The organism is Streptomyces sp. NPDC048018 (assembly GCF_043202995.1).
Classification (GTDB): domain Bacteria; phylum Actinomycetota; class Actinomycetes; order Streptomycetales; family Streptomycetaceae; genus Streptomyces.
On the sequence record NZ_JBIDBK010000006.1, the window covers coordinates 513,537 to 571,076 of the forward strand.

Consider the following 57,540-nt stretch of genomic DNA (forward strand, 5'->3'; position numbering starts at 1 on the left):
CACGGCCCGTCTCGGAGATCGCGTCGAAGGCCGCCTCCGCCCGCTCGGGCGCCACCCGCACGGCGGGCGGGCCGGCCTCCGCCTGTACGATCATCAGGCTCACCGCGTGCGACAGGATGTCGTGCATCTCCCGCGCGATCCGGGCCCGTTCACGGGCCGCGGCCCGTTCCGCCTCGACCCGGTGTTCCCGCTGACGGGCGTCCGTGAGCCGGCCGAAGACGTACGCGGCCCCGAACACGAAGAGCGAGAAGGTCAGTTCGCGCGCCGACTGGGTGTTGAGCCAGACCGAGACGGGTACCGCGACCAGCATCAGCAGCCCGGCCACCAGGCGCTTCCACGGCGGTGACAGCACCGCGATCGTGTAGACGCTCACCAGGCCGGTGTACGGCAGCGGCTGTCCCGGGCCCTCCAGGGCGAGCCGGTAGAGCGCACTGGCCGCCAGCATCGCCAGGAGCACCGCCAGCGGCGCCCGCCGCCGCCACACCAGCGGCACGACCATGAGGGTGGTCAGCCCGTACGCCGGCCAGGTCGCCGGCTCCAGCTCGGGCGGGCGCGGCACTACGAACGGCATGGTCATGGCCGCCTGCACGAGCAGCGCCAGCCCGATGTCGACGGCCCACGGATTGGCCGCGGCCCAGCCGCGGAGCTCCCCGATCCGCCGTCTTCCCCCCTCCCGCATTACGGCTTGCGGCCCACCGCGCCGAACTGCGCCACCTCGGCGGCGTCCGGGGCGCCCCAGCGCGCGCACGACACGATGCCGGGGTCCAGGATGTCGAGGCCCTCCAGGAAGCCCGCGAACTCCTCCCGGCCGCGCGCCGTGATCGGCGGGGTCGCGTGGGTGTTCCAGAACTCCATGGCCGCCACGTTCGCCTCCCCGCCGAGGTCGGCGTCGTACGTCGGGTGGGTCAGCACCAGATGGCTGCCCGAGGGGACCGCGGCCATCAGGGTCCGGACGATCGCCCGGGCCTCGTCGGTGTCCAGGACGAAGTTGAGGATCCCGAGCATCAGGACCGCCACCGGCCGCGACAGGTCGAGCGTCCGGGCGGCCGCCGCCAGGATCTTCTCCGGGTCGCGGGCGTCCGCGTCCACGTACTCCGTGACGCCCTCCGCCGAGCCGGTGAGCAGGGCCCGGGCGTGGGTCAGGACGATCGGGTCGTTGTCGACGTAGACGATCCGCGCGTCGGGGGCGACGCGCTGCGCCACCTCGTGGGTGTTGTCGGCCGTCGGCAGCCCCGTGCCGATGTCCAGGAACTGGCGCATCCCCGCGTCGGCCGTCAGGTGGGTCACGGCCCTGCCCAGGAAGGCCCGGTCCGCACGGGCCACGGCACCGATGCTCGGGTGGAACGCCGTCACCTGGTCGCCGACGGCCCGGTCCACCGGGTAGTTGTCCTTGCCGCCCAGCCAGTAGTTCCACACACGGGCGTTGTGCGCGATGTCGGTGCGGATCCTGTCGGTCATTCACGGACCTTTCGCAGTACGGCGGTCAGCGCGTCGACGCGATTGGTCGTGATCGAGTCGACTCCGTTCCGGATCAGCTTACGCATGTTGCGTTTCGTGTCCGGCGTCCAGACGGAGACCAGCAGCCCGTCCCGGTGCACCCGCTCCACCAGCTGCCGACTCGCCAGTCCGAAGCGGTAGTTGAGCCACTTCGGGCGCACCGCGTCGAGCAGGACCGGGCGGGGCGGGGCCACGCTGTTCCAGGTCAGCGCGATCTCCGCGGACGGGTCCGCCGCCCGGACGTGGAGCATGGCGGTGCCGCCCGCGCAGTAGGAGACGCGCTCGCCCGCGCCGCACTCGCGGACCGTGCCGACGATCGCGCGGACCGAGCCCGCGTCCCCGCCCGGCAGGTCCAGCATCAGACGGCTCGGACCGGCGGCGATCAGGGTCTCGCGGAGGGTCGGCACCCCGCCGTCGGTCAGCTCCGCCAGCTGCGACACGGTGAGGGAGGTGAGCGGCCGTTCGTGGCCCCAGAGGCGTTTCAGGTTGTCGTCGTGCAGCAGCACCGGGACGCCGTCCTTGGTGACGCGGACGTCGACCTCCACCGCGTCCGCGCCCCGCGCGATCGCCGACAGGACCGAGGGGATGGTGTTCTCGCGGACGCGGTAGGGGTCACCGCGGTGGGCTACGACAGTCAGAGGGGCCATGTCCTCATTCTGCTGAGGATCAGCGCGCCAGCCACTCCTCCGTGTACGTGTCGATCTCCTCGTTGATCCGGGCCTTGCCGGCCTCGTCCAGGAAGGAGGCCTCGACGGCGTTCTTCGCGAGGGCGGCCAGACCGCGCTCGTCCAGGTCGAGCAGCCGGGCGGCGACCGCGTACTCGTTGTTCAGGTCCGAGCCGAACATCGGCGGGTCGTCGCTGTTGATCGTGACCAGTACGCCGGCCTCCACCATCTGCTTCAGCGGGTGGTCCTCCAGCCGCTCCACCGCACGGGTGGCGATGTTGGAGGTCGGGCAGACCTCCAGGGCGATCCGGTGCTCGGCCAGGTGCTTGAGGAGCTCCGGGTCCTGGACCGAGCTGGTGCCGTGACCGATGCGCTCGGCGCCCAGGTCGTTCAGGGCGTCCCAGACCGTCTGCGGGCCCGTCGTCTCGCCCGCGTGCGGGACGGAGCGCAGGCCGGCCGCGCGGGCCCGGTCGAAGTACGGCTTGAACTGCGGGCGCGGCACGCCGATCTCCGGGCCGCCGAGGCCGAACGAGACCAGGCCCTCCGGGCGCAGGTCGACCGCCAGCCGGGCGGTCTCCTCCGCCGCCTCCAGGCCCGCCTCGCCGGGGATGTCGAAGCACCAGCGGAGGATCACGCCGAGCTCCTTCTCCGCCGCGACGCGGGCGTCCTCGATCGCGGCCATGAAGGCGCGCTCGTCGATGCCACGGCGGGTGGAGCTGTACGGGGTGATGGTGAGCTCCGCGTAGCGGATGTTCTGCCGGGCCATGTCCCGGGCGACCTCGTACGTCAGCAGCCGCACGTCCTCCGGCGTGCGGACCAGGTCCACGACGGAGAGGTAGACCTCGATGAAGTGCGCGAAGTCGGTGAAGGTGAAGTAGTCGGCGAGGGCCTCCGGGTCCGTGGGGACCTTGGAGTCGGGGTGCCGGGCGGCGAGCTCGGAGACGATCCGGGGCGAGGCGGAGCCCACGTGGTGGACGTGCAGCTCGGCCTTGGGGAGCCCGGCGATGAAGGAATGCAGGTCGGTCATCACGTCATCGTAGGCCGGGCCCTTCCCCCGGAAGAGCGAGGTCGTAGCATGACGTGACCACGATGGGGGAGGCCCATGTCCGAGAACAACGACCAGCCGGTGGACCCGTGGGCGCCGCCCAACCAGGACGGCGTCGAACTGAGCAAGGCCGCACCCGGCACCCCGGGCGGGGCCGTGCCGCCGCCCGTGCACAACCAGCCGACCGTGGCGTCGATGCCCGGTGCCGAGCTCCCGCCGCCGCCGGCCGCGCCCGGAGGCGGCTTCGGCTACCCGACCGCGCCCGCCGCGCCGCAGCAGCCGGGGTACGGCTATCCGGCCGCGCCGCCCTCGCCGTACGGCGGCTACGGGGCGGGGTACGGGCAGCCGGGCTGGGGGGCGTCACCCTCGAACGGGATGGGGACGGCGGCCATGGTGCTCGGCATCATCGCGGTCGTCGGCTTCTGCTTCTACGGTCTGGGGACGGTGCTGGGCATCCTGGCGCTGATCTTCGGCGTCATCGGCCTCAAGAAGGCCAACCGGGGCGAGGCGACCAACCGGGGCATGGCGATCGCCGGCATCGTGCTCGGCGCGATCGGCGCCCTGGTGAGCTCGGTCTTCCTGGGCTTCATCATCTGGGCCATCGCCAACGAGGACTCCCTGAGCGACAGCTCCGACGACGACCCGTGGGCCACGTCCCTGGTCGTCGACGCGCGCGGCCAGGACGCCCTGGCCCGGTGACGCCGGGGTGGCGCGGGGGCGCTTCCCCGCGTCCCTCCCGTCCCGCGTCCCGCCCGTCCGGTCCGGTCCGCCTCGCGTGGTCCGTCCCCTCCCCGCGCCCGGCCGTCCCCCTTCGCACCCTGCCGTCCCGCTGCGCGCCGGCCGGTCCGCGCCCGCGGGATCACCGCAGGCGCCTGCGCGCCTCCATGAGCGCGAAGCCCAGCAGGTTCAGCCCCCGCCAGCGGTCGGGGTGCCACGCGTCCGGGGAGTCCGCCGCCAGGCCGATGCCCCAGATCCGGTCGAGGGGGCTCGCCTCCACCAGGACGCGGGAGCCCGTGCCGAGCAGATACGCGCGCAGGGCCTCGTCCGAGGCGAACTTGTGGACGCTGCCGGCCACGACGATGTCGTAACGCCGCTCCGTCCACACGTGCTCGTCGAAGCCGCGGACCAGCCGCCCCGTGTTCTTCGCCTCCGCGGGCGACCTCGCGGAGAGGGCCGCCGCCTCCGCCTCGGCGTCGCCGAAGAGCCGGGCCTTCTCCGCCATCATCCAGTGCTCGGCCGTCGCGTAGCGCACGTCGTCCACCACGAAGGGCGAGGGCCACCACTGGCTGAGACAGCTCGCCGAGAGCTGCCCGTCAGGGCGCGGACGGTGGCCCCAGAAGTGCAGCCACTTGAGTGGCTCCCCCCGTCTGACCTGCTCCTTCAGTCCTTCCAGATCGCTCATGCATGCCACTGTTTCAGTTGCCACGGACAGTCCGTACGGCAATTTCCCGCCGTCCTCGACACTTGGTCGACCGATTCCGTCGCGTAACCAAAAGGCAACAACGGAATCACTTGTTGGACCGGGTGCCCTCTGTCAGGATCGGCACTCAACTCGAGCTGGAACAACGGAGAGCGCGATGGGCAACCGCTTCCAGGTGTCGGACCGTTTCGCGGCCGGCGCGCAGTACATCGGGGGGCGGCTCCGCCCCGGGACCTCGGAGGACCGGCACAGCGTCATCGACCCGGCGACCGGGGAGAGCGTCTACACCTACACCCTCGCCTCGACGGACGACGTCGACGCGGCCGTCGCCGCCGCCAAGGAGGCGTTCCCCGGCTGGGCGGGCGCCACCCCGGGCGAGCGGTCGGACGCCCTGCACCGGTTCGCCGGGCTGCTGGCCGAGCGGGCGGACGACTTCGCCCGGGTCGAGTCCCTCCAGTGCGGCAAGCCCGTCAAGCTGACGACCGAGTTCGACGTGCCGGGGACCGTGGACAACACGGCCTTCTTCGCGGGCGCCGCCCGGCACCTCCAGGGCCAGTCGGCCGGGGAGTACAGCGGGGACCACACCTCGTACGTCCGGCGTGAGGCGATCGGCGTGGTCGGCTCCATCGCGCCGTGGAACTACCCGCTGCAGATGGCGGCCTGGAAGATCCTTCCGGCGATCGCCGCGGGCAACACCATCGTGCTGAAGCCGGCCGAGCTGACGCCGCTGACCTCGCTGATGTTCGCGCAGGCCGCGACGGACGCCGGGATCCCGGACGGCGTCGTCAACGTGGTCACCGGGGCCGGCCGGATCGCCGGCGAACACCTGGTGGGGCACCCGGACGTCGTCATGACCTCGTTCACCGGCTCCACGCCGGTCGGCAAGCGGGTCGCGGAGATCGCGACCTCCACCGTGAAGCGGCTCCACCTGGAGCTGGGCGGCAAGGCGCCGTTCGTCGTCTTCGACGACGCCGACCTGGAGGCCGCCGCCCACGGCGCCGTGGCCGCCTCGCTCATCAACAGCGGGCAGGACTGCACCGCCGCGACCCGGACCTATGTGCAGCGGCCGCTGTTCGACGCCTTCGTCGCGCGGGTCGCGGAGCTCATGGAGTCGGTCCGGCTGGGGGACCCGTTCGATCCGGCCACAGATCTCGGCCCGCTCATCAGCCACGCCCAGCGCGACCGGGTCGCCGGTTTCGTGGAGCGGGCCCGCGGCTACGCCACGGTGGTCACCGGCGGCGAAGCCCCTGGCGGCGAGCTCAAGAACGGTGCATATTATCGGCCCACCCTGATCACCGGCGCCCCGCAGGACAGCGAGGTCGTGCAGTCGGAGATCTTCGGACCGGTCCTGGTGGCCCTGCCCTTCGACGGCGACGACGAGGGCATCCGGCTCGCCAACGACACCCCCTACGGCCTCGCCGCCTCCGCCTGGAGCCGCGACGTCTACCGGGCGAACAGGGCCACCCGCGAGATCAAGGCCGGGTGCGTCTGGGTCAACGACCACATCCCGATCATCAGCGAGATGCCGCACGGCGGCTACAAGGCCTCCGGCTTCGGAAAGGACATGTCGGCGTACTCCTTCGAGGAGTACACGCAGGTCAAGCACGTGATGTACGACAACACGGCGGTGGCGGCCAAGGACTGGCACCGCACGATCTTCGGGGACCGATAGCCCAGCGCCGTTCGACCAGCGGCCAACCCATCCCGAAAGGGCACAGCGCATGGAGCAGTACCAGCCGGACAGCCTCTCGGCCGCGCAGACAGCGGCGATGCGGCGCAGCCTCCTGAGCGGCCGGGGCGCCCTCACCCGTCGCTCGCTGCTGCGAGCGGGCGGCGTCGGCGCGCTCACCGTCGGCGGGCTCGCCGCCCTGACCGCCTGCGGCATCCCGCCCGCCAAGCGGGACGGGCAGGGCGGCGCGGCCTCCACGGACTTCTCGGCCAAGGAGAAGACGGTGAACTTCTCCAACTGGACCGAGTACATGGACGTCGGCGAGGACGAGAAGTCCCGCCCGACGCTGGAGGCCTTCGCCCAGCGGACCGGGATCAAGGTCAAGTACACCGAGGACATCAACGACAACGTCGAGTTCTTCGGCAAGATCAAACCGCAGCTCGCGGCCGGCCAGGACACCGGCCGCGACCTGATCTGCGTGACCGACTGGCTGGCCGCCCGGATGATCCGGCTGGGCTGGGCGCAGAAGCTCGACGCGGCGCACCTGCCCAACGCGTACGCGAACCTGTCGACGCAGTTCCGGCGGCCTGACTGGGACCCGGGCCGGGCCTACTCGTACCCCTGGACCGGCATCTCGACCGTCATCGCCTACAACGTGAAGGCGACCGGCGGGAAGAAGGTCGACTCCGTCTCCCAGCTGCTCGACGACCCCGCCCTCAAGGGGCGGGTCGGCTTCCTGACGGAGATGCGCGACTCGGTCGGCATGACCCTGCTCGACATGGGCAAGGACCCGGGCTCCTTCACCGACGCCGACTTCGACGCCGCCCTCGGACGGCTGCAGAAGGGCGTCGACAGGAAGCAGATACGCCGCTTCACCGGCAACGACTACACCTCCGACCTCGACAAGGGCGACCTCGCGGCCTGCCTCGCCTGGGCCGGTGACGTCATCCAGCTCCAGGCCGACAACCCGGACATCAGGTTCGCCATCCCGTCCGCCGGCTACATCACGTCCAGCGACAACCTGCTCGTCCCGGCCAACGCCCGGCACAGGACGAACGCCGAGAAGCTCATCGACTACTACTACGAGCTCCCGGTGGCCGCGCAGCTCGCCGCGTACATCAACTACGTGTGCCCGGTCGACGGGGTGAAGGACGAGCTCGCCAAGATCGACCCCGCGCTCGCGAACAACACGCTGATCGTCCCCGACAAGGCGATGGCCAGGAAGTCGCACGCCTTCCGCTCGCTCGACAGCGCGCAGGAGACGGCGTACGAGGAGAAGTTCGCCAAGCTCATCGGCGCCTGAGGCCGTCGTCCATTCCCTCACCAACACCGGGACCGCAACCCATGACTGACAAGAACACCGGCGGCGACGTCCGGCTCACCGGCATCAGCAAGACCTACGGCTCCTTCACCGCCGTCCACCCGCTCGACCTGACGGTCCCGCAGGGCTCCTTCTTCGCCCTGCTCGGCGCCTCGGGCTGCGGCAAGACCACGACGCTGCGCATGATCGCCGGCCTGGAGGACCCGACGACGGGCACCGTCTTCCTCGGCGACCGCGACGTCACCGACCTCCCGCCCTACAAGCGGCCGGTGAACACGGTCTTCCAGTCCTACGCGCTCTTCCCGCACATGGACATCACCGAGAACATCGCCTTCGGTCTGCGCCGGCGCGGCATCAAGTCGGTGAAGAAGCAGGTCGACGACATGCTGGAGCTCGTCCAGCTCGGCGACAAGGCCCGGCACAAGCCGCACCAGCTCTCCGGCGGCCAGCAGCAGCGCGTCGCCGTGGCCCGCGCCCTCATCAACCACCCGCAGGTCCTGCTGCTCGACGAGCCGCTCGGCGCGCTCGACCTCAAGCTGCGCCGCCAGATGCAGCTGGAGCTCAAGCGCATCCAGACCGAGGTCGGCATCACCTTCGTCCACGTCACCCACGACCAGGAGGAGGCCATGACCATGGCCGACCAGGTCGCGGTGATGAACGGAGGCCGCGTCGAGCAGCTGGGCGCCCCCGCCGACCTGTACGAGAACCCGCAGACGACCTTCGTCGCCAACTTCCTCGGGACCTCGAACCTGATCGAGGCCGAGGTCGTCGAGACCGGTGCCGACGTCCTGGCCACCGCGGGCGGCAGCAAGCTCCGCGTCCCCGGCGAGCGCTGTACGGACGCCGTCCGGGTGGGCGGCAAGGTGCTCGTGGGCGTGCGCCCCGAGAAGATCTCGCTGGCGCACGCCGACGACGCGGGCGAGATAGCCGACGGCCGCAACCGGGTCACCGGCCGGATCGCCGACTCCTCCTTCATCGGCGTCTCCACCCAGTACGTGGTGAACTCGCCGGCCGGCGCGGAGCTCCAGGTCTACGAGCAGAACGTCGAGAGGGACGCACGGCTGCGGCCGGGCGCCGAGGTCGTCCTGCACTGGAACCCGGCGCACACCTTCGGCCTCGACGCCGCCCAGGACATCGACGCCGGCGTCGAGACGGTGGAGGACGCGCTGTGAGCGACGTACGCGAGGCCGCCGGCCCGCAGCCGACGACGACGCCCGCACCGGTGCGCCCCGCGGGCGGAGAAGCGAACGAAGGAGACGGGGCATGAGCGCGACCCTGGTGAAGGAGGAGGCGGCGCCGCCGGCCGAGGAGCCGCTGCCGCGCAAGCCCTCCGCCCGCAAGCGGCTGGTGCCGTACTGGCTGCTGCTGCCCGGCATCGTGTGGCTGCTGGTCTTCTTCGCGCTGCCGATGATCTACCAGGCCTCGACCTCGGTGCAGACCGGCTCCCTGGAGAAGGGCTTCGAGGTCACCTGGCACTTCCAGACCTACTGGGACGCCTTCCAGGAGTACTGGCCGCAGTTCGTGCGCTCGCTGCTCTACGCGGGCACCGCGACCCTGCTCTGCCTGCTGCTCGGCTACCCGCTCGCGTACCTGATCGCCTTCAAGGCCGGACGCTGGCGGAACCTGCTGCTCGTCCTCGTCATCGCGCCGTTCTTCACCAGCTTCCTCATCCGCACGCTGGCCTGGAAGACGATCCTCGCCGACGACAGCCTGGTCGTCGACGCGCTCAACGCGCTGCACCTCCTCGACGTGACCAGCTGGCTCGGCTGGACCGAGGGCGACCGGGTGCTCGCCACCCCGATGGCGGTGGTCTGCGGTCTGACGTACAACTTCCTGCCCTTCATGATCCTCCCGCTCTACACCTCGCTGGAGCGGATCGACGGGCGGCTGCACGAGGCGGCGCAGGACCTGTACGCCTCGCCGGCGACCACCTTCCGCAAGGTGACGTTCCCGCTCTCCATGCCGGGCGTCGTCTCCGGCACGCTGCTCACCTTCATCCCGGCGAGCGGTGACTACGTCAACGCCGAACTGCTCGGCTCGACCGACACCAAGATGGTCGGCAACGTCATCCAGTCGCAGTTCCTGCGGGTCCTGGACTATCCGACGGCCGCCGCCCTGTCCTTCATCCTCATGGCGATCGTGCTGCTCATGGTCACCGTCTACATCCGCCGGGCGGGAACGGAGGACCTGGTCTGATGCGTTGGATCCGACAGCACCTCGTGGTGATCGCGGGCCTGCTCACGCTTGCCTACATGATCCTGCCCAACGTCGTGGTCATGGTGTTCTCGTTCAACAAGCCGAACGGGCGCTTCAACTACGCGTGGCAGCAGTTCTCCCTGGACGCCTGGAAGGACCCCTGCGGCGTCGCCGACATGTGCGAGTCGCTCACGCTCTCGCTCCAGCTCGCCGCCTGGGCGACCGTGGGCGCGGTCGTCCTCGGCACGATGATCGCCTTCGCGCTGGTCCGCTACCGCTTCCGGGCGCGCGGCGCGATCAACTCGCTGATCTTCCTGCCGATGGCGATGCCCGAGGTCGTCATGGCCGCCTCGCTGCTCACCCTGTTCCTGAACATGGGCGCGGAGCTGGGCTTCTGGACGGTCCTCATCGCCCACGTCATGTTCTGTCTGTCGTTCGTCGTGACGGCGGTCAAGGCGCGCGTGATGTCCATGGACCCGCGCCTGGAGGAGGCCGCGCGCGACCTCTACGCGGGACCGGTGCAGACCTTCCTGCGGGTCACGCTGCCGATCGCGGCGCCCGGCATCGCGGCCGGCGCGCTGCTCGCCTTCGCGCTGTCGTTCGACGACTTCATCATCACCAACTTCAACGCGGGCTCCACCGTGACCTTCCCCATGTTCGTCTGGGGCTCGGCCCAGCGCGGAACCCCCGTTCAGATCAACGTCATCGGCACCGCGATGTTCGTCCTTGCGGTACTGGTGGTCATGGCCGGACAGATCATCACGAACCGGCGCAAGAAGACAGCAACAGCCTGACCGGCAGCCGGTCAGGCACCGAAGGAGTTGGAAACCATGGCCCCAGTCGCCATGCGTCTCGCTGCACAATCTCTCTCCGACGCCCAGCCCGTCCCCTTCTGGCTGGAAGACCCCGGCAAGCCCGGAGCCCTGCCCGCCCTCGCCGGCCCCGAGCGGTGCGACCTGCTCGTGGTGGGCGGCGGCTACAGCGGACTGTGGACCGCGCTCCTCGCCAAGGAGCGCGACCCCTCCCGGGATGTCGTCCTGATCGAAGGCCGCGAGGTGGGCTGGGCCGCCTCGGGCCGCAACGGCGGCTTCTGCGCCGCCTCGCTCACGCACGGCCTCGGCAACGGGCTCGCCCGCTGGCCGGGCGAGCTCGCCCGGCTGGAGGAGATGGGCGAGCGGAACCTCGACGCCATCGAGGAGGCCGTCGCCCGCTACGCCATGGACTGCGACTTCGAGCGCTCCGGCGAGATCGACGTGGCCACCGAGGCCTACCAGGTGGACGAGCTCCACGAGGTGTACGAGGAGGCCGACCGGCTCGGTCTGGCCGGCGGTCTGGAGCTGCTGGACCGCGACGCCGTCCGCGCCGAGGTCGACTCGCCGACCTTCCTGGGCGGCCTCTGGGACCGCCGCGGCGTCGCCATGCTCAACCCCGCGAAGCTGGCCTGGGGGCTCAAGCGGGCCTGCCAGGACCTGGGGGTGCGGATCTACGAGAACACCCCGGCGCTCGACCTGGTACCGGCGGGCGGCGGCATGGCCGTGCGCACCCCCTACGGCCGGGTCGCGGCCCGCCGGGTCGCCCTCGGCACCAACGTCTTCCCCTCGCTGGTCAGGCGGGTGCGGCACTACACCGTCCCGGTGTACGACTACGCGCTGATGACGGAGCCGCTGAGCGCCGAGCAGCTGGCCGCGGTCGGCTGGAAGAACCGGCAGGGGCTGGGCGACTCCGCCAACCAGTTCCACTACTTCCGGATCACCGCCGACCACCGCATCCTGTGGGGCGGCTACGACGCCGTCTACCGCTTCGGCGGCAAGGTGGCGGCGGAGATGGACCACCGACCGGAGACGTACCTCAAGCTGGCCCAGCACTTCTTCACCTGCTTCCCGCAGCTGGAGGGCCTGCGCTTCAGCCACGCCTGGGGCGGTGCGATCGACACCTGCTCGCGCTTCTCGGCCTTCTTCGGCACGGCGCACCAGGGCAAGGTGGCGTACGCGGCCGGCTACACGGGGCTCGGGGTGGGCGCGACCCGCTTCGGCGCGGACGTGATGCTGGACCTGCTGGCGGGGGAGCGGACCGAGCGGACCGAGCTGGAGATGGTGCGGTCCAAGCCACTGCCGTTCCCGCCGGAGCCGATCGCCTGGGCGGGCATCGGGCTCACCAAGTGGTCCCTCGCGCGCGCCGACGAGAACGGCGGACGGCGGAACCTGTGGCTGAAGACGATGGACCGGCTGGGACTCGGCTTCGACAGCTGACCCCGCCCTGCTGTGACGCAGGTCACAGTGAACGGGTCGGGGAACCCGCGTCATAGGCGGGAGGGAGCGCCCTCTCTCCGTGTGGACACCGCAAGCGGCGGGTCTGTGCGGAGAGAGGGCTTTCGTCATGACGGGTACGGGAACGGGTTCGGGAGCGGGGCTCGGGGCGGGCGCGGGTTCCGGTCCGGGCGGCGGGTCGGGTGGCGGTTCGGGCGGTGGACCGGCGGTCAGGGCCGTGGTGGAGTGGCTGGCCTCGGTCGCGCCCGACCCGGAAGCCTGCCGCTGGGAGTGGGAGCGCAGTCCGCACGGGGTCGCGCTGCTCCCCGCCGGGCGCCGCTGGGACGTGCTGATCCTGCCGGCCCCGCTCGGGCGCCCCACCCTCGACGTGCTGGCCCGGCTCGTGGAGCGGCCCGGTCCGGTCCTGGGCGACCTGGGTGACGCCCGGACGGGTTTCTTCGTGCCGCCGGGCACGGCCGCCCGCTGGCTCGGCACCGGGGTGCGCGGCGCGGGCGCCGGGTCCTGGATCGTCGTCCCGTATCCCGGGCGGGTGACGGGCGGCGTGCGCTGGCTGGTGACCCCGGACGCGGCCGGCACGCTCACGGACCCCGCGCTGCTCGAACGGGCGATGCACGAGGCGGCGGGCGGGCTGGCCCGCGGGGGAGGGGGGATCGGCGCGGCGTGACCCGGGGTGCCTTCCGGGCAGAGGTCTTGACCACTGGATTGGTCTGGACCATGCTGTGGCGCGCGCCACCTCGATTCCCCCACCCCCGGAGGCAGTTGTGGACCGCACCAGACCCCTGACCCTCGCCCTGGCGGGCCTGCTCGCCGCCGGCGGGCTCGTGGCACTCACCCCCGCGGCCCACGCCGCCGACACCGAACTCGCCCGCAACGGCGGCTTCGAGTCCGGCCTGGACGGCTGGACCTGTACGGCCGGCAGCGGGGCGGTCGTCGGCACCCCCGTGCACGCCGGGGCGAAGGCCCTGCAGGCCACCCCGGCCGGCAGCGACAACGCCAGGTGCTCCCAGACCGTCACCGTCAAGCCGAACTCCACCTACACGCTGAGCGGTTGGGTCCGCGGCAGCTACGTCTACCTCGGCGCCTCCGGCACCGGCACCGGCGACGTCTCCACGTGGACCCAGTCCGCACCGGACTGGCAGCGGCTCGCCAGTACCTTCACGACCGGCGCCTCGACGACCTCCGTCACGATCTACACCCACGGCTGGTACGGCACCGGCGCCTACGTCGCCGACGACCTCTCCCTGCTCGGTCCGGGCGGCGACCCGGTCCAGACACCCGCCACCCCCACCGGTCTGTCCGCGGGGACGCCCACCGCCAGTTCGGTGACGCTGAGCTGGCCGGCCGTCGCCGGCGCCGACTCCTACCGGGTGTACAAGGCCGGCGCCCTGCTCGCGACCGTCACCGGCACCTCGTACACCGCCACCGGTCTCGCGGCCGGCACGGCGTACAGCTTCCAGGTCTCGGCGGCGAACAGCGCGGGCGAGTCGGCCAGGTCGGCCCCCGTGACCGTCACCACCACCTCCGGAGGCGGCGGCGACCCCGGCGGACAGCTGCCCGCCCACGCCCTCGTCGGCTATCTCCACGCCAGCTTCGCCAACGGCTCCGGCTACACCCGCATGGCCGACGTCCCCGACTCCTGGGACGTCGTCAACCTCGCCTTCGGCGAGCCGACCTCGGTGACCTCCGGCGACATCCGCTTCAAGCTGTGCCCGGTGACGGAGTGCCCGAACGTCGAGTCGGAGGCGGACTTCAAGGCCGCCATCAGGGCCAGGCAGGCCACGGGCAAGAAGGTCCTCATCTCCATCGGCGGCCAGAACGGGCAGGTGCAGCTGGCCACCACCGCCGCGCGTGACACCTTCGTCGCCTCGGTGTCGAAGATCATCGACGACTACGGTCTCGACGGCCTGGACATCGACTTCGAGGGGCACTCCCTCGCGCTCCAGACCGGCGACACGGACTTCCGCAACCCGACCAGCCCGGTCGTCGTCAACCTCATCTCGGCCGTGAAGGCCCTCAAGGCCAGGTACGGCGCGAAGTTCGTCCTCACCATGGCCCCGGAGACCTTCTTCGTCCAGCTCGGCTACCAGTACTACGGCTCCGGCCCCTGGGGCGGCCAGGACCCCCGCGCCGGCGCCTACCTCCCGGTCATCCACGCCCTGCGCGACGACCTCACCCTGCTGCACGTCCAGGACTACAACTCGGGATCGATCATGGGCCTCGACAACCAGTACCACTCCATGGGTGGCGCCGACTTCCACATCGCCATGACCGACATGCTGCTCACCGGCTTCCCGGTCGCCGGCAACACCGACCGCGTCTTCCCGGCCCTCCGCCCCGACCAGGTCGCCATCGGCCTCCCCGCCTCCACCCAGGCCGGCAACGGCCACACCAGCCCGGCCGAGGTGAACAGGGCCCTCGACTGCCTGACGCGGAAGACCGACTGCGGCACCTACCGGACCCACGGCACCTGGCCCGCCCTGCGCGGCCTGATGACCTGGTCGGTCAACTGGGACCGCTACAACCAGTGGGAGTTCAGCCGCAACTTCGACGCCTACGGCTGGAGCTGACCCTCCGCGGCCGCCCGGTCGAGCCCCGACATCCGCAGCGCCCGGACCATCGCCGGAAGGTCCGGGTCGCCGCGGTCCTCCGCCACGACGTGCGCCGCCAGCAGGTCCGGCGTCAGCCGGCCCTCCTCGGCGGCGCCCATGAGGATCTCCGCCGCGGGCCGGTCGTACGCGACGAGGTCCGCCAGCAGGCCCAGCGCCTCGCCCCGCTCGACGAAGCGGCTCATCCCGCAGTCGAGGCCGTCGTCGTCGAGGTCCCCGGGGTACGGGGCGCGGGCCCAGGCTCCGTCCTCGTACCAGTAGACACAGCCCAGTTCGCAGCCGGAGAGCCGGTCGCGCAGCTCCTCGTACGGGAGCCAGCCGGGGCCGCCCGCCAGCATGTCGACCGGCGGCTCGTGCCACTTGCAGGCGCTCGACTCGTCCTCCCCGAAGAGGACGTAACGGCCCTCGCCCATCCGGGAGAACGTCCACCAGGTGCAGCCGCAGTCGTCGAGGTGCAGCCCCTCGGCGTCGATCCACACCCCGGTGCGGTGGACACCCTCCTGCTCCGCCGCGGTGGTCGCCCGGACCACGGCGTTCAGCGCCCAGCGCGCCCAGAGGAGTCCGGGGTCGGGCAGGTCGCCGGGCCGGCCGGGCCGGTGGATCGTCATGTGCTCTCCGTGGTGTCCGAGGGGGGACGGTCGGCGCGACCGTATCGCGCCGCGAGCACCGGCCAGCGCAGCAGGGGCAGGCACAGGGCGACGGAGGCGAGGACGTCGAGGGGCCAGTGGAAGCCGCGGAGCACCAGGCCCGCCGCCGTGACGGCGGTGAGCAGGCCGGCGAGCGGGAGCAGGCGCCGGGAGACAAGGAGGGCCGCGCCGGCGTACGCCACCATCGCGGTGGCCGTGTGGCCCGAGGGGTAGTAGCCGTGCGCCCAGGGTTCGAGGGGGCCCGGGCGGCCCGTCCAGAGCTTCAGGGGGACGACCAGGAGCGGGACGAGGGCCATCGCCAGACCCGCCCAGAGGGCCGCGGCGCGTCGGCCGCGGCGGACGGCGTACAGCATCGCGCAGGCCAGGACGGGGAGGGCGACGCTCATGTCGCCGAGGCCGGAGGCGGCTTCGCTCAGACCGCGCGGCACGGTGTCCACGAGGGAGCGGGAGAGGCGTTCGTCGAGCCGGACGAGCGGGCCGTGGACCAGCACCTGCCAGGTGACGACGGCGAGCGTGACGAGCGACCAGAAGACAGCCGGCCGCCCCGGAACAGGGGGGGTGGTTCCGGGGCGGTCGCCTGGACCGGGCTGCCGCGCGCCCCGGGGGGTGTGGGGCGGGCGGCCATCCGATCGGTGAGGAGTTCCGGTGCCCAGGGCTCCGGCGGTGTGCGCGACGGCACGGTGTGGGCGGGGCTGGGGAGGCTCCGCCCGGGGTGTTTCTCTCATCTGGGGAAACCGTACGACACGGAAGAGGGGACCGACAGCAGGAACTCCATCCCGCCATCGGCCCCCCACAGCTTCTTCACACGGGGCGTCAGAAGCCGCTGTCCCGCGGTCTGATCATCGGCCCGGTGGGCCGCCGTCAGAGCTGCGCGAGCGCGGCCTCGATGACGTCCAGACCCTCGTTGAGCAGGTCCTCGCCGATCACGAGCGGCGGCAGGAAGCGCAGCACGTTGCCGTAGGTGCCGCAGGTGAGGACCAGCACGCCCTCGTTGTGGCAGTACTTGGCGAGCGCGGCGGCGGCCTCGGCGAACGGCTCCTTGGTCGCCGGGTCCTTCACGAGCTCGATGGCGATCATGGCGCCGCGGCCACGGATGTCGCCGATGACCGGGAACTTCTCCTGCATGGCCGTGAGGCGGCCCTTCATGACCTCCTCGATGCGCTTGGCCTTGCCGTTGAGGTCGAGCTCCTTCATGGTCTCGATGGCGCCCAGCGCACCGGCGCAGGCGACCGGGTTGCCGCCGTAGGTGCCGCCCAGACCGCCGCCGTGCACGGAGTCCATGATCTCGGCGCGGCCGGTCACGGCGGCGAGCGGCAGGCCGCCCGCGATGCCCTTGGCCGTGGTGATGAGGTCCGGGACGATGCCCTCGTCCTCGCAGGCGAACCACTGGCCGGTCCGGCAGAAGCCGGCCTGGATCTCGTCCGCGACGAAGACGATGCCGTTGTCGTTGGCGAACTTCACGATCGCCGGCAGGAAGCCCTTGGCCGGCTCGATGAAGCCGCCCTCGCCGAGGACCGGCTCGATGACGATCGCGGCGACGTTCTCGGCGCCGATCTGCTTGGTGATGTTGTCGATCGCCTGGGCGGCGGCCTCGGGGCCGCAGTTCTCGGCGCCGGTGGGCCAGCGGTAGCCGTAGGCGACCGGCACGCGGTAGACCTCGGGCGCGAACGGACCGAAGCCCTGCTTGTACGGCATGTTCTTCGCCGTCATGCCCATGGTGAGGTTGGTGCGGCCGTGGTAGCCGTGGTCGAAGACGACGACGGCCTGGCGCTTGGTGTACGAACGGGCGATCTTGACCGCGTTCTCGACGGCCTCGGCGCCCGAGTTGAACAGCGCGGACTTCTTGGCGTGGTCGCCCGGGGTCAGCTCGGCCAGCGCCTCGCAGACCTCCACGTAGCCCTCGTACGGCGTCACCATGAAACAGGTGTGGGTGAAGTCCTGCAGCTGCGCGGAGGCGCGGCGCACGACGGCCTCGGCGGAGGCGCCGACGGAGGTCACGGCGATGCCGGAGCCGAAGTCGATCAGCAGGTTGCCGTCGACGTCCTCGATGATGCCGCCGCCCGCGCGCTTGGTGAAGACGGGCAGCGTGGAGCCCACGCCACCGGCGACCGCGTCGAGGCGGCGGGCCTGAAGCTCCTGCGACTTCGGGCCGGGGATGGCGGTGACGACGCGCCGCTCCTGCGGGACAGCGTTCATGCGGGGCTCCTGGGGGTGTTCTGGACGCACTTGCGGGTTTCCTCCGCAGGCTAGGCGCGGCCGGGGACCCCGCGCATGCTACGGATGGGAGTGGTCCCGGCGTGTCCTTGTCCTTATCGGCCATACGCGCCGTTGTCCGGACCGTCCCCACGCCATCGGCCTGATCCGGGGCATGATCCGCACCCGAGGCCCTAGATTGGGGCGTCGGACGCGACACGGTGGGCGACAGGGCGTGCGCGGCAGAGTGAAGGGGCCAGGGGGCAGGGGTCATGGAGTTCGAGGGCACGCAGGGCTCGCGGGGCACGCACGACGGCCGCCCCCGCGCCGACCAGGTCCCCCGGCCGGCCGGCCCGCCACCGATGCCGGCCGCACCGCCGGCCGTGCCCGGAAGCGCCCCCGAGGCGCCCGCGGGCGCGTCCCCGGTCCACGCCGGGGCGCCGACCCCGTCCGCCGGGGCCCCGACCCCGTCCGCCGGGGCCCCGACCCCGTCCGCCGGGGCGCCGACCCCGTCCGTCGGGGCCCCGACCCCGTCCGCCGGGGCCCCGACCCCGTCCGCCGGCGTCTCCCTCGCCGACTGGCTCCGCACCCCGCGGCCCGCCGCCGGGCCCGGGGTCTGGCGCTACGGGCATGTGCCCCGGCCCGACCAGGAGCCGGCCGAGACGCCGCTGCGCTCCGTGCTCTCCGGCGCGGTGATCTCCTTCCTCGCCTGCGTCCTGCTCTGGTCGCTGCTGCGCAACGGCTACATCCCGTACTGGAGCGTGCCGCTCAAACTGTTCACCCCCGACGACTGGTGGCACCCGCTCGGCGGCGGGCCGCAGGCGGGGACCGGCGGAGTGCTCGCCCTCGCCGTCTACGAGCTCGTGCTGTTCTCCGGCGTCTTCTACGGGCTCGGGCGCTTCGGCCGCTGGCCGTACGCCTGGCGCCGGCTCACCGAGGAGCGCGGCCGCGCCGCCCAGGTCCTGCTCGCCGCCGTCGCCGGGCTCGTGACCGTCGCGCTGGTCCGCGGCGGCTGGATCCCCGTCAAGGGCGTCGTCTACGCCCTGCTGCCCTACGAGCGGGGCACGCCCACCGCCGCGTACGCGAACCAGGAGATGGTCGAGACGGCCGACCTGTTCGTCACCGTCGCCGCCGCCCTGCCCTTCGTCTGGTTCGCGCTGCGCCGCACCGGCGGCTCCGCCGCGACCGCCGCCCCGCGGACGCCGGCCGCCGACCCGGGCGCCCCCGACCCCGCCGACTGGCCCGAGCTGCGGGCCGCCGGACTCGCCGAGGCGGCCGACCGGCTCGCCGCCGAGGGCGCCGCCGGGCGCATGAACGACGTCGACCACACCCGTATCCGCGCCGCCTGGGACACCGCCCGCGGCGGCCCCGACCGGCAGGCCGCCTTCGTCCAGGACGTCCACGCCCGCGGCGCCGCCGCCTTCCTGCACCCCTCCGGGGCGCGGCAGCTGCCCGGCCGGTCGGCCGCGCACGACCTGCGCCTCCGGCAGGTCAGGCTCGGCACCGTCGCCGACGTCGCCCGCAACCCGTACCCGCGCCGCGGCACCGGCCTCGCCGTCGACCCCGCCGTCCTCGGCACCTCGATGCTCGTCGTCGGCCCCTCCGGCAGCGGCAAGACCACCCGCCTGCTCCGCCCCGTCGTCGAGTCCCTCGCCCTCCAGGCGCTCGCCGGACAGGCCGCCGTCGTCGCCGTCGGCCCGGCGGGCGCGCCGCTCGGCCCGGACGACGCGTACGACGTCGTCATCCGCGTCGGCGACCCGAACTCACCGCACGACCTCGACCTCTACGGCGGCACCGGCGACCCCGACCAGGCCGCCGCGCTGCTCGCCGACGTCCTCGCCGACGACACCACCGACCCCCGGCGGGCCGCCACCGCGCTCGCCCAGCTGCTCGGACCGTTCCACGCGGTCCACGGGCGCTTCCCGTCGATCCCGGAACTCCGCGAACTCCTCGACGGCGCGCCGGCACCGCGCCAGGCGCTCCGGACCGCCCTGGAACGGGCCGGCCACCCCTCCCTCGTCCGCGAACTCGACGCCCGCGAGCGGCAGGACGGCGCCGCGGGCGACCCCGCCACCGCGCTCGCCGACCGGGTCGCCCTGCTCGACCGGCCCGCGTTCGCCGGATTCTTCGACACCACCGGCCACGGCCGGCCGTTCACCATGCGCGCCCTCGAACACCCCGTCCGGGTGCGCATCGACCTCCCCGAGACCGGCCATGCCGAGGCCTCCCGGCTGCTCGCCCGGCTCGTCCTCGCCCAGTTCCTCGCCCGCGCCGTCACCCGCACCGACCGGGCGCGCTTCGCCTGCCTCGTCCTCGACGACGCCGCCCACACCCTCACCGCCGGGACGGTGCGCGGACTGCAGCGGCTGCGCTCGGCGAACGCCGGGGTCGTCCTCGGCCTGCGGAGCCTCGACGACGTCCCCGAGCACCTGCGCACCCCGCTGTTCGGCGCGGTCGGCTGCCGGGTCGCGCTGGCCGGCGTCACCACCTGGGACGGCAAGCGGTTCGCCGAGACCTGGGGCACCGAATGGGTCGAGGCCCGGGACGTCACCAGCCGGACCGTGCTCGCCGACGAGCCCCTCACCCGGGTCATGCACACCCTGCGCAAGCTCGTCACCGGCCGGGCCGTCACCACGGACGCGGTGACCGTGCGCGAGGTCGAACGGGAACGCTGGTCCGCGTCCGACCTGGCCCACGCGGTCCCGCCCGGCCACGCGGTCCTGTCCCTCACCCACGTACGCGGCGAGCACACACCGCCGCTCCTGGTCGACCTGCGCGGCTGAACCCACGGCCCGGGCCGCGGCGGCGCTCGCGGGGCCGGGAAGGCGGCGGAGGAGGCCGGGAGGGCGGCGGCGGGCCGGGAGGCGGCCGCCGGGCAGGCGCGGGGCGCCCGCCGGACGCGCGGCGGGCCCCGCACCGCGCAGCCGGCCCCGCACCGCGCGGGGGCGCCGAGCTGCGAGCCGGGCCCCGCACCGCGCGGGGGCGCCGACCTGCGGGCCGGGCGCCGACCTGCGAGGCTGGGGGCGGGCCCCGGAGCGGGCTGGCACAATCGGGGGCGCGCCGCCCCACGGACGGCGCTGCCTCCTCACCCCGCACGCGCCCCCTCCCCCCAGAACCTTTAAGGACCGACGGTCCCCCATGCCGCCCACCCTCGCCTCGCTCGTCCAGCACTCGGCGCTCAAGCTCACCGTCCGAGCCGGTGAGGACCGCCTCGACACCCCGGTGCGATGGGCCCACGTCAGCGAACTCGCCGACCCCGTCCCGTACATGGAGGGCGGCGAACTGCTGCTCACCACCGCGCTCACCCTCGACGCCGAGGACCCCGAGGCGATGCGGCGCTACGTGCGGCGGCTGCTCGACGCGGGTGTCGTCGGGCTCGGCTTCGCCGTCGGCGTCAACTACGAGGACATCCCCGCGGCGCTCCTCGAAGCGGCGCACGAGGAGCAGCTGCCGCTCCTCGAAGTGCCCCGCCGCACACCGTTCCTCGCCATCAGCAAGGCCGTGTCCGCGGCCATCGCGGCCGACCAGTACCGGGCCGTGACCGCCGGTTTCGAGGCCCAGCGCGAGCTGACCCGTGCCGCCCTCGCCGAGGGCCCCGCCGCGGTCGTCGCCCGGCTCGCGGCGCACGTCGACGGCTGGGCCGCGCTCTACGACACCTCCGGCACCGTGCTCGCCGCCTCGCCCGAATGGGCGGCGCGCCGGGCCGCCCGGCTCACGCCCGACGTGGAGCGCCTGCGCGAGCGGCCCGCGCCCGCCAGCGCCGTCGTCGGCGGCACCGACGACCGCGTGGAACTCCAGTCCCTCGGGACCGGGCGCCGCGTGCGCGGGGCGCTCGCGGTCGGCACGGGCGCGCCGCTCGGCACGGCGGAGCGGTACGCCGTGCACTCCGCCGTCGCCCTGCTCACCCTCACGACGGAACGCTCCCGCTCCCTTCAGGCCGCCGAGGAGCGGCTCGGCGCGGCGGTGCTGCGGATGCTGCTCGCCGGGCAGCCGGACCATGCCCGCGGCGTCGCCGGCGACCTGTACGGAGGACTGCTCGACGCCCCGTTCCGGCTGCTCATCGCGGAGCCCGTGCCGAGCGAGCCGAAGGAGGGCGAGGCGCCGCTCGCGGCGTTCTCGGAGGACCTGGAGGCCGCCGCCGCCCGCGCGGGCGAGTCCGTCCTGACCGTGCCGGAGGGACCGGAGGGCGGCGAACGCCTCGTCGTCCTGGCCGGCGACGGGGGAGCGGTCGTCACCGCGTGCGAGAGCTACGCGACGCGGGAGGCGGAGGACGCCGGGCTCGTCGTCGGGCTGTCCGCCCCGGCCGGCCCGATCGCGGCCGCCGCCGCGTACAAGCAGGCCGAACAGGCGCTGTCCGTCGCCCGGCGGCGCGGCCGGGCGCTCGTCGAGCACGAGGAACTGGCGGCCGGCTCCGTCCTGCCCCTCCTCGCCGACGACGCCGTCCGCGCCTTCGCCGACGGCCTGCTCCGCGCCCTGTACGAACACGACGCCACCGGCCGCGGCGACCTGGTCGCCTCCCTGCGGGCCTGGCTCTCCCGCCACGGCCAGTGGGACGCCGCCGCCGCCGACCTGGGCGTCCACCGCCACACCCTCCGCTACCGGATGCGCCGCGTGGAGGAGATCCTCGGCCGCTCCCTGGACGACGCGGACGTCCGCATGGAGCTGTGGCTGGCCCTGAAGGCGACGGGCGACGGCGGCACCACGGGCCCGGGCGCGACGGGCGGCTCCTCCGGCAACGCGACGCCCCCGTCAGGCGCCTGACGGGGGCGTGACGCCGGGGCCTGACGCGGCTTCCACCGGTGGCGAGTGCCGGCAGCGGTGTCGTACGGCGGTGCGGTGCCTGCCGACAGGCGCCCGACGGCGGTGCCTGCCGACGGCAGCCCGTCGGCGGGTGGGTGTCGACGGGTGTCCTACGGGTTTCACGGCGTCCCCGACGGCGGGTTCTCGTCGCGGGGGACCGGCGGAGGGCTTCCGGGGGCGGTTCTGCCGGCGGGTGTCTCGCGGCGGGTTCCCGGAGGCCGGGGCACCGCCGCCGGGTGTCCGCCGGGCGTCCGGCGGCGGCGCCCCCGGTGGCGGGCGCCCCCCGGGTGTCCGCCTGACGCCGGGCCCCTGGCCGCGCAGTGCCCGGTGAGGCGGTAAGGACACGCGAACGGTCCCGGCCCCTCCTCCCCGCTCGCCGGGGCCCCTTTGGGCCCTCGAATCCCCGTCTCCCTGCCCGATCGCGGGCAAATTTCTGGCCGATGAGCCGCTCTCTCCGTAATCTCCTGGGCATGACAAGCCCCGCAGTCGATCCGGCTGCCGCAGAGATCCCGTCCGTTCCGGCCCCCGCCCCGCGGCGGATACCCGTCGCCGTCTGGGCGGCGCTCGGGATCGTCTACGTCGTCTGGGGGTCCACGTACCTCGGCATCCGGATCGTCGTCGAGACCCTGCCGCCGTTCCTCTCCGCCGGGACGCGTTTCATCACGGCCGGACTGCTGCTCGCCGGGATCATCGCCTGGCGGCAGGGGCCGGCCGCGCTGAAGGTGAGCCCGCGGCAGCTGGCCTCGGCGGTCGTCGTCGGCCTGCTCCTCATCCTCGGCGGCAACGGGCTCGTCGTGCTCGCCGAGACCTCCGTGCCGTCCGGGCTCACCGCGCTGCTGATCGCCGTCGTCCCCGCCTGGGTCGTGCTGCTGAGGGCCGGCGCGGGGGAGCGGCCGACCGCGGGCGGGACCGTCGGGGTGCTGCTCGGCCTCGCCGGGCTCGCCGTCCTGACGCTGCCCGGCCTGACCGGCGAGGTGCACGTCGGCGGAGTCCTGCTGGTCATCGCCGCGACCCTGTGCTGGTCGGTCGGCTCCTTCTCCTCCTCCCGCATCCCGATGCCGCGCAACCCCTTCACGGCGAGCGCGTACGAGATGCTGGCCGGCGGCATCGCGGGCGTCGGTGTCGGGTTCGCCCGGGGCGAGCAGCACGGCCTCGACCTCTCGGCCGTGTCGGGACGCTCCTGGGCCGCTCTCGCGTACCTCGTCGTCTTCGGCTCGCTGATCGCCTTCACCGCGTACGCCTGGCTCCTCCAGGCCGCACCCCTCTCGCTCGTCGCGACCTACGCGTACGTCAACCCGGTCGTCGCGGTCGCCCTCGGTGCCGTGGTCCTCGGCGAGGCGCTGTCGTGGCCCCTCGTGCTCGGCGGGGCGATCGTCGTGGCCGGGGTCTGTCTCATCGTCTCGACCGAGCGGCGCAGGTGATCTCCCGTCGGCTGCGCGCCCGGTGGCGCATCCGGGCCGCACGCGGCCCGGATGCGCCGACGGCCGGAAGACGTTCGGCCAAAGCGGACAGCAGGACCGCCCCCACCACTCCACAGCGGACAAACCCAAGCCGGCCTTCCGGGCCCTAACGTGGCACAGGAGCGCGAGAGCACCCCCTCGCGCCACCCCGCACCACTCCGAAACGGAAAGGGCCGGTACGCAATGACGACCACCCACGCCTTCTGGCTCGCCGGCCGCGAGGCCACCGGCGAGGCCACCTTCGACGTCACGAACTCGTACGACGGACGTCTGGTCGGCAAGGTCAGCGTGCCCACCGAGGCCCAGGTCGAGGAGGCCGTCGCCGCCGCGCACGCGGTCGTCGACGAGTTCGCCGCCACCCCGGCGCACGTCCGCGCCGCCGCTCTCGACCACGTGTCGAAGCGCCTCGCCGAGCGCACCGAGGAGATCGCCCAGCTGATCTCCGCGGAGAACGGCAAGCCCATCAAGTGGGCCCGCGGCGAGGTCGGCCGTGCCGTCTCCGTGTTCCGTTTCGCCGCCGAGGAGGCCCGCCGCTGGAACGCCGGCGAGGCCCAGCGCCTGGACACCGAGGCCGGTGGCGCGGGCCGCCTCGCGCTCACCCGCCGCATCCCCAAGGGCGTCGTGCTCGGCATCGCGCCGTTCAACTTCCCGCTGAACCTCAGCGCCCACAAGGTCGCCCCGGCCATCGCCGTCGGCGCCCCGATCATCCTCAAGCCGGCCCCCTCGACGCCGATCTCCTCCCTCGTCCTGGGCGAGATCCTGGCCGAGACCGACCTGCCGGCCGGTTCCTGGTCGATCCTGACCGTGCCGAACGACCGCATGCCGGCCCTCGTCCAGGACGAGCGCCTCCCGGTCATCTCCTTCACCGGCTCGGACAAGGTCGGCTACGCCATCCAGCAGTCCGTGCCCCACAAGCACTGCACCCTGGAGCTCGGCGGCAACGCCGCCGCCGTCGTGCTGCCCGACTGGTCCTCCGAGGCCGACCTGGACTGGGCCGCGAGCCGCATCGCGACCTTCTCCAACTACCAGGGCGGCCAGTCCTGCATCTCCGTGCAGCGCGTGATCGCCGACGCCACCGTCTACGACCGCCTGCTGCCGAAGATCGTCGCCGCCGTCGAGGCCCAGGTCACCGGCGACCCGGCGGACGACGCCACCGACGTCGGCCCGCTGGTCGACGAGGCCGCCGCGAAGCGCGTCGAGTCCTGGGTGGACGAGGCCGTCGCGGCCGGCGCGAAGCTGCTCGCCGGCGGCAAGCGCGAGGGCGCCACGTACGCCCCGACCGTCCTCGCCGACCTCCCGGCCGACGTCACCCTGGCCCGCGCCGAGGTCTTCGGCCCGGTCCTGACGATCGCCAAGGCCGACGGCGAGGCCGAGGCCTTCGCCGCGGTCAACGACTCGGACTTCGGCCTCCAGGCCGGCGTCTTCACGCGCGACCTGCAGGCCGCCTTCCGCGCCCACCGCGCCCTGGAGGTCGGCGGCGTGATCGTCGGCGACGTCCCGTCCTACCGCGCCGACCAGATGCCGTACGGCGGAGCCAAGCGCTCCGGCGTCGGCCGCGAGGGCGTCCGGTTCGCCATGGACGACTACACCTACGAGCGCGTCCTGGTCCTCACCGGCCTGGCGCTCTAGGCAACCCGTACGGACCAAGGCGTCCGTACGCACGAGACAGACGGTCCGAGCCCACTGTGCGGGGGTTCGGACCGTCCTCGTCTTCCCGCGCCCGCCCGGAACCGCCGCCGCGACCGTTTCCGCCACCGCCGATTTCGGGTACGACGGACGAGTGGCACCACGCCACACCAGGCCCCGACGAGCGGCAGGTGAGCTCTTCATGTCCGCACCCACCCAGCGGCCGCCCAAGGTCACCGAACGCGAGGCCCGGCAGGTCGCCGAGGCGGCGCGCCAGCAGGACTGGCACAAGCCGAGCTTCGCCAAGGAACTCTTCCTCGGCCGCTTCCGGCTCGACCTCATCCATCCGCACCCGATGCCCGCCGACGAGGACGTCCGGCGCGGCGAGGCGTTCCTCGCCAAGCTGCGCGCGTTCTGCGAGACCCGGGTCGACGGCGCCCGCATCGAACGCGAGGCCCGCATCCCCGACGAGACCGTCACCGGCCTCAAGGAACTCGGCGCGCTCGGCATGAAGATCGACCCCAGGTACGGCGGTCTCGGCCTCACCCAGCTCTACTACAACCGGGCCCTCGCCCTGGTCGGCTCGGTCAGCCCCGCGCTCGGCGCGCTGCTCTCCGCCCACCAGTCGATCGGCGTGCCGCAGCCGCTGAAGCTCTTCGGCACCCAGGAGCAGAAGGACGCCTTCCTGCCGCGGCTCGCCCGCAGCGACATCTCCGCCTTCCTGCTCACCGAGCCCGACGTCGGCTCCGACCCGGCCCGGCTCGCCACCACCGCCGTGCCCGACGGGGACGACACCTACGTCCTCGACGGCGTGAAGCTGTGGACCACCAACGGCGTCGTCGCCGACCTCCTCGTCGTCATGGCCCGCGTCCCCTCCTCCGAGGGGCACCGCGGCGGCATCACCGCCTTCGTCGTCGAGGGCGACTCGCCCGGCATCACCGTCGAGCACCGCAACGCCTTCATGGGGCTGCGCGGCCTGGAGAACGGCGTCACCCGCTTCCACCAGGTGCGCGTGCCCGCCGCGAACCGCATCGGCCCCGAGGGTTCCGGGCTCAAGATCGCCCTCACCACGCTCAACACCGGCCGGCTCTCGCTGCCCGCCGCCTGCGCCGGCGCCGGCAAGTGGTGCCTGAAGATCTCCCGCGAATGGGCCGCCGAACGCGAGCAGTGGGGCAAGCCGGTCGCCCGCCACGAGGCCGTGGGCGCCAAGATCTCGTTCATCGCCGCCACGGCCTTCGCCCTGGAGGCCGTCGTCGACCTCGCCTCCCAGATGGCCGACGAGGACCGCAACGACATCCGCATCGAGGCCGCCCTCGCCAAGCTGTACGGATCCGAGATGGCCTGGAAGATGGCCGACGAACTGGTCCAGATCCGCGGCGGCCGCGGCTACGAGACCGCCGACTCGCTCGCCGCCCGCGGCGAACGCGCCGTCCCGGCCGAACAGCTCCTGCGCGACCTGCGGATCAACCGCATCTTCGAGGGCTCCACCGAGATCATGCACCTGCTGATCGCCCGCGAGGCCGTCGACGCCCACCTCGCCGTCGCCGGCGACATCATCGACCCCGACAAGGCCCTCGCGGAGAAGGCCAGGGCGGGCGCCCGGGCCGGCGGGTTCTACGCCCGCTGGCTGCCGAAGCTGGTCGCCGGACAGGGCCAGCTGCCCGGCGCCTATGCCGAGTTCGGCGACCTCGCGACCCATCTGCGCTACGTCGAACGCACCTCCCGCAAGCTCGCCCGCTCCACCTTCTACGCGATGTCCCGCTGGCAGGGGAAGATGGAGCTCAAGCAGGCCTTCCTCGGCCGGATCGTCGACATCGGGGCCGAACTCTTCGCCATGAGCGCCGTCTGCGTGCGGGCCGAACACCTGCGCACCACCGGCGCCCACGGCCGCGAGGCCCGGCAGCTCGCCGACGCCTTCTGCCGCCAGGCCCGGCTCCGGGTCGCGGAGCTCTTCGGCCGCCTCTGGGCCAACACCGACGACCTGGACCGCAAGGTCGTCGACGGCGTCCTCGCGGGCTCGTACAGCTGGCTGGAGGAGGGCATCCTCGACCCGAGCGACGACGGCCCCTGGATCGCCGCCACACCCCCCGGCCCCTCGGAGCGGGAGAACGTCCACCGGAAGATCCCGTAGCCGCCGAACGGCCGCCTCCGCCCGTCCGCAGCCCCGGCCCCGGCCGCGTCCACCCTCCGGACGCGGCCGCCCGGTCCGGGCCGGCCACGGCAGGATGGCGGCCGTGACCGTCATCGACATCCCCGGCTCCAAGTCCGTCACCGCCCGCGCCCTCTTCCTCGCGGCCGCCGCCGAAGGCACCACCACCCTGCTCCGGCCACTGCGCTCCGACGACACCGAGGGCTTCGTCGAGGGTCTGAGGGCCCTCGGCTACGTCGTACGGGAGGAGCCGGGCGCCTGGCACATCGAGGGCCGGCCGGCCGGGCCCGGGGTCCCCGAGGCCGACGTGTACTGCCGCGACGGCGCGACCACCGCCCGCTTCCTGCCCGCGCTGGCCGCCGCCGGGCACGGCACCTTCCGCTTCGACGCCTCCGCCCAGATGCGCCGCCGCCCGCTCGGCCCGCTCAGCACCGCCCTGCGCGAGCTCGGCGTGGAGCTGACGCACGGCGAGCGCGAGGGGCACCACCCGCTCACCGTCACCGGCCGCGGCATCAGGGGCGGCGCGGTCCGCCTCGACGCCGGCCAGTCGTCCCAGTACCTGACCGCGCTGCTGATGCTGGGCCCGCTCACCACCGAGGGCCTGGCGATCACCGTCACCGACCTGGTCTCGGAGCCGTACGTCGAGATCACCCTCGCGATGATGCGGAGCTTCGGCGCCGAGACCGTCCGCGAGGACGGCCCGGAGGGACGTACGTACACCGTGGCCCCGACCGGCTACCGCGCCACCACGTACGCCGTCGAGCCCGACGCCTCGACCTCCAGCTACTTCTTCGCCGCGGCCGCCCTCACCCCCGGCGCGGCCGTCACCGTCCCCGGCCTCGGCACCGGCGCCCTCCAGGGCGACCTGGGCTTCGTGGACGTCCTGCAGCGCATGGGCGCCGACGTCCGGATCACCGCCGAGGGCACGACCGTCCGCTCCACCGGCGCCCTGCGCGGTCTGACGGTCGCCATGCGCGACATCTCCGACACCATGCCGACCCTCGCCGCGATCGCGCCCTTCGCCGACGGGCCGGTCCGCATCGAGGACGTCGCCAACACCCGGGTCAAGGAGTGCGACCGGCTCGACGCCTGCGCCGAGAACCTGCGCCGGCTCGGCATCGACGTCGCCACCGGGCCCGACTGGATCGAGATCCGCCCCGGCACCCCCGCCGGGCCGGCCGAGATCGCCACCCACGGCGATCACCGCATCGTGATGTCCTTCGCGGTCACCGCGCTGCGCACCCCCGGCGTCACCTTCGACGACCCCGGCTGTGTGCGGAAGACGTTCCCGGACTTCCACACCGTCTTCGAGGCCTTCCGCACGGCGCTGTGAGGCAGCCGGTGTGAAGGGCGCACGGTCTTTGCGGCAAGAATGGGGGGCATGAGCGACCGCCCCTCTCCTCTCGCCGACCCGCACATCGCCTTCGACGTCACCGAAGGGCGCCGGGACATCGTCGTCCTCGGCTCGACCGGGTCCATCGGCACCCAGGCCATCGACCTGGTCCTGCGCAACCCCGACCGGTTCCGGGTCACCGCCCTCGCCGCCTCCGGCGGCCGGATCGGACTGCTCGCCGAGCAGGCGCACCGGCTGCGGGTCCAGGCGGTCGCGGTCGCCCGCGAGGACGCGGTGGACGAGCTCCGGACGGCCCTCGCGGCGCTCTACGGCTCCGAGCCGCTGCCCGAGATCCTGGCCGGCCCGGACGCCGCCACCGAGCTCGCGGCCTCGCCGTGCCACACCGTCCTCAACGGCATCACCGGCTCCATCGGCCTGGCGCCCACCCTCGCCGCCCTGGAAGCCGGCCGCACCCTCGCGCTCGCCAACAAGGAGTCGCTGATCGTCGGCGGCCCGCTCGTCAAGGCGCTGGCCAAGCCGGGCCAGATCATCCCGGTCGACTCGGAGCACGCCGCCCTGTTCCAGGCGCTGGCCGCCGGCACCCGCGCCGACGTCCGCAAGCTGGTCGTCACCGCCTCCGGCGGCCCCTTCCGCGGCCGGACCCGGGAGCAGCTGGCGGACGTGACCCGCGAGGACGCCCTCGCGCACCCGACCTGGGCGATGGGCCCGGTCATCACGGTGAACAGCGCGACCCTGGTGAACAAGGGCCTGGAGGTCATCGAGGCCCACCTGCTCTACGACATCCCGTTCGACCGCATCGAGGTCGTCGTCCACCCGCAGTCGTACGTGCACTCCATGGTCGAGTTCACCGACGGCTCCACCCTCGCCCAGGCCACCCCGCCGGACATGCGCGGTCCGATCGCCATCGGCATCGGCTGGCCCGAGCGGGTCCCGGACGCGGCCCCGTCCTTCGACTGGAGCACCGCCTCCACCTGGGAGTTCTTCCCCCTCGACAACGAGGCCTTCCCGTCGGTGAACCTGGCCCGGCACGTCGGTACGCTCGGCGGCACCGCGCCCGCCGTCTTCAACGCCGCCAACGAGGAGTGCGTGGACGCCTTCCTCGCCGGAAGGCTGCCGTTCAACGGAATCATGGATACCGTCACCGCAGTCGTCACCGAGCGCTTCGGCTCCCCGGAAGACCGGAGGACCACGGCCGACGGCGGAACGAAGCGGAGCGGGGACCCCGTGACGGGAACCTCGCTCACGGTGTCGGACGTCCTGGAAGCGGAGACCTGGGCACGGGCCCGGGCCCGGGAACTCGCGGCGAAGGCAATCGCGGAGGCGCGCGCATGACCATTCTCCTGACCGTCCTCGGCATCGTGCTGTTCGCGCTGGGACTCCTCGTCTCCATCGCGTGGCACGAGCTGGGCCATCTCTCCACGGCCAAGCTCTTCGGCATCCGGGTGCCGCAGTACATGGTGGGCTTCGGCCCGACCATCTGGTCGCGGCGGAAGGGCGAGACGGAGTACGGCATCAAGGCCATCCCGGCCGGCGGCTACATCCGCATGATCGGCATGTTCCCGCCCGGCAAGGACGGCCGGATCGAGGCCCGCTCCACCTCCCCGTGGCGCTCCATGATCGAGGACGCCCGCGAGGCGTCCTTCGAGGAACTGCAGCCCGGCGACGAGGACCGGCTCTTCTACACGCGCAAGCCGTGGAAGCGCGTCATCGTCATGTTCGCCGGCCCGTTCATGAACCTGGTGCTCGCCGTCCTGCTGTTCTTCGGCAGCGCGATGGCCGTCGGCTTCGAGACCCAGACCACCAAGGTCGCCGGCGTCACCACCTGCGTCATCGACCAGAGCGAGAAGCGCGACACCTGCAAGCCGAGCGACCGCCCGTCGCCCGCGAAGGCCGCCGGCCTCCTCAAGGGCGACCGGATCGTCGCCTTCAACGGCGAGCGCGTCTCCGACTGGAACACCCTCTCCGACCGCATCCGGGCCACCACCGGCCCGGTCACCGTCACCGTCCGGCGCGGCGGCGAGGAACTGGACCTCCACGCGACGCTCCTGGAGAACCGGGTCCTGAAGAAGGACGCGGACGGCCGCGTCGTCCAGCCCGCGCAGTACGTCTCCGCCGGCTACCTCGGCTTCGAGTCCGGCCGTGAGGTGGTCCCGCTCACCTTCGGCCAGTCCGTCGACCGGATGTCCGACCAGCTTCAGGCCGGCGTCGAGTCCGTCCTCGCCCTGCCGAGCAAGATCCCCGCCCTGTGGGACGCCGCCTTCGACGGCGGCGAGCGCAAGCAGGATTCGCCGGTCGGCGTCGTCGGCGCCGCCCGGATCAGCGGCGAGCTGATGAGCGTCGAGGCCCCGCCGCAGACCCGGCTGGTGTTCTTCCTCCAGCTGGTCGTCATGTTCAACGTGTCGCTGTTCCTGTTCAACATGCTTCCGCTGCTGCCGCTCGACGGCGGCCACATCGCGGGCGCCCTGTGGGAGTCCGTCCGCCGGCACACCGCGCGGATCTTCAAGCGGCCCGACCCGGGCCCGTTCGACGTGGCGAAGCTGATGCCGGCCGCGTACGTGGTGGCGGGCGTGTTCGTGTGCTTCACGCTGCTCGTCCTCGTCGCCGACATCGTCAATCCGGTGAAGCTGACCTAGTCCGCGCCCGGCCGGACACCCCTGCGGTGTCCGGCCGTCCGCCCCCGGGGCGGTAATCTCGAAGACCTGAGCCCGATGAACCACACCTTGGGGTTGTACAGCTGATGACCGCGATCTCTCTCGGTATCCCGACCGTTCCGACCCGGCTCGCCGAACGGCGCAAGAGCCGCCAGATCCAGGTCGGATCGGTGGCCGTCGGCGGCGACGCCCCCGTGTCGGTCCAGTCGATGACCACCACCCGCACCTCCGACATCGGCGCCACGCTCCAGCAGATCGCCGAGCTGACCGCCTCCGGCTGCCAGATCGTGCGCGTGGCCTGTCCCACCCAGGACGACGCCGACGCCCTCGCGACCATCGCGAAGAAGTCGCAGATCCCGGTCATCGCCGACATCCACTTCCAGCCGAAGTACGTGTTCGCCGCCATCGACGCCGGCTGTGCCGCGGTGCGCGTCAACCCGGGCAACATCAAGCAGTTCGACGACAAGGTCAAGGAGATCGCCAAGGCGGCCTCCGCGGCCGGCACCCCGATCCGGATCGGCGTCAACGCCGGCTCGCTCGACGCGCGCCTGCTCGCCAAGTACGGCAAGGCCACCCCCGAGGCGCTCGTCGAGTCCGCCCTCTGGGAGGCCTCCCTCTTCGAGGAGCACGGCTTCCGGGACATCAAGATCTCGGTCAAGCACAACGACCCGGTCGTGATGGTCAACGCCTACCGCCAGCTCGCCGCCCAGTGCGACTACCCGCTGCACCTCGGCGTCACCGAGGCCGGCCCCGCCTTCCAGGGCACCATCAAGTCCGCCGTCGCCTTCGGCGCGCTGCTCTCCGAGGGCATCGGCGACACCATCCGGGTCTCCCTCTCCGCCCCGCCCGCCGAGGAGATCAAGGTCGGCATCCAGATCCTGGAGTCGCTCAACCTGCGCCAGCGCCGCCTGGAGATCGTCTCCTGCCCGTCCTGCGGCCGCGCCCAGGTCGACGTCTACAAGCTCGCCGAGGAGGTGACCGCCGGCCTGGAGGGCATGGAGGTCCCGCTCCGCGTCGCCGTCATGGGCTGCGTCGTCAACGGCCCCGGCGAGGCCCGCGAGGCCGACCTCGGCGTCGCCTCCGGCAACGGCAAGGGCCAGATCTTCGTCAAGGGCGAGGTCATCAAGACCGTGCCCGAGTCGAAGATCGTCGAGACCCTCATCGACGAGGCGATGAAGATCGCCGAACAGATGGAGAAGGACGGCGTCATGAGCGGCGAGCCGACGGTCTCCGTCGCCGGCTGATCCCGTCCCCGCACCGAAGCCCTTCCGGCCACCTCCCGGCCGGAGGGGCTTTCGCCCGTCCCCAGCCGGCGGGAACGGGGGTAAAGTGCCAGGACCAGCAGAACCGTACGGTGAGGCCCCACGTGTTGACGCAATCATCGACGCGGGTCCTCGAACCCGCCGACCTCGGCGCGGCGCTCGCCGTCCTGGACAGCGCACCCGTCGAGAACGCCTTCGTCACGGCCCGCGTCCAGCTCGCCGGGCTCGACCCGTGGCGCCTGGGCGGCGAGATGTGGGGCTGGTACACCGACGGCCGGCTCACCTCGCTGTGCTACTCCGGCGCCAACCTCGTCCCCATCTGCGCCACCCCCGAGGCCGTCCGCGCCTTCGCCGAGCGGGCCCGGCGGACCGGCCGCCGCTGCTCCTCCATCGTCGGCCCCGCAGCGCCCACCGCCGAGCTCTGGCGGCTCCTCGAACCCAGCTGGGGCCCCGCCCGCGACGTCCGCGCCCACCAGCCGCTCATGGTCGCCGACGCGCCCTCCGCCACCGTCGCGCCCGACCCGCTGGTGCGCCGGGTCCGCAAGGACGAGATGGAGACGATCGTGCCCGCGTGCGTGGCCATGTTCACCGAGGAGGTCGGAATCTCCCCGCTCTCCGGCGACGGCGGACTGCTCTACCAGGCCCGGGTCGCCGAGCTCGTCGGCTCCGGCCGCTCCTTCGCCCGCATCGAGGACGGCAAGGTCGTCTTCAAGGCCGAGATCGGCGCCGCCACCCGCCAGGCCTGCCAGATCCAGGGCGTCTGGGTCGCCCCCGAGCACCGCGGCCGGGGTCTGTCCGAGACCGGCATGGCGGCCGTCCTCGCCTACGCGCTCGCCGACGTCGCGCCCGTCGTCAGCCTCTACGTGAACGACTACAACGCGCCCGCCCGGGCGGCGTACCGCCGCGTGGGCTTCCAGGAGGTCGGCGCCTTCATGAGCGTGCTGTTCTGACCGGCTTGTAGGGTGCGGCGCATGGATGACACCGAGGTCGTGATCGCGCCGGTCAATCTCGCCGCACGGGTCGACGAGGCCCTCGCCGTGCAGGCCGTCGCCTTCGGCCTCGACGCGGGTGAGGTGGCCGTACGGCGGCACATCGTGCTGCGTCATCTGCTCAACCCCGGTGCCTGCGCCTACGGTGCGACGACCCCCGACGGGCGGCTCGTCGGCTTCGTCTACGGGATGCCGAACGACCGCTCCCACTGGTGGTCGACCATCGTGGAGCCGTATCTGCGCACCCTGGGCACCGCCGACTGGCTCGACGACTCCTTCGTCATCACCGAGCTGCACGTCCACCCCGGCTTCCAGGGCCGGGGCGTGGGCCGCGAGCTGATCACCACCATCACCGACGGTTCCGAGCTGCCGCGTTCGATCCTCTCCGCCATCGACACCGAGAGCCCCGCCCGCGGGCTCTACCGCTCGCTCGGCTACACCGACCTGGCCCGTCAGGTCCACTTCCCCAGCGCGCCACGCCCCTACGCGGTGATGGGCGCCCCGCTGCCGCTCAAGCGCCGGTAGCGGAGTCGTTACTGATTTCACCGAGCCGGGCTCGCCCGGCTAACCTCGGGGCCATCACCCAACCAGCAGGAGTACGAGAACCATGGCCAACGCACCGGTCCAGCGCATGTCCCAGTTGATGGCGAAGACGCTGCGCGACGACCCGGCGGACGCCGAGGTCCTCAGCCACAAGCTCCTCGTCCGCGCCGGTTACGTCCGCCGCACCGCCGCCGGCATCTGGAGCTGGCTGCCCCTCGGCAAGCGGGTGCTCTCCAACGTCGAGCGCATCGTCCGCGAGGAGATGGACGCCATCGGCGCCCAGGAGGTCTCGCTGCCGGCCCTGCTGCCCCGGGAGCCCTACGAGGCGACGGGCCGCTGGGAGGAGTACGGCGCCGAGCTGTTCCGTCTCCAGGACCGCAAGGGCGGCGACTACCTCCTCGGCCCGACCCACGAGGAGATCTTCACGCTCCTGGTGAAGGACCAGTGCTCGTCCTACAAGGACCTGCCGGTGATCCTCTACCAGATCCAGAACAAGTTCCGTGACGAGGCCCGTCCGCGCGCCGGCATCCTGCGCGGCCGTGAGTTCCTCATGAAGGACTCGTACTCCTTCGACACGGAGGACGAGGGCCTCGCCCGGTCGTACGCCCTGCACCGCCAGGCCTACCAGCGCGTCTTCGAGCGCCTCGGCCTCGACTACCGCATCTGCGCCGCCACCGCCGGCGCCATGGGCGGCTCGAAGTCCGAGGAGTTCCTCGCTCCCGCCGAGGCCGGCGAGGACACCTTCGCCGACTGCCCGAACTGCGACTTCGCCGCGAACACCGAGGCGATCACGTACGAGCTGAAGGCCGTCGACGGCTCCGCCGTGCCGGCCGCCGAGGACATCGCGACGCCCGACACCCCGACCATCGAGACCCTGGCCGCCCACCTCGGCGTCCCGGCCTCCGCCACCCTCAAGAACCTCCTCGTGAAGGTCGACGGCGAGATCGTGGCCGTGGGCGTGCCCGGCGACCGTGAGGTGGACCTGGGCAAGGTGGAGGCGCACTTCGCCCCGGCGACCGTCGAGATGGTCACCGAGGCCGACTTCGCCGAGCGCACCGACCTGGTCCGCGGCTACGTCGGCCCGCAGGGCCTCGACAAGGTGACGTACCTCGCCGACCCGCGCGTCGCGCCGGGCACGGCCTGGATCACCGGTGCCAACCGGGAGGGCATGCACGCGAAGAACGTCGTCGCGGGCCGCGACTTCGAGGTCGACGAGTACGTCGACGTCGTCGTGGTGCAGGACGGCGACCCGTGCCCCGTGTGCGGCACCGGCCTGAAGCTGGACCGCGCCATCGAGATCGGCCACATCTTCCAGCTGGGCCGCAAGTACGCCGACGCCCTCAAGCTCGACGTCCTCGGTCAGAACGGCAAGCCGGTCCGCGTCACCATGGGTTCGTACGGCATCGGCGTCTCCCGCGCCGTCGCCGCCCTGGCCGAGCAGTCCGCCGACGACAAGGGCCTGTGCTGGCCCGCCGAGGTCGCCCCGGCCGACGTCCACGTCGTCGCCGCCGGCAAGGCCCTGCAGACCGAGCTGGCCCTGGAGGTATCCGACAAGCTCGCCGCGGCCGGCCTGCGGGTCCTGGTGGACGACCGCGCGGGCGTCTCCCCGGGCGTCAAGTTCACCGACGCCGAGCTGATCGGCGTCCCGAAGATCCTCGTCGCCGGCCGCCGCTCGGGCGAGGGCGTCGTGGAGCTGAAGGACCGCCGCACGGGCGAGCGCGAGGAGCTCACCGTCGACGAGGCGCTCGCCCGCCTCACCGCGTGACACCACCCGGCGAACGGAGGGGTGCGGGGCCCACGGGCCCCGCACCCCTCCGGCGTACCGGCTCCGGTCAGGTCCCGTCCTCCTCCCGCGGCGCGGGTTCCACCGAGGCGCCGGTCAGGTCCTCGATCGCCTCCGCCGCGTCCGCCCGGCCCGCCAGATACGCGTCGGACCCGGGCTCCGGAGGCACCGGCGGTGGCTCCGGGGGACGCGCGAGGCCCGGCAGGGGTTCCTGGGCCACGGGCGTGGACGGGTGCCCCTCGGTGGAGGACGGGGGCGGCGTCGGCGCGGCGCGCTCCAGGAAGCGGAGCAGCTCCACCGGGATCGGCAGCACCAGCGTCGAGTTCTTCTCCGCGGAGACCGCCATGACCGTCTGGAGCAGCCGCAGCTGCAGGGCGGCCGGCGCCTCCTCCAGCTGGTGCGCCGCCTCCGCCAGCTTCTTCGACGCCTGCAGCTCCGCGTCCGCGTTGATCACCCGGGCCCGCCGCTCCCGGTCGGCCTCCGCCTGGCGGGCCATCGACCGCTTCATGGTCTCCGGCAGCGAGACGTCCTTGATCTCGACCCGGTCGATCGCGACGCCCCAGCCCATCGCCGGGCTGTCCAGCATCAGCTCCAGCCCCTGGTTGAGCTTCTCCCGGTTGGACAGCAGGTCGTCGAGGTCGCTCTTGCCGATGATCGACCGCAGGGAGGTCTGCGCCATCTGCGAGACGGCGAACTTGTAGTCCTCCACCCGCACCAGCGCGTCCGCCGCGTCGACGACCTTGAAGTAGACGACCGCGTCCACCCGCACCGTCACGTTGTCCCGCGTGATGCCCTCCTGGGCCGGCACCGGCATCGTGACGATCTGCATGTTCACCTTGTGGAGGCGGTCCACGCCCGGGATGATCATGGTGAACCCGGGCTGGCGCTCCTGGCCGCGCAGCCGACCGAAGCGGAACACCACCCCGCGCTCGTACTGCTTCACGATCCGCGCCGCCGCGGCGGAGTACACCGCGATCGCCGCGGCCGCTCCCGCAGCCGCCATCAACAGCTCTTGGATCATCACGGCCCCCTGAGGAACGGTTACAAAAAGGGTATTCCCCTCAACCGTGCTCAGGACTCACAACCAGCCCGCGAACTCCAGGAGCAGCTCCGCGTCCGCCCGCCGCCCGGCGGTCAGCGCGCGCGTCGCGGACTCGACCGCGCGGAACAGGGTCCAGCCGCGCAGCCGCTCCCGGTCGACCTCCAGGGAGTCCGCCAGCTTGTTCACCCGCCGCCGGGCCGCCGAGGCGCCCGCCGAAGCGGCCACCAGGTCCTCGACCCGGTCGCGGACCAGCCGCGCCAGGTCGTAGGCGCGCTCGCCCACCAGCGGCTCCGGGCCGACCGCGAGCCACGGGGCCCGGTCGCCGGCCAGCACCTTGCCCTGCCGGAAGTTGCCGTGCAGCAGCAGCGCCTCCGCGGGGCCGGCCACCAGCTCCTCGCGCGCGGCGAGCGCCGCGGCCACCAGGCCGCCGGTCCCCTCGTCCGCGGCGCCGTGACGGGACATGCCCTCGGTCTGCCGCCCGGTGCGCTCGGCCACCGACTCGAAGCCGTGCCCGGCCGGCGGCTCCACCCACAGCCTGCGCACCGTGCCGGCCGCCTCCAGGAGCGCCTTCGCCTCCGGCAGCGAGCGCAGCGACACCTCCGGGTGCAGCCGCTCCAGGACCAGCGCGCCGTCCTCCGTCTCCGCGAGGAGCCGGGCCGTGCCCCAGCCGTTCCAGTGCGCGAGCGCGTCCCGCTCCAGGTCCGGACGGGTGAATTCGGGCGCGATCTTCACGACGGCGTCGGGGGCGAGCACGACGAGACTGCTGCGCCCGCCCGGGGCCACCACCCGCTCGGCGACCAGGCCGGCGTGCTCCAGCGCGTCCTGGGCGAGCTCGGGGAGCCTCCCGAGCCATGCGGCCGCGGCCGCGTCCCCGTACGCCTCGCCGAGAGCCCGCACCAGTCGCTGCGGCGGTTCGAAACCCATGCGTGCGTCGTTCCTTCGTTCGGCTCAGGCCCGTTCGGCGAGCCCAGGAAAGGTTACGTCGCCGCCGTGCCAGCGGACCGCCCGCACCGCCGCCTCGCGCAGCGCCGCCGCCGCGTCCCGGCGCAGCGGCCCCTCGGCGGAGCGGACGACGTCGGCCCAGACCCCGGCGACCCGGTCCTCCAGGACGGCCGCGAGCCGCACGGCCGCGGCGGGGTCGGGCACCGCGAACGGCAGCTCGTAGGCGGCGGCCGCGGCGGCCGGCTCGCCGCCCAGGTCCCGTACGGTGCGGCGCAGCGCGTCGCGGCGGGCGCGGTGGGCCTCGTAGGCGGCGGTGGCCTCGGCGCGCCGGGCCTCGCCCACGCGGGCGCCGACGACCCCGTAGCCGTAGACGGCGGCGTGCTCGGCTGCGAGGGCGGCCTGGGCCGCGTCCAGCGCGCTCATCCCCGGCCCCCTTCGGTCAGCAGGTACGCGTGGGCCGCGCCGGAGGCGGCGACGGAGGCGAGCAGCCGGGCGTATTCGGGCGGCGCGGTCAGCAGCGCGGCCGTGTGGGTGTCGGCGGTCGCCCGCGCGGCGGACGCCAGGCTCCGGAGCGCGGCGGCGGGGTCGGCCGGCACCCGGACGAAGGCGAGGGACCGGGAGGGGGCGGGGGAGGGCGAGCCGGACCCGGTGGGGCCGGGCGCGGGCGCCGTGCCCCCTTCGGCCAGGGCCTTGACCTGGGCCGCCACGGAGGCCCGCAGGGGCGCGAGCCGGGCCGCGAGCGCCGGGTGCGCGTCGGCCACCGCGTCGTACCGCAGCAGCAGGTCCCGGCTGGTGGTCGCCGAGCGGGTGCGCAGGGCCGCCTCCGCGGCCGCCGCCCGTTCGGCGGCGCTCGGCTTCCCCGGGCGCTCGGCCCCGCCGGACGTGCAGCCCGCGAGTGTCATCGCCGCCCCCGCCGTGAGGAGCGCGCGTCTGCCCACCGTCGTCACGCCTTCTCCCTCGCGCTCAAGTTTTCGAAGATTCGAAGATCACCGCAGGCGAGCGTACCCGCGGCCCCCGGCCCGGTGGACGGCAACACCCTCCGGGACCGGATACCCTTTGATCTGACACGCGACGAACCCACAACAGCACACGCGGCCGAGGAGTCACCCGGATGAGCACCACCCAGAGCGAACGGCTGCGCGGTCTTCTGGAGCCGCTCGTTCACGCGAAGGACCTCGACCTCGAGGAGATCGAGGTGTCCCGGGCCGGCCGCCGCGGACTGCTGAGGGTCATCGTCGACTCGGACGAGGGCGTCGAGCTGGACGCCTGTGCCGAGCTGAGCCGCGTCATCTCCGAGAAGCTCGACGAGACGGACGCGATGGGCGAGGGCGAGTACGTCCTCGAAGTCAGCTCCCCGGGCGCCGACCGCCCCCTCACCCAGCACCGCCACTACGTGCGCGCCACCGGCCGCCTGGTGAAGCTGCAGCTGACCCCCGAGGCGGGCGGCGACGAGGTCGTCACCCGCGTCCTGGCCGTGGACGAGAACGGTCTGGACACCGAGGTGCCGGGCGTGAAGGGCCGCAAGGCCACCGCCCGCCGGGTGGAGTTCGCCGAGATCGCCAAGGCGCGTGTCGAGATCGAGTTCAACCGCAAGGACAAGAAGGAAGAGGAGGCGTAGCCGTGGACATCGACGTGAAGCTCCTGAAGGGCTTGGCACAGGAGAAGGAAATCTCCTTCGAGATGCTGGTCGAGGCGATCGAGTCGGCCCTCCTCATCGCGTACCACCGCACCCCCGACGCCCGCCGCCACGCGCGCGTGGAGCTCGACCGGGCCACCGGTCACGTGACGGTGTGGGCGAAGGAAGACCCCGCGGACCTCGAGGAGGGGCAGCAGCCGAAGGAGTTCGACGACACGCCGTCGGACTTCGGCCGGATCGCGGCGAGCACCGCCCGCCAGGTCATCCAGCAGCGGCTGCGGGACGCCGAGAACGACGTCACCTTCGGCGAGTACGCGCGCCGCGAGGGCGACATCGTGGCCGGCCAGGTGCAGCAGGGCAAGGACCCGAAGAACGTCCTCGTCAAGCTGGACGACAAGCTGGAGGCCATCCTTCCGGTGCAGGAGCAGGTGCCGGGCGAGGACTACACGCACGGTCTGCGGCTGCGCACGTACGTCGTGCGGGTGGCGAAGGGCGTGCGCGGCCCGTCCGTCACCCTCTCGCGCACCCACCCCAACCTGGTGAAGAAGCTGTTCGCCCTGGAGGTGCCGGAGATCGCCGACGGTTCCGTCGAGATCGCCGCCATCGCCCGTGAGGCCGGCCACCGCACCAAGATCGCCGTCCGTTCCACCCGTTCGGGCCTGAACCCCAAGGGCGCCTGCATCGGCCCGATGGGCAGCCGCGTCCGCAACGTGATGGCGGAGCTGCTCGGCGAGAAGATCGACATCGTCGACTGGTCGGACGACCCGGCCGAGATGGTGGCGAACGCGCTCTCCCCGGCCCGGGTCTCCAAGGTCGAGATCGTCGACCTGGCCGCCCGGTCCGCCCGGGTGACGGTGCCGGACTACCAGCTGTCGCTCGCGATCGGCAAGGAGGGGCAGAACGCCCGTCTGGCCGCGCGGCTCACCGGCTGGCGGATCGACATCCGTCCGGACACCGAGCAGCAGGACGAGGGCTCGGCCCAGTAGCACGGCGGTCCGGTTCCCTGCCGGGAGCTGATCTTTTTTGGCCAACAACTGTTCGATTCTTGCCCCGAACGGGTGAGGTCGGTACGGGGAGGTAGACTTAAGCGTGTCTGGCCGGACGCATGCCCGCGTATGCCCTGAGCGAACCTGTGTGGGATGCCGGGAGCGAGCGGCCAAGAGCGATCTGCTGCGGATCGTGATGAATAAGGACGAGTGTGTTCCCGATCATCGCGGTACGCTGCCCGGCCGGGGTGCGTATCTGCACCCCGCCTCGGTCTGTCTCGACCAGGCGGTGCGTCGCCGGGCGTTCCCGAGGGCCTTCCGGGTCCAGGGTCCGCTCGACACGGCGACGCTTCGCGCATACGTCGAGCAGGACGCACCGTAGAAGTACGGCACAAAAGATGTACGGCACGGAATCCCGTGCGGTCAGGTACCTCGCGAGTTGGAAGTAGGTCGAGATTGCGATGAGCACTCGATGAGTACGCGATGAGTACGCCCATGAAGTAGCGACGGTCCGGCGGTAACCGGACCTAAAAGGAGCGATGTGGCTAAGGTCCGGGTATACGAACTCGCCAAGGAGTTCGGCGTGGAGAGCAAGGTCGTCATGGCCAAGCTCCAAGAACTCGGTGAATTCGTCCGTTCGGCGTCCTCGACGATCGAGGCGCCGGTCGTGCGCAAGTTGACTGACGCTTTGCAGGGTCCCGGCGGCAACGCCGGCAAGACCGCTGCCAAGCCCGGCGCGCCCCGCAAGGCGACGCCCGCCCCCAAGCCCGCGGCACCGGCTCCGGCCGCCGCGGCACGTCCCGCTGCCCCCAAGCCCGGCGCCCCGGCCCCCAAGCCGGCCCCCGCCGCGCCTGCGGCCCCGGTCACCCCGGCGCCCGCGAGCAGCACCCCCTCCCCGGCTCCGGCCGCGTCGGGCCCCCGTCCGGGTCCGAAGCCCGCGCCCAAGCCGGCTCCCGCCGCCCCGGCTCCGAGCACTCCGGAGTTCACCGCGCCTCCGTCGGCCCCGGCCGCCGGTCAGCGTCCTGGTGGCGGCACCCCCGGTCCGCGTCCCGCCGCTGCCCGTCCGGGCCAGCAGGCGCCGCGTCCGGGTCAGCAGGCTCCCCGTCCGGGCCAGCAGTCGGCGCGTCCGGGCGGTCGCCCGGCCGGCCCGCGTCCGGGCAACAACCCCTTCACGTCCGGCGGCTCCACCGGCATGGCGCGCCCCCAGGCGCCCCGTCCGCAGGGTGGCGCCCCGCGTCCCGGCGGCCCCGGCGGCCAGGGCGGCGCTCCGCGTCCGCAGGGCCAGGGCGGCGTTCCCGGCGCCCCGCGCCCCCAGGGCGGCGCTCCGCGTCCGACCCCCGGTGGCATGCCTCGTCCGCAGGCTCCGCGTCCGGGCGGCGCGCCCGGCGGTAACCGCCCGAACCCGGGCATGATGCCGCAGCGTCCCGCTGCCGGCCCGCGTCCGGGCCCCGGCGGCCGTGGCCCCGGTGGCCCCGGCGGCCGTCCCGGTGGCGGCGGTGGCGGCGGCGGTCGTCCCGGCTTCGCCGGCCGTCCGGCCGGTCCCGGCGGTGGCGGCGGCGGCTTCGCCGGCCGTCCCGGTGGTCCCGGTGGCGGCGGCGGTCGTCCGGGTGGTCCCGGCGGTGGCGGCGGCTTCGGCGGTCGTCCCGGCGGCTTCGGTGGCCGTCCCGGCGGCCCCGGTGGCCGTGGTGGCACGCAGGGCGCCTTCGGTCGTCCCGGCGGTCCCGCGCGTCGTGGTCGCAAGTCGAAGCGTCAGAGGCGCCAGGAGTACGAGGCCATGCAGGCCCCGTCCGTGGGCGGCGTGATGCTGCCTCGCGGCAACGGCGACACCATTCGCCTGTCGCGCGGTGCCTCCCTCACCGACTTCGCCGAGAAGATCGGCGCCAACCCGGCGTCGCTCGTCGCGGTGATGATGAACCTCGGTGAGATGGTCACGGCCACGCAGTCCGTCTCCGACGACACGCTGACGATGCTCGGCGAGGAGATGAACTACGTCGTCCAGATCGTCAGCCCGGAGGAGGAGGACCGCGAGCTTCTCGAGTCCTTCGACATCGAGTTCGGCGAGGACGAGGGCGGCGAAGAGGCTCTGGTCTCCCGTCCGCCGGTCGTCACCGTCATGGGTCACGTCGACCACGGTAAGACCCGACTGCTCGACGCGATCCGCAAGACCAACGTCGTCGCGGGCGAGGCCGGTGGCATCACCCAGCACATCGGTGCCTACCAGGTGGGCACCGAGGTCAACGGCGAAGAGCGTCGCATCACCTTCATCGACACCCCGGGTCACGAGGCGTTCACCGCCATGCGTGCCCGTGGTGCGAAGTCGACCGACATCGCGATCCTCGTGGTCGCGGCCAACGACGGCGTCATGCCGCAGACGATCGAGGCGCTCAACCACGCCAAGGCCGCCGGCGTCCCGATCGTCGTCGCGGTCAACAAGATCGACGTCGAGGGCGCTGACCCGGTCAAGGTCCGCGGCCAGCTGACCGAGTTCGGTCTGGTGGCCGAGGAGTACGGCGGCGACACGATGTTCGTCGACATCTCCGCCAAGCAGGGTCTGCACATCGACTCCCTGCTGGAGGCCGTCGTCCTCACCGCCGACGCCTCGCTCGACCTGCGGGCCAACCCGAACCAGGACGCGCAGGGCATCGCGATCGAGTCCCACCTCGACCGCGGCCGCGGTGCCGTCTCGACCGTCCTGGTCCAGCGCGGAACGCTGCGCATCGGCGACACCGTGGTGGTCGGCGACGCGTACGGCCGCGTCCGGGCGATGCTCGACGACAAGGGCAACAACGTCGAGGAGGCGACTCCGTCGACTCCCGTCCTGGTCCTGGGTCTCACCAACGTCCCGGGTGCCGGCGACAACCTCCTGGTGGTCGACGAGGACCGTACGGCCCGCCAGATCGCCGAGAAGCGCGCTGCGCGTGAGCGCAACGCCGCCTTCGCCAAGCGCGTCCGCCGGGTGTCCCTCGAGGACCTCGACAAGGTGCTCAAGGCCGGTCTCGTCCAGGAACTCAACCTCATCATCAAGGGCGACGCGTCCGGTGCGGTCGAGGCCCTCGAGTCCTCGCTGCTCCAGCTCGACGTCGGCGAAGAGGTCGACATCCGCGTCCTGCACCGCGGTGTGGGTGCGGTCACCGAGTCGGACATCGACCTGGCCATGGGCTCCGACGCCATCGTCATCGGCTACAACGTCCGTGCGGCCGGCCGTGCCGCGCAGATGGCGGAGCGCGAGGGCGTCGACGTCCGGTACTACTCGGTCATCTACCAGGCGATCGAGGAGATCGAGGCGGCGCTCAAGGGCCTCCTCAAGCCGGAGTACGAAGAGGTCGAGCTCGGTACGGCGGAGATCCGCGAGGTCTTCCGCTCGTCCAAGCTGGGCAACATCGCCGGTGTCCTCATCCGCTCGGGCGAGGTCAAGCGCAACACCAAGGCGCGCCTCATCCGCGACGGCAAGGTCATCGCGGAGAACCTCAACATCGAGGGTCTGCGCCGCTTCAAGGACGACGTCACCGAGATCCGCGAAGGCTACGAGGGTGGTATCAACCTCGGAAACTTCAACGACATCAAGATCGACGACGTCATCGCGACGTACGAGATGCGCGAGAAGCCGCGCGTGTAACGCACACGGCTGAGACCGGGGCCGGTCGGCGGGAGTATTTCCGTCGATCGGCCCCGGCCGTTGCGTGTACGGTTTTGATGTTCCTCCCGGGCGAGCGCCCGGCAGGCCGTCGAACCCGAACCGGCGGGACATCCGGCATCGCATGTACGTGGGGACTCTGTCCTTCGATCTGCTCCTCGGCGATGTGCATTCGTTGAAGGAGAAACGCTCCGTCGTCCGGCCCGTCGTGGCCGAGCTCCAGCGCAAGTTCTCCGTGAGCGCGGCCGAGGTGGGCGACCAGGACCTCCACCGCAGGGCCCGTATCGGGGTCGCTCTGGTGTCCGGGGACGCGGGGTTCGTGTCGGACGTGCTCGACCGCTGTGAGCGGCTGGTCGCGGCCCGGCCCGAGGTCGAGCTGCTGTCGGTGCGACGCAGCCTCCACACTGATGAAGACTGAACGAGCAAGGCAAAGAAGGAGAAGGACCAGTGGCCGACAACGCGCGGGCGAAGAAGCTGGCGGACCTCATCCGGGAGGTGGTCGCCGAGAAGCTGCAGCGCGGCATCAAGGACCCGCGCCTGGGTACGCACGTGACCATCACGGACACCCGCGTCACCGGTGACCTGCGGGAGGCCACGGTCTTCTACACGGTCTACGGCGACGAGGAGGAGCGCGCGAGCGCAGCCGCCGGCCTGGAGAGCGCCAAGGGCATCCTGCGCTCGGCCGTCGGCAAGGCCGCGGGCACCAAGTTCACCCCGACGCTGACCTTCGTGGCGGACGCCCTCCCGGAGACCGCCAAGAACATCGAGGACCTCCTCGACCAGGCCCGCGCCTCGGACGCCAAGGTGCGGGAGGCGTCCTCGGGCGCCGCCTTCGCCGGTGACGCGGACCCGTACAAGAAGCCGGGCGAGGACGAAGCCGCCGAATGAGCACCGCAGGCAAGACTCCCCCGGCTGCCGCTGGGAGGGGCCCCCACGACGGGCTTGTCATCGTCGACAAGCCCTCGGGCTTCACTTCGCACGACGTCGTGGCCAAGATGCGCGGGATCGCCAAGACCCGCCGGGTCGGCCACGCCGGCACGCTCGACCCCATGGCCACGGGCGTCCTCGTCCTCGGCGTGGAGCGGGCGACCAAGCTGCTCGGTCACCTCGCGCTGACCGAGAAGGAGTACCTGGGCACGATCCGCCTGGGCCAGACCACCGTCACGGACGACGCCGAGGGCGAGATCACGGCGTCGGTCGACGCGTCGAAGGTCACCCGGGAGCAGATCGACGCGGGCGTGGCCGAGCTCACCGGCGACATCATGCAGGTGCCGTCGAAGGTCTCCGCGATCAAGATCGACGGCAAGCGGTCCTACGCGCGGGTGCGCGGCGGCGAGGAGTTCGAGATCCCGGCCCGGCCGGTCACCGTCTCCTCCTTCCGCGTGTACGACGTGCGCGAGGACACCGCCGAGGACGGCACCCCGGTCGTGGACCTGGTGGTCTCCGTCGTCTGCTCCTCCGGCACGTACATCCGGGCGCTCGCCCGAGACCTGGGCGGCGGGCTCGGCGTGGGCGGTCATCTGACCGCGCTGCGCCGCACCCGGGTCGGCCCGTACAAGCTGGACGGCGCCCGGACCCTGGAGCAGCTCCAGCAGGAGCTCACGGTCATGCCGGTCGCCGCGGCGGCCGCGGCGGCGTTCCCGCGCTGGGACGTCGACGAGAAGCGGGCCCGGCTGCTCCTGAACGGCGTACGCCTGGAGATGCCGGAGTATCCGGCGGGGCCGGTCGCGGTCTTCGGACCCGACGGGCGTCTGCTCGCGCTGGTCGAGGCCCAGCGGGGCAAGGCGAAGAGCCTGGCCGTCTTCGGCTGACCGGACGCAGGACGCCGTGCCGGCACGGCGTCACGGTGAGGCGGGCACGCACGCGTGCCCGCCTCACGATCCCCCTCCGGGGAGGATCCGTCCCCCGGCGATCACTTCTTCACCCCTTCGGGGAGGCGCTCGGAGCGAACGGGGGAGTGCAGGGGGGCGCGTTCGGTGCGCGCGCTTCTCTCACTGATCATCGTCGGCCTACCGTCGACCCATGGGGAGCGGGGACCGGGCGACGCTGGTACGGATCGAGGACCCGGCCGGCCGGTCCGTCGGTACCGGATTCCTCGCCGACCACCGCGGCACCCTCCTCACCGGCCACGAGGTGGTCGACGGACACGCCGCCCTCCACCTCGTCTGCCCCGACGGACACAGCTGGCGCGCCACGGCCGCCGACATCACCCCGCTGCCCGGCACCGGGCTCGCGCTCGTCCGCACGCAGGGCCTCGGCTCCCGCCCGCTGCCCCTCGCGCCCCGGCAGGGCATCGAACCCGGCACGTACGTACGCATCAGCGCCCACGGCTGGCGCGAGGCCCGCGTGCTCGGCACCACACCCGGACCCGCCCTGGAACTCGCCATCGGCACCGAGGGCGCCGAAGCCCTGCACGACGGCGGCCCGGCCGCCGGCGGACCCGTCCTCGACCCCGTCACGGGCGCCGTGCTCGGCGTCCTCGGCACCGCCGCGCACGGCGACCGGCGCGCCGCCGGACACGCCCTGCCCCTCCCGCCCGACGGGCCGCTCGCGCCGCTGCTGCGCCGGAACGCCGCCACCGTCCCCTGCTACGGGCGGGACCTCAACCTGGCCGGCGTCCTGGAACTCACCGCCACCACCACGGGCGGCCAGGACGACCCGCCCGCCCCCCGGGTCCAGGACGACGGCACCGCCCTCGTCCTCGCCGTGGTCGGCCTCCCCGGCACCGGCCGCAGCACCGCCCTCGCGGGCCTCGCCGCGGACCGCACCCGCGGCCCCGCGCCCGCGCCCACCGTCTGGCTGCGCGGCGCCGACCTGCGCCCCGACGACCGCTCCCTCGCCGACGCGATCGGCCGGGCCCTGCGCCGCGCCGGGCGGGTCGCCGCCGCCTCCGGCACCCCCGGCGACCCGGCCGCCGTGACCCCCGAGCAGGCCGCGGACCTCGCCGCGGACGCCGGCCGGCCGCTGCTCGTCCTGCTCGACGCCCCCGAGGAGATGCCCCCGGTCCTCGCCCACCGGCTCGCCGCCTGGACCGGCGCCACCGAGGAGTGGCTCACCGCCCACCACGCGCGCCTCGTCGTCGCCTGCCGCCCCGAGCACGCCGAGCAGGCCCTCGGTCTGTACGCCACCGAACCGGCCGTCGTCGCCCTCGGCGACCTCACCGAGGCCGAGGCCACCGGGGCGCGCCGCCGGCACGGGGTCCCCGACGACGCCATCGCCGCCCCGGACGCCCGCCACCCGCTCGCGCTGCGGCTGCTCGGCGAGGTCCGCGCGGCGACCCGGGGCGAGCTGCCGGGCCGTCCCGACCGCGACGAGATCTTCCAGGCCCACCTGGACCTCCAGTGCCTCCGGATCGCCGTACGCATCGCCGCCGCCGGCCGCCCGGTCCTGCGCGGCACCGCCGTCCGCCGCCTCGCCGCCCGGGTGAGCGGCCGGATCCACGAGGCCGCCCGCCGCTGCCTCGGCCCCGGCCAGGGCGAGCTCGACCGGGAGTCCTTCGAGGAGCTCTTCCCCTGGCGCACCGGCTGGGCCTCCGCCGTCCTCACCGAGGCCCTGCTCGTCCCGGCCGGCGGCGGCTACCGCTTCGCCCACGAGGAGCTCGCCGACTGGCTCCAGGGCGCCCACCTCGACATCGACCGCGCCCTCGACAGCCTGATCCACCACCCCGCACCGCTCCCGGTCCCGCGCCACCGCATCGGCCCCGTGCTCCAGGCCCTGCGCCGGCTCCACCGGGAAGCCGGCCCTGGCTGCCTGACACCGCGACTGGAGGGCCTGACGGACACCCTCGCGGCCTTCGCGGACGCGGAGAGGGGGACGGAGGGCGAGACGAGGGGGGAGGGGCCGCACGGGACCGGGGCGGCCCCGACGGGCGCGGACGGGCCGGGCGGCGCCTCCGCCGCGCCCGGGGGCGCCGAAGGGGTCTGGTGGGCCTCGCGGCTGCTGGCCGGGACGCTGGAGGGGGTGCCCGACCTCCGGCCGTATCTGGGGGTGCTGCGGCGGCTCGCCGACCACATCGGGGCACGGCCGGGCCGGCGGGCGGCGTTCAGCGCCTTCGGCGTGGACTTCTGGGACGCGCTCGCGGTCGCCGAGGGCGAGGGGACGGACCTGCTGCGGCGGCTCGTGCCCGCCGACCCGCCGCCCGGGGGCACCCGCTTCCTCGACCTCGCCGCCGCGCGGCTCACGGCCGACCCCCGCGGGGTGCAGCCGCTGCTGTGCCGCTGGTTCGGGGACGAGCGGCCGCTGGCCGGCGCGCCCGGAGCCACCGTCGGCACGGCCGCGCAGGCGCTCCTGCACACCCGTCGGGCACTCGCCGTGGACGACCTGTGCGAGGCCCTCGTCGCGACCGCGCACCCCCTCGCCGAAGGCCTGCTCGCCGCGCTCGCCCAGGACGAACCGGCCGCGCTGTGCCGGGCCGTGGACCGATGGGCGCACGACGACGGGCGCCCCGAACGGCGCGCCGCGGCCGCCGCGTACGGGCAGCTCGTCGCCCCCCACGTGCACACCACGGAGGAGCGGAGCACCCTGCGCTACGCGGCCCTCGCCCTGCTGGCCCGGCCCGGCGACCGGGCGCTGCACGGCGCCGCCGTCGGACTGCTCGTCCGGGACCCGGACTCCCGCGCCCGGTTCCTGCCGCGCGCGCTCGCCGAGCCGGACGTGCCCGTGGACGCCCTCGCCGCCGCGCTCGCGACCCACCCCGACCCCGTCCTCGACGCCCTGCGCGCCCGGCTCCTCGGCGGCGAGCCCGCGCCCGTCCTGCGGGCCCTCGCCCGGGTCGACACCCCGCGCCTCGCCCGCCGCGCCGCCGCGCTCGTCGCCGAGTACGCGCGGAAGCACCCCGAAGGCGCCCCGCTGGTCGCCGCCTTCGTCGACGCGCGGCTGGAGGAGGGGCCCGTCGTGCGCTGCGTCCTGCACCCGCTGGTCGGGCACCTGCTCGCGCTTCCCGCCCCGCGCGCCGCGCTCGCCCCGGTGCTCGCCGCCCCGGGCACCGGGGCCTCCCGCTTCCTGCGCGCGGAGCTCCGAGACATGGCGCACACCATGCCGATGCCTCCGCAGCCGCATGCTCATGGCAGTCTTAGACCTGCGCCAACAGGCGTACACGCGGACTTGGGTACAGGCGGACGAGGAGCGGTCACAGTGCAGCGCTGGCGTGGCTTGGAGGACATCCCCCAGGACTGGGGGCGCAGCGTCGTCACCATCGGTTCCTACGACGGAGTCCACCGCGGGCACCAGCTGATCATCGGCCGGGCCGTGGAGCGCGCCCGCGAGCTCGGCGTCCCCTCGGTCGTCGTCACCTTCGACCCGCACCCCTCCGAGGTCGTACGCCCCGGCAGCCACCCGCCGCTGCTCGCCCCGCACCACCGCCGCGCGGAGCTGATGGCCGAGCTGGGCGTGGACGCGGTGCTGATCCTGCCGTTCACGGCCGAGTTCTCGCAGCTGTCCCCGGCGGACTTCATCGTGAAGGTCCTGGTCGACAAGCTGCACGCCAAGCGGGTCATCGAGGGCCCCAACTTCCGCTTCGGCCACCGCGCCGCCGGCAACGTCGCGTACCTGGCCGAGCTCGGCGCCACCTACGACTACGACGTCGAGGTCATCGACCTGCGCGTGTCCGGCGCGGCGGGCGGCGGCGCGCCGTTCTCGTCGACGCTGACCCGCCGGCTCGTCGCCGAGGGCGACATGGCCGGTGCCGCGGAGATCCTGGGCCGCCCGCACCGGGTCGAGGGCATCGTCGTGCGTGGCGCCCAGCGCGGCCGCGAGCTCGGCTTCCCGACCGCCAACGTCGAGACCCTGCCGCACACCGCGATCCCGGCCGACGGCGTCTACGCGGGATGGCTGACGGCCGCCGGCGAGCGGATGCCCGCCGCCATCTCGGTGGGCACCAACCCGCAGTTCGACGGCACCGAGCGGACCGTCGAGGCGTACGCGATCGACCGCGAGGGCCTGGACCTCTACGGCCTCCACGTCACCGTCGACTTCCTCGCCTACGTGCGCGGGATGCTCAAGTTCGACACCCTCGACGACCTGCTCGCGGCGATGGCCGGTGACGTCAAGACGTGCCGCGAACTGACCGCCGCCTACGACGAGGGCGCCCGGAACGGTTCCTGACGACCCGTCCGCTCGGGTCCGGCTCGTGCTGCCGGTCCGGAGCGTCGGCCGGGCGTCGGCCGGGCGGGCCCGCCCCGCGCGCGGTGTTCCCCGCCCACGGCGGTCCGCGGGGCCCCGCGGGGAGGGCCGTACGCGCCCGGCGCCGTCCCGCCCCGACCGGGCGGCCCGGCCTCGACCGGGCCGGCCCGGCCCCGGCCGGGCGGCTCCGCCCCGACCGGGCGGCCAGGCTCCGACCGGGCGGCAGGCCCCGGCCAGGCGGCCTTGCCGCGCTCTACGGGGCCTGGCCCGGGGCGCCGTTCCCTGCCGCCCGTATGGGCGCGGCCCCGGCACCCTTTCTCGCGCGGCCGTATGACCCTTCCCCGTGCGGCCGTACGAGCGCGGCCCCGGCATCCTTCCTCGCGCGGCCGTACGCGTGCGGCCTTGGCGCTCTTCCTCGCGCGGCCGCATGAGCGCGACCCCCGCACCCTTCCCCGCGCGGCCGTACCGGCTCGGCCCGGGCGCCCCGCCCCGCCGAAGGGGGAGCGGCGCGCCCGGGCCCTGACCGGCCGCCGGCGGCGGGAGATGCTCAGCTCAGTCCACCGCCACCGCCCCACCGGCGTCGGACGCTCGGTCCGCGGCCACCGCCCGCCGCGCCCAGTGGCAGGCCGCCGCGCGTTCCTCGCGCCCGCCGAGGATCGGCAGGTCCTCCGTGCGGCAGCGGTCGGCCACCTCGCCCGCCTCGCCCGACGCGAGGATCTGGCAGCGCACGTGGAAGCGGCAGCCCGACGGGATGCGCGCCGGGTCCGGGGGCTCGCCGGTCAGCACCACCGGATCCGCGACGGACTCCGGCAGCACCGACAACAGCGCCTGTGTGTAGGGGTGCTGAGGACTCGTCAGGACGGACTCGACCGGCCCCGTCTCCACGATCCGGCCCAGGTACATGACCGCCACCCGGTCCGCGATGTTCCACGCCAGGCCCAGGTCGTGCGTCACGACCAGCGCGGAGAGGCCCAGTTCGTCGCGCAGGCGCAGCAGCAGGGCCAGGATCTCGCCCCGTACCGACGCGTCGAGCGAGGCCACCGGCTCGTCCGCCACGATCAGTTCGGGCTCCAGGACCAGCGCACCGGCGATCACCACCCGCTGTCGCTGCCCGCCGGACAGCTCGTGCGGATAGCGCAGGAAGAAGCGCTCCGGGGGGCGCAGCCCGGCCCGGGACAGCGCCTCGGCGACCGCCGCGCGCTCGTCCCCGGCATGGCCGTGGATGCGCAGCCCCTCCGCCACCGCGTCGTACACCGTGTGCCGCGGGTTCAGCGAACCGCTCGGGTCCTGCAGGACCAGCTGCGCCCGTCTCCGGTACGCCTTCAGGGACCTGGCCGTGTAGGCCAGCGGCGCGCCCGCGAAACGCACCTCGCCCCCGCTCGGCCGCACCAGGCCGAGCAGGGAGCGGGCGAGCGAGGTCTTGCCGCAGCCGGACTCGCCGACCAGCGCCACGATCTCGCCCGCGCCGATGTCCAGGTCGACCCCGTCCACGGCCCGGGCGGGCGGCGCACCCCGGCGCCCCGGGAACACCACCCGCAGGTCCTTCGCCGACAGCAACGGCGCCGAGGCGTCCCCGCTCATTCGGTCCTTCCCTTCACGAGCCGCTCCCCACGTGTACGCAGGCCGCCCGGCGCCCCGCGCCCGCGTCCCGCAGCTCCTGGTCCTCCGCCGCGCACCCCTCGACCGCCACCGGGCAGCGGGGGTGGAAGGTACAGCCGGCCGGCAGGTCCGCCGGGTCCGGCGGGTCGCCCGGCAGGCCGCGCGGGGCCCGGCGCGAGGCCGGGTCGCCGATCCGGGGGAACGCCGAGGACAGCGCCCGCCCGTAGGGGTGCGCGGCAGCCTCGTACACCGCCTTCGCCGGGCCCTCCTCGACCACCCGCCCCGCGTACATCACGGCCAGCCGGTCGCAGGTGTCGGCGAGCACCGCCAGGTCGTGGCTGATCATCAGCAGTCCGATGTCCTGCTCGGCGACCAGCTGTTCGATGAGACGCAGGATCTGCGCCTGGATCATCACGTCCAGCGCGGTCGTCGGCTCGTCCGCGACGATCAGCCGCGGGTCGCAGGCGAGCGCCATCGCGATCATCACGCGCTGCCGCTGTCCGCCGGACAGCTCGTGCGGATACGCCGCCGCCCGCGCGGCCGGCAGGCCCACGTGCTCCAGCAGCTCGCCGGTCCGGGTGCGCGCGGTCGCCGGGGTGGCCCGGCCGTGCACGAGCAGCGGTTCGGCGATCTGGTCGCCGATCCGCCGCACCGCGTTCAGCGAGTGCATCGCGCCCTGGAAGACGATCGACGCGCCGGCCCAGCGCACGGCCCGCAGCCGTCCCCACTTCATGGTGAGGACGTCCTCGCCGTCGAGCAGGATCTCCCCGGTCGTCCGCGCCGACGGCGGCAGCAGCCGGAGCAGCGCGAGCGCCATCGTCGACTTCCCGCACCCGGACTCCCCGGCGACCCCGAGCTTCTGCCCGGCGGGCAGGGTGAGGTCGACGCCCCGCACGGCGGGGACGGCGGCCGCCCCCGACCCGTACGTCACGCCGAGGTTCCGTACCTCCAGCAGCCCCGCGGCGCTCACCGGCCCACCCCCAGCTTCGGGTTGAGGACGGACTCGACGGCCCGCCCGCAGAGCGTGAACGCGAGCGCGACCAGCGCGATGGCGATCCCGGGCGGCGCCAGGTACCACCAGTGCCCCGACGAGACCGCGCCCGCCTCCCGGGCGTCCTGGAGCATCCCGCCCCAGGACACCACGGTCGGGTCGCCGAGCCCGAGGAAGGCCAGGGTCGCCTCGGTGAGGATGGCCGTCGAGATGCCGAGGGTGGTCTGGGCGAGCACGAGCGGCATCACGTTCGGCAGGACGTGCCGGGTCATGACGTGCCCGTGCCCGCCGCCGAGGGCGGTCGCCCGCTCGATGTACGGGCGGGACTCGACCGCGATCGTCTGGGCCCGCACCAGCCGGGCGGTGGTCGGCCAGCTGGTGACGCCGATCGCCACGATCACCGTCCACATCGACCGGGACATGACGGTCGCGAGCACGATCGCCAGGACCAGCGTCGGCATCACCAGGAACCAGTCGGTGATCCGCATGACGACCGTGGAGAACCAGCCGCCGTAGTGGCCCGCCACGATCCCCACGAGCGTGCCGATCGCCACCGACAGGGCCGCGGCCAGCAGCCCCACCAGCAGCGAGATCCGCGCTCCCCAGATCAGCAGGCCGAGCAGTGACCGCCCGAACTGGTCCGTCCCCAGCGGGAACTCGGCGCTCGGCGCCTCCAGGGCGGTGCCCGGCGCGTTCGTCACCGACTGCACGTCGGCGCCGACGGTCAGCGGCGCGGTGAGCGCGAGCAGCCCGATCACCGCGAGCCCGGCCAGGCCCCAGAGACCGGCCCGGTGACCGCGGTACTGCTTCCAGAAGCGGGTGGCGGTGCCGCGGCGCCGCTCCCATGTCAGTGACGTCATCGGCCCACCCGGGGGTCGAGCAGCGGATAGAGCAGGTCGGCGATCAGGTTCATCACGATCATCGCGCCGGCGAAGACCACGAACAGGCCTTGCACGAGCGGCAGATCGGGCACGCTGAGGGCCGAGTAGAAGAGGCCGCCGAGCCCGGGCCAGGAGAACACCGTCTCCACCAGGATCGAACCGGCCGCCACGTGACCGAGGTTGATGAAGACCATCGTCACCGTCGGCAGCAGCGCGTTCGGGACGGCGTGCCGGCGCCGTACGGCGTCGTCGCGCAGCCCCTTGGCCCGGGCGGTGGTCAGGTAGTCGCTGCCCATCTCGTCGAGCAGCGAGGAGCGCATGACGAGCAGGGTCTGGGCGTACCCGACCGCGACGAGGGTGAGGACGGGCAGGACCATGTGGTGGGCCACGTCGAGGACGTAGCCGAAGCCGGTCTCGCCCGTTCCGGACTCCATGCCGCCGGTGGGGAAGAGGCCCGGGACGGGACCCATGCCGACCGAGAACACGATGATCAGCAGCAGGCCGAGCCAGAACGACGGCACCGACCACAGGGTGAGGGCGACGCCGGTGTTCAGCCGGTCGCCGAGGCTGCCGTGACGCCACGCCGAGCGGGTGCCCAGCCACAGGCCGAGCGCCGAGTAGATCACCACGGCCGTGCCGGTGAGCAGCAGCGTCGCGGGGAGCTTCTGCGCGATGAGCTCGCCGACCGGGGCGCGGAACTGGTAGGAGGTGCCGAGGTCGCCGGTGAGCGCCTTGGCGCAGTAGTCGGTGAACTGCTGCCACAGAGGCAGGTCCAGGCCGAACTGCCGTCGCAGGGTGCTCAGTTGCTCGGCGGTGGTGGGCATGCCGTGGGTCATCGTCTTCACCGGGTCGCCCGGGATGATCCGGAAGAGGAAGAAGCTGGTGACCAGGACGGCGAGGAGCGAGACGGCCGCGCCGGCGAGCTTCGTCGCCGCGTGCCGCAGATAGGGCAGGGCGGTACGGGTGCGGGGGGCGCCGCCCTCCGTGGTCAGGGCCGCGCCGGGCCGGACCACGGAGGAGGCGGGGGTGCTTGCGCTCGTCACGGGGCTACTCGCGGTCGTCGGCGGTGGAGCGGCGGCGCATCATCAGGAAGACCCCGGCGCCGGCGACGACCACGACGGCGGCACCGATCCCGACGGCCAGGCCGGCGGACGAGCCGCCGTCGTCCGACTCCGCGCCGGCGGCCTGCGCGGCCGGCACGGCCGACCACCAGCTCCAGTAGCCGTCCTGGCCGTAGAGGTTGCCGCCCGCCTCGGGCATCGTCGTGATGCTGCCGATCTGGTCGGTGCGGTAGGCCTCCAGGGCGTTCGGATACGCGATGACGTTCATGTACCCGGTGTCGTACAGCCGCGACTGCATCTGCTTGACCAGGGCGGCGCGCTTACCGGCGTCGTACTCCACCGACTGCTGGGCGTACAGCGCGTCGAAGCGCGGGTCGCAGATGAAGTTGTCGGTGGCGCCGGTGTCCTTGGGGGTGGCGGGCAGCGTGCCGCAGGTGTGGATGGACAGCACGTAGTCCGGGTCCGGGTTGACCGACCAGCCGTCGAAGGCGAGGTCGTAGTCGCCCTTCACCCACGGGTCCGAGACGCTGTCGAGACACTCGACCTTCAGCCCGATGCCGAGCTTGCCCCACCACTCCTGGAGGTACTTGCCGATCGCCTTGTCGTTGGGATCGGTGGCGTGGCACAGGATGCGGAAGTCCAGCGCCCGCCCGTCCTTCCCGACCCGCTTGCCCTCGGCGTTCTTGCGGTACCCGGCCGCGTCCAGGACCTGCGCGGCCCGCGCGGGGTCGTAGGTGCGCTTCTGGGTGCCGTCCGGCTGCCAGAAGTACGAGCCGAAGCGCGGCGGGATGTAGCCCTCGCCCTCGACGGCGTGGCCCTGGTAGACCTTGTCGACCAGCGTGGCGCGGTCGACGGCGAGGAAGAGCGCCTTGCGCACCTCGGGGTCGAGCAGCGCCTTGTTCCCGTTGCCGAAGGTCCTGCCGTCCTTGGCGCGGGCGCCGGGATTGGTGGCGAGGGCGAAGAAGCGCCGGCCCGGCGCGTCGTTGACCTTGATGTTCTTCTGGGTCTTCAGGGCGGCGGCCTGGGCGGGCGTCAGGTTCGGGACGAAGGACACCTCACCCTTCTGGAGGGCGGCGACGGCCGCGTCACCGTCCTTGTAGTACTTGAAGACCAGCTCGTCGAACTTGGGCGCCCCCCGCCAGAACGTCTTGTTCGGCTTCAGCTTGATGTACTGGTCGACCTTGAAGTCGGTGATGACGAAGGGGCCGTTGCCCACGATCGGGAACTTCTGGTCGTTGTTGAACTTGGAGAAGTCGCCGACCTTCTCCCAGACGTGCTTGGGCACGATCGGCACGTCGAGCGCCGTCATCGTCGCCTGCGGCTTCTTCAGCTCGATGACCAGGGTCTGCGGGTCGGGTGCGGTGACCTTCTTGAAGTTGGCCGTGAAGCTGCCGTTGGCGGTGGCCGCGTTCGGGTCGGTCATCATCTTGGTGAAGGTCCAGGCCGCGTCCTCCGCGGTGGCCGGCCGCCCGTCGGACCACAGCGAGTCCTTGCGGATCGTGTACGTCCAGGTGAGCTTGTCCGGCGAGGACTTCCAGGCGGTCGCGAGGCCCGGGACCGGGTGCGCGTCCTTCGCGTCGTAGTTCGTGAGGTACTCGTACGCCAGCCGGTGGATGCTGGTGGAGACGAGCTTCTGGGCGAGGAACGGCGAGAGCGAGTCGATGCTCTGCGAGACCGCGACCGTGAGCGTCGTGCCGCCGTCCGCCTTGGCTTCCACCGCCCGGGCCTGCGGGGCGGCCACGAGCGAGGCGGCCGTGACGCCCGCCGCGGCGAGCAGGCGGAGGGCTCTGTGGGTGGGTGCCGGACGGGGTGGAGCCTTCGTGACCATGACCATGGGACGTGACCTCGCGTCGGGGATGCGTGCGCCGGTGAGCTGCCGTGGATCTTGGGCTGACGATGGATGAAGCGAAGGTGTATCAGCGGTGGTCTGCCGTCGTCAACGATGTCTCAAACACCGTGTGGGCTGCGGGAATGCCGAAAGGCCCCGTACCGGAACACCGGTACGGGGCCTCATTGGTCTACTCCTGTGACGCCTTACTGCTGAGGGGCTGGCGGAGCCTGCGGAGGCTGCTGCGGGGCCTGCTGCTGCCAGTTGGGCGGCGGGACCTGTCCCTGTCCCTGGCCCTGCGGATCCGCCTGCGGCGGCAGCGGCTGCGCCGGGGGCTGCTGCCAGCCCTGCGGCACACCCGGCTGACCGGGCTGCGCCCCGTACGGATGTCCGGGCGCGGGCTGTGCTCCGTACGGCTGACCCGGCTGACCCGGCTGACCCGGTGCCGGCTGCGGCGGGTAGGGCTGCTGCGGGTACGGCCCGCCCGGCGCCGGCTGTCCGGAGGCGGGCTGCCCGGGGGCCGGCTGCCCGGGGTAGGGCTGCGGCGGGTAGGGCTGGCCGGGAGCCGGCGGCTGAGGGGCGTAGGGCTGACCGGGCTGGGGTTGCCCCGGCGCCGGCTGTCCCGGCATCGGCTGGCCGGGCATCGCCTGGCCCGGCATGGGCGGGGCCATGTGCGG

The 57,540-nt window shown here is 73.2% G+C and carries 47 protein-coding genes and 1 pseudogene (2 of these 48 running past the window's edge); 30 read left to right on the plus strand and 18 right to left on the minus strand.

Annotated elements, in window-relative coordinates; translation table 11 throughout:
- The 4 genes in view from ACGF1Z_RS25505 to ACGF1Z_RS25520 are tightly spaced (at most 19 nt apart) and all read right to left on the minus strand, a layout consistent with a single transcriptional unit that may run on beyond the window.
- Positions 1–679: the 5' portion of a sensor histidine kinase gene (locus tag ACGF1Z_RS25505; RefSeq protein WP_393007702.1), read on the minus strand. The gene continues 473 nt to the left of window position 1, outside the view; the window shows 679 of its 1,152 coding nt (coding positions 1–679); its start codon is at positions 677–679; the stop codon falls past the left edge of the window.
- Positions 679–1,458, minus strand: a complete 780-nt coding sequence (locus ACGF1Z_RS25510) for an SAM-dependent methyltransferase (protein ID WP_393007704.1) — start codon at positions 1,456–1,458, stop codon at positions 679–681. Before ACGF1Z_RS25510 ends, ACGF1Z_RS25505 begins: the two co-directional genes overlap by 1 nt.
- On the minus strand, positions 1,455–2,144 hold the full coding sequence (locus ACGF1Z_RS25515; protein WP_393007706.1) for a glycerophosphodiester phosphodiesterase: 690 nt from the start codon (positions 2,142–2,144) through the stop codon (positions 1,455–1,457). Before ACGF1Z_RS25515 ends, ACGF1Z_RS25510 begins: the two co-directional genes overlap by 4 nt.
- A 19-nt stretch (positions 2,145–2,163) precedes the next feature.
- Positions 2,164–3,189, minus strand: coding sequence for an adenosine deaminase (locus ACGF1Z_RS25520; RefSeq protein ID WP_393007708.1), 1,026 nt, complete (start codon positions 3,187–3,189; stop codon positions 2,164–2,166).
- A gap of 75 nt (positions 3,190–3,264) precedes the next feature.
- Here ACGF1Z_RS25520 and ACGF1Z_RS25525 point away from each other — a divergent pair, with 75 nt between their 5' ends.
- On the plus strand, positions 3,265–3,906 hold the full coding sequence (locus ACGF1Z_RS25525) for a DUF4190 domain-containing protein (protein WP_393007710.1): 642 nt from the start codon (positions 3,265–3,267) through the stop codon (positions 3,904–3,906).
- Between the two features lie 160 nt (positions 3,907–4,066).
- On the opposite strand, the gene ACGF1Z_RS25530 is transcribed toward ACGF1Z_RS25525, so the two are convergent.
- Positions 4,067–4,609, minus strand: coding sequence for an NADAR family protein (locus ACGF1Z_RS25530; protein ID WP_393007712.1), 543 nt, complete (start codon positions 4,607–4,609; stop codon positions 4,067–4,069).
- Between the two features lie 175 nt (positions 4,610–4,784).
- Between ACGF1Z_RS25530 and ACGF1Z_RS25535 the strand changes: the two genes are divergently transcribed.
- From ACGF1Z_RS25535 to ACGF1Z_RS25570, 8 genes are all read left to right on the plus strand, one after another.
- The gene (locus tag ACGF1Z_RS25535; protein ID WP_393007714.1) at positions 4,785–6,299 is read left to right on the plus strand and encodes a gamma-aminobutyraldehyde dehydrogenase; all 1,515 of its coding nucleotides are present in this window, start codon (positions 4,785–4,787) and stop codon (positions 6,297–6,299) included.
- A 49-nt stretch (positions 6,300–6,348) separates the two neighbouring features.
- Positions 6,349–7,599 (plus strand): PotD/PotF family extracellular solute-binding protein, encoded by a 1,251-nt coding sequence (locus ACGF1Z_RS25540; RefSeq protein WP_393007716.1) that lies wholly within the window; start codon positions 6,349–6,351, stop codon positions 7,597–7,599.
- 41 nt (positions 7,600–7,640) lie between these two features.
- Entirely contained in the window at positions 7,641–8,789 is a 1,149-nt protein-coding gene (locus tag ACGF1Z_RS25545) for an ABC transporter ATP-binding protein (RefSeq protein ID WP_393007718.1), read from the plus strand.
- Positions 8,790–8,880: 91 nt separating this feature from the next.
- Positions 8,881–9,813 carry an ABC transporter permease gene (locus ACGF1Z_RS25550; protein ID WP_393007720.1) on the plus strand — a complete coding sequence of 311 codons (933 nt, stop codon included), beginning with the start codon at positions 8,881–8,883 and terminating at the stop codon, positions 9,811–9,813.
- Positions 9,813–10,607 (plus strand): ABC transporter permease, encoded by a 795-nt coding sequence (locus ACGF1Z_RS25555; RefSeq protein WP_393007722.1) that lies wholly within the window; start codon positions 9,813–9,815, stop codon positions 10,605–10,607. Before ACGF1Z_RS25550 ends, ACGF1Z_RS25555 begins: the two co-directional genes overlap by 1 nt.
- Before the next feature lie 36 nt (positions 10,608–10,643).
- Complete coding sequence (locus ACGF1Z_RS25560) at positions 10,644–12,062, plus strand: NAD(P)/FAD-dependent oxidoreductase (protein WP_393007724.1); 1,419 nt, start codon at positions 10,644–10,646, stop codon at positions 12,060–12,062.
- Between the two features lie 238 nt (positions 12,063–12,300).
- Positions 12,301–12,744: a hypothetical protein gene (locus tag ACGF1Z_RS25565; RefSeq protein WP_393007873.1), complete on the plus strand. Its 444-nt coding sequence runs from the start codon at positions 12,301–12,303 to the stop codon at positions 12,742–12,744.
- A 97-nt stretch (positions 12,745–12,841) separates the two neighbouring features.
- A complete protein-coding gene (locus ACGF1Z_RS25570) occupies positions 12,842–14,647 on the plus strand; it encodes a chitinase (RefSeq protein WP_393007726.1) in 1,806 nt (601 codons plus the stop codon).
- On the opposite strand, the gene ACGF1Z_RS25575 is transcribed toward ACGF1Z_RS25570, so the two are convergent.
- From ACGF1Z_RS25575 to gabT, 3 genes are all read right to left on the minus strand, one after another.
- Entirely contained in the window at positions 14,632–15,294 is a 663-nt protein-coding gene (locus ACGF1Z_RS25575; protein ID WP_393007728.1) for a hypothetical protein, read from the minus strand. The two genes, ACGF1Z_RS25570 and ACGF1Z_RS25575, sit on opposite strands and share 16 nt — an antisense overlap.
- Positions 15,291–15,824 (minus strand): phosphatase PAP2 family protein, encoded by a 534-nt coding sequence (locus ACGF1Z_RS25580; RefSeq protein ID WP_393007730.1) that lies wholly within the window; start codon positions 15,822–15,824, stop codon positions 15,291–15,293. The genes ACGF1Z_RS25575 and ACGF1Z_RS25580 overlap by 4 nt, the downstream gene beginning before the upstream one ends.
- A gap of 370 nt (positions 15,825–16,194) precedes the next feature.
- Positions 16,195–17,529 carry a 4-aminobutyrate--2-oxoglutarate transaminase gene (gene gabT / locus ACGF1Z_RS25585; RefSeq protein WP_393007733.1) on the minus strand — a complete coding sequence of 445 codons (1,335 nt, stop codon included), beginning with the start codon at positions 17,527–17,529 and terminating at the stop codon, positions 16,195–16,197.
- A 269-nt stretch (positions 17,530–17,798) separates the two neighbouring features.
- Between gabT and ACGF1Z_RS25590 the strand changes: the two genes are divergently transcribed.
- The 12 genes from ACGF1Z_RS25590 (at position 17,799) to ACGF1Z_RS25645 (ending at position 36,125) form a co-directional block, all read left to right on the plus strand.
- Entirely contained in the window at positions 17,799–20,309 is a 2,511-nt protein-coding gene (locus ACGF1Z_RS25590) for an ATP/GTP-binding protein (RefSeq protein ID WP_393007735.1), read from the plus strand.
- 355 nt (positions 20,310–20,664) lie between these two features.
- Positions 20,665–22,287 carry a PucR family transcriptional regulator gene (locus ACGF1Z_RS25595; RefSeq protein WP_393007737.1) on the plus strand — a complete coding sequence of 541 codons (1,623 nt, stop codon included), beginning with the start codon at positions 20,665–20,667 and terminating at the stop codon, positions 22,285–22,287.
- Between the two features lie 509 nt (positions 22,288–22,796).
- Positions 22,797–23,747 carry an EamA family transporter gene (locus ACGF1Z_RS25600; protein ID WP_393007739.1) on the plus strand — a complete coding sequence of 317 codons (951 nt, stop codon included), beginning with the start codon at positions 22,797–22,799 and terminating at the stop codon, positions 23,745–23,747.
- 222 nt (positions 23,748–23,969) lie between these two features.
- A complete protein-coding gene (locus ACGF1Z_RS25605) occupies positions 23,970–25,415 on the plus strand; it encodes an aldehyde dehydrogenase family protein (protein ID WP_393007741.1) in 1,446 nt (481 codons plus the stop codon).
- 199 nt (positions 25,416–25,614) lie between these two features.
- A complete protein-coding gene (locus ACGF1Z_RS25610) occupies positions 25,615–27,543 on the plus strand; it encodes an acyl-CoA dehydrogenase family protein (RefSeq protein WP_393007743.1) in 1,929 nt (642 codons plus the stop codon).
- 103 nt (positions 27,544–27,646) lie between these two features.
- Positions 27,647–28,894, plus strand: a complete 1,248-nt coding sequence (gene aroA, locus ACGF1Z_RS25615; protein ID WP_393007745.1) for a 3-phosphoshikimate 1-carboxyvinyltransferase — start codon at positions 27,647–27,649, stop codon at positions 28,892–28,894.
- Between the two features lie 39 nt (positions 28,895–28,933).
- Complete coding sequence (gene dxr, locus ACGF1Z_RS25620; RefSeq protein ID WP_393007747.1) at positions 28,934–30,247, plus strand: 1-deoxy-D-xylulose-5-phosphate reductoisomerase; 1,314 nt, start codon at positions 28,934–28,936, stop codon at positions 30,245–30,247.
- Positions 30,244–31,548 carry a M50 family metallopeptidase gene (locus tag ACGF1Z_RS25625; protein ID WP_393007749.1) on the plus strand — a complete coding sequence of 435 codons (1,305 nt, stop codon included), beginning with the start codon at positions 30,244–30,246 and terminating at the stop codon, positions 31,546–31,548. The genes dxr and ACGF1Z_RS25625 overlap by 4 nt, the downstream gene beginning before the upstream one ends.
- Before the next feature lie 104 nt (positions 31,549–31,652).
- Complete coding sequence (ispG, locus tag ACGF1Z_RS25630; protein ID WP_393007751.1) at positions 31,653–32,810, plus strand: flavodoxin-dependent (E)-4-hydroxy-3-methylbut-2-enyl-diphosphate synthase; 1,158 nt, start codon at positions 31,653–31,655, stop codon at positions 32,808–32,810.
- Between the two features lie 122 nt (positions 32,811–32,932).
- Entirely contained in the window at positions 32,933–33,778 is an 846-nt protein-coding gene (locus ACGF1Z_RS25635; RefSeq protein ID WP_393007753.1) for a GNAT family N-acetyltransferase, read from the plus strand.
- A 21-nt stretch (positions 33,779–33,799) separates the two neighbouring features.
- Entirely contained in the window at positions 33,800–34,342 is a 543-nt protein-coding gene (locus ACGF1Z_RS25640) for a GNAT family N-acetyltransferase (protein WP_393007755.1), read from the plus strand.
- Positions 34,343–34,424: 82 nt separating this feature from the next.
- A complete protein-coding gene (locus ACGF1Z_RS25645) occupies positions 34,425–36,125 on the plus strand; it encodes a proline--tRNA ligase (protein ID WP_393007757.1) in 1,701 nt (566 codons plus the stop codon).
- Between the two features lie 67 nt (positions 36,126–36,192).
- Here ACGF1Z_RS25645 and ACGF1Z_RS25650 read toward each other — a convergent pair whose 3' ends face one another.
- Genes ACGF1Z_RS25650 through ACGF1Z_RS25665 form a run of 4 tightly spaced genes read right to left on the minus strand, consistent with a single transcriptional unit; the run spans position 36,193 to position 39,074 of the window.
- Positions 36,193–37,164 (minus strand): slipin family protein, encoded by a 972-nt coding sequence (locus tag ACGF1Z_RS25650; RefSeq protein WP_393007759.1) that lies wholly within the window; start codon positions 37,162–37,164, stop codon positions 36,193–36,195.
- A gap of 57 nt (positions 37,165–37,221) precedes the next feature.
- Positions 37,222–38,109 carry an aminoglycoside phosphotransferase family protein gene (locus tag ACGF1Z_RS25655; RefSeq protein WP_393007761.1) on the minus strand — a complete coding sequence of 296 codons (888 nt, stop codon included), beginning with the start codon at positions 38,107–38,109 and terminating at the stop codon, positions 37,222–37,224.
- Between the two features lie 24 nt (positions 38,110–38,133).
- Positions 38,134–38,550, minus strand: a complete 417-nt coding sequence (locus ACGF1Z_RS25660) for a ferritin-like domain-containing protein (protein ID WP_393007763.1) — start codon at positions 38,548–38,550, stop codon at positions 38,134–38,136.
- Positions 38,547–39,074, minus strand: a complete 528-nt coding sequence (locus ACGF1Z_RS25665) for a hypothetical protein (RefSeq protein ID WP_393007765.1) — start codon at positions 39,072–39,074, stop codon at positions 38,547–38,549. Before ACGF1Z_RS25665 ends, ACGF1Z_RS25660 begins: the two co-directional genes overlap by 4 nt.
- 164 nt (positions 39,075–39,238) lie before the next feature.
- On the opposite strand from ACGF1Z_RS25665, the gene rimP reads away from it, so the two are divergent.
- The 9 genes and pseudogenes from rimP to ACGF1Z_RS25710 all read left to right on the plus strand — a co-directional run bounded on the left by rimP (position 39,239) and on the right by ACGF1Z_RS25710 (position 50,485).
- On the plus strand, positions 39,239–39,745 hold the full coding sequence (gene rimP / locus ACGF1Z_RS25670; RefSeq protein WP_393007767.1) for a ribosome maturation factor RimP: 507 nt from the start codon (positions 39,239–39,241) through the stop codon (positions 39,743–39,745).
- 2 nt (positions 39,746–39,747) lie between these two features.
- Positions 39,748–40,749 carry a transcription termination factor NusA gene (gene nusA, locus ACGF1Z_RS25675; protein ID WP_393007769.1) on the plus strand — a complete coding sequence of 334 codons (1,002 nt, stop codon included), beginning with the start codon at positions 39,748–39,750 and terminating at the stop codon, positions 40,747–40,749.
- A 103-nt stretch (positions 40,750–40,852) separates the two neighbouring features.
- A complete protein-coding gene (locus ACGF1Z_RS25680) occupies positions 40,853–41,131 on the plus strand; it encodes a YlxR family protein (protein ID WP_393007771.1) in 279 nt (92 codons plus the stop codon).
- Between the two features lie 159 nt (positions 41,132–41,290).
- Entirely contained in the window at positions 41,291–44,365 is a 3,075-nt protein-coding gene (gene infB, locus ACGF1Z_RS25685; RefSeq protein WP_393007773.1) for a translation initiation factor IF-2, read from the plus strand.
- Between the two features lie 142 nt (positions 44,366–44,507).
- On the plus strand, positions 44,508–44,801 hold the full coding sequence (locus ACGF1Z_RS25690) for a DUF503 domain-containing protein (protein ID WP_393007775.1): 294 nt from the start codon (positions 44,508–44,510) through the stop codon (positions 44,799–44,801).
- Between the two features lie 29 nt (positions 44,802–44,830).
- Positions 44,831–45,271 (plus strand): 30S ribosome-binding factor RbfA, encoded by a 441-nt coding sequence (gene rbfA, locus ACGF1Z_RS25695; protein ID WP_393007777.1) that lies wholly within the window; start codon positions 44,831–44,833, stop codon positions 45,269–45,271.
- The gene (gene truB / locus ACGF1Z_RS25700) at positions 45,268–46,194 is read left to right on the plus strand and encodes a tRNA pseudouridine(55) synthase TruB (RefSeq protein ID WP_393007779.1); all 927 of its coding nucleotides are present in this window, start codon (positions 45,268–45,270) and stop codon (positions 46,192–46,194) included. The genes rbfA and truB overlap by 4 nt, the downstream gene beginning before the upstream one ends.
- A gap of 211 nt (positions 46,195–46,405) precedes the next feature.
- Positions 46,406–46,801, plus strand: a pseudogene (locus tag ACGF1Z_RS25705) (trypsin-like peptidase domain-containing protein); the annotation flags it as partial.
- Positions 46,802–49,516: 2,715 nt separating this feature from the next.
- Complete coding sequence (locus ACGF1Z_RS25710; protein ID WP_393007875.1) at positions 49,517–50,485, plus strand: bifunctional riboflavin kinase/FAD synthetase; 969 nt, start codon at positions 49,517–49,519, stop codon at positions 50,483–50,485.
- Between the two features lie 570 nt (positions 50,486–51,055).
- Here ACGF1Z_RS25710 and ACGF1Z_RS25715 read toward each other — a convergent pair.
- The 6 genes from ACGF1Z_RS25715 to ACGF1Z_RS25740 form a co-directional block, all read right to left on the minus strand.
- Entirely contained in the window at positions 51,056–52,084 is a 1,029-nt protein-coding gene (locus ACGF1Z_RS25715) for an oligopeptide/dipeptide ABC transporter ATP-binding protein (protein WP_393007781.1), read from the minus strand.
- Between the two features lie 13 nt (positions 52,085–52,097).
- On the minus strand, positions 52,098–53,072 hold the full coding sequence (locus ACGF1Z_RS25720; RefSeq protein WP_393007783.1) for an ABC transporter ATP-binding protein: 975 nt from the start codon (positions 53,070–53,072) through the stop codon (positions 52,098–52,100).
- Positions 53,069–53,953: an ABC transporter permease gene (locus ACGF1Z_RS25725; RefSeq protein WP_393007785.1), complete on the minus strand. Its 885-nt coding sequence runs from the start codon at positions 53,951–53,953 to the stop codon at positions 53,069–53,071. Before ACGF1Z_RS25725 ends, ACGF1Z_RS25720 begins: the two co-directional genes overlap by 4 nt.
- Positions 53,950–55,017, minus strand: a complete 1,068-nt coding sequence (locus ACGF1Z_RS25730) for an ABC transporter permease (RefSeq protein WP_393007787.1) — start codon at positions 55,015–55,017, stop codon at positions 53,950–53,952. The genes ACGF1Z_RS25725 and ACGF1Z_RS25730 overlap by 4 nt, the downstream gene beginning before the upstream one ends.
- Positions 55,018–55,021: 4 nt before the next feature.
- A complete protein-coding gene (locus ACGF1Z_RS25735; protein ID WP_393007877.1) occupies positions 55,022–56,863 on the minus strand; it encodes an ABC transporter substrate-binding protein in 1,842 nt (613 codons plus the stop codon).
- Positions 56,864–57,069: 206 nt separating this feature from the next.
- Positions 57,070–57,540, minus strand: the 3' end of a protein-coding gene (locus ACGF1Z_RS25740; RefSeq protein ID WP_393007789.1) for an SCO5717 family growth-regulating ATPase. 2,853 nt of this gene lie beyond the right edge of the window; only the last 471 of its 3,324 coding nucleotides appear in the window; its start codon lies beyond the right edge, outside the window; it ends in the stop codon at positions 57,070–57,072.

Bases quoted from the DNA above. Each gene is read 5' to 3' on its own strand.
- ACGF1Z_RS25625 (WP_393007749.1), top strand. From the start codon at position 30,244: ATGACCATTCTCCTGACCGTCCTCGGCATCGTGCTGTTCGCGCTGGGA.
- truB (WP_393007779.1), top strand. From the start codon at position 45,268: ATGAGCACCGCAGGCAAGACTCCCCCGGCTGCCGCTGGGAGGGGCCCC.
- ACGF1Z_RS25595 (WP_393007737.1), top strand. From the start codon at position 20,665: ATGCCGCCCACCCTCGCCTCGCTCGTCCAGCACTCGGCGCTCAAGCTC.
- ACGF1Z_RS25550 (WP_393007720.1), top strand. From the start codon at position 8,881: ATGAGCGCGACCCTGGTGAAGGAGGAGGCGGCGCCGCCGGCCGAGGAG.
- ACGF1Z_RS25515 (WP_393007706.1), bottom strand. From the start codon at position 2,144: ATGGCCCCTCTGACTGTCGTAGCCCACCGCGGTGACCCCTACCGCGTC.
- ACGF1Z_RS25510 (WP_393007704.1), bottom strand. From the start codon at position 1,458: ATGACCGACAGGATCCGCACCGACATCGCGCACAACGCCCGTGTGTGG.
- ACGF1Z_RS25545 (WP_393007718.1), top strand. From the start codon at position 7,641: ATGACTGACAAGAACACCGGCGGCGACGTCCGGCTCACCGGCATCAGC.
- ACGF1Z_RS25525 (WP_393007710.1), top strand. From the start codon at position 3,265: ATGTCCGAGAACAACGACCAGCCGGTGGACCCGTGGGCGCCGCCCAAC.
- ACGF1Z_RS25610 (WP_393007743.1), top strand. From the start codon at position 25,615: ATGTCCGCACCCACCCAGCGGCCGCCCAAGGTCACCGAACGCGAGGCC.
- ACGF1Z_RS25690 (WP_393007775.1), top strand. From the start codon at position 44,508: ATGTACGTGGGGACTCTGTCCTTCGATCTGCTCCTCGGCGATGTGCAT.
- ACGF1Z_RS25725 (WP_393007785.1), bottom strand. From the start codon at position 53,953: ATGACGTCACTGACATGGGAGCGGCGCCGCGGCACCGCCACCCGCTTC.
- ACGF1Z_RS25560 (WP_393007724.1), top strand. From the start codon at position 10,644: ATGGCCCCAGTCGCCATGCGTCTCGCTGCACAATCTCTCTCCGACGCC.
- ACGF1Z_RS25735 (WP_393007877.1), bottom strand. From the start codon at position 56,863: ATGGTCACGAAGGCTCCACCCCGTCCGGCACCCACCCACAGAGCCCTC.
- ACGF1Z_RS25555 (WP_393007722.1), top strand. From the start codon at position 9,813: ATGCGTTGGATCCGACAGCACCTCGTGGTGATCGCGGGCCTGCTCACG.
- ACGF1Z_RS25575 (WP_393007728.1), bottom strand. From the start codon at position 15,294: ATGACGATCCACCGGCCCGGCCGGCCCGGCGACCTGCCCGACCCCGGA.
- ACGF1Z_RS25600 (WP_393007739.1), top strand. From the start codon at position 22,797: ATGACAAGCCCCGCAGTCGATCCGGCTGCCGCAGAGATCCCGTCCGTT.
- gabT (WP_393007733.1), bottom strand. From the start codon at position 17,529: ATGAACGCTGTCCCGCAGGAGCGGCGCGTCGTCACCGCCATCCCCGGC.
- ACGF1Z_RS25520 (WP_393007708.1), bottom strand. From the start codon at position 3,189: ATGACCGACCTGCATTCCTTCATCGCCGGGCTCCCCAAGGCCGAGCTG.
- ACGF1Z_RS25540 (WP_393007716.1), top strand. From the start codon at position 6,349: ATGGAGCAGTACCAGCCGGACAGCCTCTCGGCCGCGCAGACAGCGGCG.
- ACGF1Z_RS25660 (WP_393007763.1), bottom strand. From the start codon at position 38,550: ATGAGCGCGCTGGACGCGGCCCAGGCCGCCCTCGCAGCCGAGCACGCC.
- ACGF1Z_RS25645 (WP_393007757.1), top strand. From the start codon at position 34,425: ATGGCCAACGCACCGGTCCAGCGCATGTCCCAGTTGATGGCGAAGACG.
- rimP (WP_393007767.1), top strand. From the start codon at position 39,239: ATGAGCACCACCCAGAGCGAACGGCTGCGCGGTCTTCTGGAGCCGCTC.
- ACGF1Z_RS25530 (WP_393007712.1), bottom strand. From the start codon at position 4,609: ATGAGCGATCTGGAAGGACTGAAGGAGCAGGTCAGACGGGGGGAGCCA.
- dxr (WP_393007747.1), top strand. From the start codon at position 28,934: ATGGGGGGCATGAGCGACCGCCCCTCTCCTCTCGCCGACCCGCACATC.
- ACGF1Z_RS25650 (WP_393007759.1), bottom strand. From the start codon at position 37,164: ATGATCCAAGAGCTGTTGATGGCGGCTGCGGGAGCGGCCGCGGCGATC.
- ACGF1Z_RS25640 (WP_393007755.1), top strand. From the start codon at position 33,800: ATGGATGACACCGAGGTCGTGATCGCGCCGGTCAATCTCGCCGCACGG.
- ACGF1Z_RS25655 (WP_393007761.1), bottom strand. From the start codon at position 38,109: ATGGGTTTCGAACCGCCGCAGCGACTGGTGCGGGCTCTCGGCGAGGCG.
- ispG (WP_393007751.1), top strand. From the start codon at position 31,653: ATGACCGCGATCTCTCTCGGTATCCCGACCGTTCCGACCCGGCTCGCC.
- ACGF1Z_RS25605 (WP_393007741.1), top strand. From the start codon at position 23,970: ATGACGACCACCCACGCCTTCTGGCTCGCCGGCCGCGAGGCCACCGGC.
- ACGF1Z_RS25715 (WP_393007781.1), bottom strand. From the start codon at position 52,084: ATGAGCGGGGACGCCTCGGCGCCGTTGCTGTCGGCGAAGGACCTGCGG.
- ACGF1Z_RS25535 (WP_393007714.1), top strand. From the start codon at position 4,785: ATGGGCAACCGCTTCCAGGTGTCGGACCGTTTCGCGGCCGGCGCGCAG.
- ACGF1Z_RS25590 (WP_393007735.1), top strand. From the start codon at position 17,799: ATGGAGTTCGAGGGCACGCAGGGCTCGCGGGGCACGCACGACGGCCGC.